Origin of the sequence: Streptococcus sp. A22 (genome assembly GCF_043674215.1) — a bacterium.
In the GTDB taxonomy this organism is placed as follows: domain Bacteria; phylum Bacillota; class Bacilli; order Lactobacillales; family Streptococcaceae; genus Streptococcus; species Streptococcus suis_V.
The window spans coordinates 115344-156616 of record NZ_JBIMJQ010000001.1 but is presented as its reverse complement, the minus strand read 5'-3'; the positions used below and the strand labels follow the sequence as shown (position 1 = coordinate 156616).

The window sequence follows — 41273 nt, the reverse complement described above, 5'->3', positions numbered from 1 at the left end:
TTCTGTTTGGGCTAGCCCAGACAGCTTAACCTCTGGATCTCTAGTTATCAATGAACTTGTTGCACTTGACTTGACAATGTGCGAACTTTTTTTCATCAGAAAAAGACTTACTGTTATTTTTTGTCTAAATTTCACTGCAATTGTGGCATACTATTTTTGAGTTAAGAAAGTGGATCAATTTATGAATTCAAAAAATAGTAAGTATCGGATATGAATTTTGGTATCGAAAGTGGCTGGGGTAATAAGAAAACCATTTTAAAAATTTGGTCTGGGTTGTCTATACACACTTTGGACAGATGGCTACGTGAAATGAAGAAGAGTAAAAAATTTCGAGATGCAGTTATTAATCCATCACATAAAACATTTTTTGTTCAAATTGACCGATTTGAAGAATTTCTGAGATATAAGGACAAAAAGAAAATAAAACAATGAAGACGAAAATAAAAAAAAATGGTAGAATAGATGAGTTAGCTATCTATTTTAAAAAGCTTGATTTTGCCCAATAACTGCCCATTTCTTATAAATAATATCAAGTTAGGCTCACAAAAGCCCAAAGTAAAGGAGTTTTAATCCCATGGCAATTATTCAATGGTTTCCGGGGCACATGTCCAAGGCGCGCCGTCAGGTTCAGGAAAATATTAAGCACGTGGACTTCGTGACCATTTTGGTCGATGCCCGTCTGCCCCTATCCAGTCGGAACCCCATGCTGACTAAAATTGTCGGCGACAAACCCAAACTCATGATTTTAAATAAGGTTGATTTGGCGGATCCTGCCCGTACTAAAGAATGGCAGAGCTACTATGAAAGTCAAGGGATGAAAACCTTGGCCATCAATTCAAAAGAGCAGTCCACAGTCAAAAAAGTGACCGACGCAGCAAAAAGCCTAATGAAGGATAAGCTAGAGCGTCTCCGCGAACGTGGTATTCAAAACGAAACCCTACGGACCATGATTATCGGTATTCCAAATGCAGGCAAGTCAACGCTCATGAACCGTCTGGCAGGCAAGAAAATCGCTGTCGTAGGAAACAAGCCCGGCGTCACCAAGGGACAGCAGTGGCTCAAGTCTAATAAGGATTTGGAAATTCTCGATACGCCAGGTATTCTCTGGCCGAAATTTGAGGACCAAGAAGTCGGGCTCAAGTTGGCATTGACAGGGGCTATCAAAGACCAGCTCTTGCCCATGGACGAAGTTACGATTTTCGGATTAGATTACTTCAAAGCCAATTATCCTGATCGCCTGCAGGAGCGTTTCAAGGGCATGGATTTGGAGCAGGAAACGGCTGACCTCATCATAGACTGGACCCGCAAACTCGGTTTCCGCGACGACTATGACCGCTTCTACAATCTCTTTGTCAAGGAAGTGCGTGATGGCAAGTTGGGCGTCTACACATTGGACAAGGTGAGTGATTTCGATGGCAACGATTAAAGACATCAAGGCGCAGTTGGCTCAATTTACCGATTTGACGGATCCTCGCTGGGCAGAATTTGAGGCGGATGAGCGAGCGGGTGTCCAGACTGCTATCAAGCAGCGTCGCTCTGCCATTCTTAAAGAAATCCAAGAAGATGAACGCTTGGAGACAATGCTGGTCTACGAGAAGGTTCTGTATGAGATTGGGCTTGAATTTGTGGCTGGGATTGACGAGGTCGGGCGTGGCCCTCTAGCAGGTCCCGTGGTGGCAGCAGCTGTTATCTTGCCCAAGGGCTGCAAAATTCGTCACCTCAACGATTCCAAGAAAATCCCCAAAGCCAAGCATCAGGCCATATATGAGGAGATTATGGAGCAGGCAGTAGCTGTGGGAATTGGTGTGATGGATAATCACATCATCGACCGAGTCAATATCTACGAGGCGACTAAATTAGCCATGTTGGAGGCCTTGGGAAAGCTGGACCAGCAACCGCAGCACCTTTTGATTGACGCCATGACATTAGACACTCCCATCCAGCAGACTTCCATCATCAAGGGTGATGCCAACAGTTTGTCAATCGCAGCAGCTTCTATTGTTGCCAAGGTGACGCGGGACCAGATGATGGCAGACTACGACCGTCAATTTCCGGGTTATGGCTTTGCCCAAAATGCTGGTTATGGTACTGCAGAGCATTTACAAGGCCTAGCAAAACATGGTGTGACACCCATTCACCGTCGGACATTTGAGCCTATCAAGTCTATGATATTGAAGTAGAATAGCTTGGAAAACAAGATGAAAAAGTCCTTACAAGTTTCAATAAGGACTTTTTATATGGACCGAGTATAGGAGGCCAGGGTTCAATGTTTTTCAAGCGGTTGTTTATTCTTGTCCAGTGTAAAACCTTCCCCTAAGACCTCGTGGGCGTCGGTAATGGTGATGAAGGCATGAGGGTCGATGCGGTGAATCAGTTCCTTGGTTTCCTGGAGTTGGCTCTTATAAATGACCGAATAAACCATATTTACTGGTGTTTTACTGTAAAATCCTTCGGCCTTGATAAAGGTAACACCGCGCTCTATCTCCGCATCAATAGCAGTAGCAATTTCCTGCGATTTCTGGGAAATAATCATCAGGCCCTTGCTGCCATAGCCACCATCTGAAATGAAATCAATGACACGAGTAGCAATGGCTACCATCATCAGGGTATAGAGGACCAGTCTCAAGTCTTTAAAAACAAGGACGATAAAGGTCAGGATGATGATATCGACAGCTAAAATGATTTGACCGATTGAATAGGGCAGATACTTATGACCGATACGGGCGATAATATCACTACCGCCAGTAGTTCCCCCAGCTTTAAAAATCAAACCCAGTCCAATTCCCATCAAAATTCCGCTAAAGGTGCTGACCAAAAATAAGTCATGTTCCAGATTGATAGTCAAGGGGAATTTTTCAAAAATTGCCAGCCAAAGCGTAACGTTAAAGGTTCCCAGAATACTTAAATAAAGAACTTTTTTGCCTAGCAATTTCCATCCGATGACGAATAGTGGAATATTAACGAGAATGTTCATCAACCAGGGCTGGATGTTGAACAAGTAGTAGAGAATGAGCGTCAGTCCAGTCACTCCGCCTTCAAATAGGTGATTGGGCATGACCAGATAGTTCAAAGAAAAGGCAAACAAGGCACTGCCAATCATGATGGTCAAAATATTTCGAATACGTAGCATAGTCTCTCCTTAGGCACGACAAGATTTTCAGCTATGTGAGTTTATATATACTAATATTGTACGTCATTTATTATTGAAATACAAGTCAATTTGTAAGTGCTTTTTCTGCTGAAATTTGTTACAATAATGAGAACAATGAAAAAGGTGGTAATCATGGAAAAAGGTCATTTTATTACATTTGAGGGACCAGATGGGGCTGGAAAGACAACGGTCTTGCAAGAGCTCTTGCCTAAATTACAGGTACTTGGTCTGGAAGTGATTACTACTAGAGAACCGGGTGGAGTTGCCATCGCAGAAGACATCCGGAAAATCATTCTTGATCCGGCCAATACAGCCATGGATCATAAAACGGAACTCCTGCTGTTCATTGCTGCTAGGAGACAGCATTTGGTTGAGAAAGTCTTGCCACCACTCCAAGAAGGGAAGATGGTCATTATTGACCGCTTTATTGACTCTTCAGTGGCCTATCAGGGACATGGTCGTGGTCTAGATATTGCCGATATTGACTGGCTCAATCACTATGCGACGGATGGGGTCGAGCCCGATTTGACCCTCTATTTCGACATAGATGCCGAAGAAGGGCTGGCAAGAATCGCCCGCAATGCTGAACGCGATGTGGACCGGTTGGATATGGAAAAAGCGGACATGCACAGACGGGTCCGACAAGGCTATTTGGCCATTTTAGAAAAAGAACCAGAGCGGTTTGTCAAAATTGATGCCAGCCAGCCCCTAGAGGCTGTTGTCCAGGACGCGCTCGGTATCATCCAAGAGCGACTATTGAAAGCAAATGAATTATAAGAATTTAAGCAACTTGCAGCCGAAACTGATTGAAGATTTCGTGCATATTTTACAAGGGAGCCATCTGGCACACGCCTATCTGTTTTCTGGTGATTTTGGGAATTTTGAAATGGCTCTGTTTTTAGCCAAGGCTATTTTCTGTACGGAAAAGACAGACTCCCTTCCCTGCGAAATGTGTCGGACCTGCCGTTTGATTGAGAGCCAGGAATTTTCGGACGTGACCATATTATCACCCCAGGGCAATACCATAAAGACGGATGCGGTCCGCGAAATCGTGAAGAATTTTTCTCAATCTGGTTTTGAATCATCGAAGCAGGTCTTTATTATCAAGGATGCGGAGAAGATGCACGTCAATGCAGCCAATTCGCTCTTGAAGGTCATAGAAGAACCCCAGTCAGAAATCTATATTTTTCTGTTGACCAATCAATTGGAAGCAGTGTTGCCAACCATCAAAAGTCGGACACAGATTGTCCAATTTCCCAAGAATCTGGCGCTTTTGGAACGCAGCTTAGAAGAATCTGGTTTGCTAAAGACCCAGGCTAGTTTATTGGCTCAGCTGGTTTCCAGTCAAGATGAAGCTCAAAAGCTAGCTAAAAACAAGTCCTTTTTGGAGGCCTTGGTCCAGGCGAGAAAGTTCATTGACCTCCTGCAGGAGCAGCCTAATCTGGCTTATTTACAGGCAGGAACCCTGGTGGGGCTTGTGCCTGAAAAAGTGGAGCAGGGGCAATTGCTGGATTTACTGACTATCCTTTTGGCGGAGAATCTGGACAAAGCGGATGCGCGTGATAGGCTGGATACATTGCTGACGGTGAAGAAAATGTGGCAGTCTAATGTTAGTCTGCAAAATTGTCTAGAATACCTCACTCTTAGTTAGAATAGAAAGTATAAGATGGATAAAAAAGATATTTTTCATGCCTTGGATGGGTTCTCGCAGAATTTATTTGAGACTCTTGCTGAGGTAGAATCAATTAAGAAAAATCTCCAGGCTGTGATTGATGAGAATACAGCTTTGCGATTGGAAAATGCCAAGATTCGTGAACGTTTGAAGAAAGAGATTGCTACTGAAAATAGGGCGACGCATTCAAGTCTAGGCAATCTGGAGGCTATTTATTTGGATGGTTTCCATATTTGCAATGACTTCTACGGTCAACGTCGGGACAATGATGAACCATGTATGTTCTGTGATGTCATATTGAATCGAGAGTAAGATGAAACTACAAAAATCATTTAAGGGACAAACAGCTTACGGCAGTCTTTACCTGGTACCGACACCGATTGGTAACCTGCAAGATATGACCTTGCGGGCTATTGACACGCTGAAAAATGTTGATCTGATTGCAGCTGAGGACACGCGCAATACAGGACTTCTCCTAAAGCAGTTCGAAATTGAAACCAAGCAGACTTCCTTTCACGAGTATAATGCCCATGAAAAAATTCCTGGGCTGATAAATTTGCTTAAATCAGGTCAATCCTTGGCCCAGGTTTCGGATGCAGGCCTACCGTCTATTTCAGACCCGGGTCATGATTTGGTTAAGGCTGCCATTGCAGAGGATATTCCAGTCATTGCCCTGCCTGGTGCCTCGGCTGGGATCACAGCTTTAATTGGATCAGGAATAGCTCCACAGCCTCATATTTTTTATGGCTTCTTACCGCGAAAATCAGGTCAGCAAAAGGAATTTTTCCAGCAAAAGCTACAGTATCCAGAAACACAGATTTTCTACGAATCTCCCTATCGTGTGGCTGATACCTTGGAAAATATGCTCGCTGTCTACGGAGATCGTCAGGTGACGGTCGTTCGTGAATTGACCAAGCTTTACGAAGAATACCAACGTGGGACCATTTCAGAATTATTGGATTTTCTAGCAGATAATCCCCTCAAAGGCGAATGCTTGATTATTGTAGCTGGAGCTAGTGATGAGGACATTCCTTCCGTAGACCAGGTCGATTTGGTAGCGGAAGTTGAGGCAGAAATCGCAGTAGGTCGCAAACCAAATCAAGCTATTAAAGAAGTTGCCAAACGCTATCAACTAAAAAAACAAGAAGTATATGACCTCTATCATGGACTGACTTAGGCTGGTCTTTTTATAATATAATTTTAGAAAAATGTATAAAAACAAGTTTATTTCAGAATAATATATGAAATTTTTCGGAAAAATTTGATGATAAACCGAATATTTAGTCACTAAAAATGGAAAATAATGGTGAAATTTCATTTTCATGTGGTATAATAGGCTCATCTTAATTTGGAGGGTTTTTATGACAATCTACAACTTTTCTGCAGGTCCTGCAGTCTTGCCAAAACCAGTGCTGGAAAAGGCACAAGCTGAATTTTTGGATTACAATGGTTCGGGAATGAGTGTGTTGGAGATGTCCCATCGCTCCAAGGATTTCGACGATATTATTAAAGGTGCTGAGGCGATCCTGCGCGAGCTGATGGCTATTCCAGATAACTATAAGGTTATTTTCTTGCAGGGTGGTGCATCCCTTGAATTTACCATGATTCCGCTCAATTTTGCCAAGGGCAAGAAAGCCTACTATTTGGCTGGTGGTTCATGGGGGAAAAAAGCCTATACTGAGGCTGTCAAGCTGTCTAAAACTATTGACTTTGAGCCAATTTTGCTGGGTTCTTCTGAGGAAATTACCTATGCAGAATTGCCTACATTTGACAAAAATGACATCGACCCAAATGCAGCCTATGTGCATTTGACTACCAACAATACAATTGAAGGAACAGCAGTTTATGATATTCCAGATACCAATGGTGTACCTGTGATTGGTGACATGTCGTCAAACATCTTGGCAGCTCGCTATAATGTGGAAGATTTTGCCATGATTTATGCAGGTGCTCAGAAAAATATAGGCCCTGCAGGTGTGACAGTGGTTATCGTCCGTGAAGATTTCCTCAACGACGAGCCAGTACTTTCAAGCATGCTGGACTACCGTATCCAAGCAGACAATGAGTCACTTTACAATACACCGCCAGCTTACTCTATCTACATTTCAAAACTTGTCTTTGAATGGGTCAAAGAAATCGGTGGCGTTGATGAAATGGAAAAAATCAACCGCGAAAAAGCTGGTCTGCTCTACGATTACATTGACCAGTCTGCTTTCTATACCAACCCTGTTCGCATCAAGGAACAGCGCTCAGTGGCCAACATTCCATTTGTATCACCAAGCGAAGAATTGGATACTAAGTTTGTCAAAGAAGCAACGGCAGCTGGCTTTAAGAACATCAAGGGTCACCGTTCCGTTGGCGGCATGCGTGCTTCCTTGTATAATGCCTTCCCACGTCAAGGCGTTGTAGACTTGATTGACTTCATGAAGAAATTTGCTGCGGAGAATGCCTAATGGAAATCCGTCTGGCACATCCCAATGAAGTCGAGGTCATCGAAGCAATCTTTCAAGAGGCACGAGCTTACTTAGCGGCCTCTGGCATTGACCAATGGCAGGGAGAGTATCCAAGCGCGAGTGAGGCGATCGAGGATATCTTGTCTGGTAAGGGTTATGTGGGCTTGGTAGATGGCAAGATTGTGGCTTATGCAGCGGTTCATCGTGGTCAGGAAGAGGCCTATGAGGCAATCTATGACGGCAAATGGCAGCACAATAATCCAGTCTATACGACCTTTCATCGTGTGGCAGTGTCAGCCAGTGTTCGTGGTCAAAAGTTTTGTCAGACCTTCTTGCAGGGCTTGATTGAAGGCCAGAAGGGACCAGATTTCCGTTGTGATACCCACGAGCAAAATAAGGCTATGCAACATATCTTGCTGAAGTTGGGCTATGTCTATTGTGGCAAGGTTCCCATTGACGGGGAACGCCTGGCCTATCAAAAAATCAAACACAAGAGCGAACGCAGTCTATATCAAGAGGTGAATGAAGATGACCGTTGGCTCCTAAACTCAAATTAAAAAATGAAAGTAGGGCGGAAGCTAATCCGCCTTTTTGGTAAAAAAATGGTATTTAGCGTTAGAACTTTTAATAATATCAACCAGGTTGGTCTCAAGGAACTGGGCAATCGTTTCCAGATAGATGGGGATCAGGCAGGCAATCCTGATGCCTTTATCATCCGTTCTGAAAACCTGCATGGCTTTGATTTTCCAGAAAATCTCAAGGCTATTGCCCGTGCTGGTGCTGGTACAAACAATATTCCAATTGATGTGGCAACTGAAAAAGGGATTGTGGTCTTCAATACCCCAGGTGCCAATGCCAATGCGGTAAAAGAAGCGGTTATCGCCTCTATTCTCCTGTCTGCTCGTGATTATATCGGTGCGACTACCTGGACCAATACCCTGTCTGGCGACGATGTGCCAAATCAGGTCGAGGCAGGTAAAAAGCAGTTTGCTGGGACAGAGATTTCTGGCAAGACACTCGGTGTCATCGGTCTGGGTGCTATCGGTGCTCGTATTGCAAATGATGCTCGTCGTCTAGGTATGAATGTCCTTGGTTACGACCCGTATGTGTCTGTTGAGACAGCCTGGACCATTTCTAGCCACGTCAAGCGCGTGGATGATTTGAAGGAAATCTTTACCCAGTCAGACTACATCACCGTTCATGTGCCATTGACTGACAAGACTCGTGAGCTCTTCAATGCAGACAGCTTTGCTCTCATGAAAAAAGGGGTTACCTTGGTCAATTTTGCCCGTGGTGAATTGGTCAACAACGCTGATTTGTTTGAGGCGATTGATGCAGGTGTTGTTAAAAACTATGTGACGGACTTTGGTACAGAAGAGGTCCTCAACAAACCGCACATTACAGTCTTTCCGCACGTTGGTGGATCGACCGAGGAGGCGGAGCTCAACTGTGCCATTGCGGCTGGTCAGACCATTCGTCAATTTATGGAGACGGGTGAGATTATCAACTCTGTCAACTTCCCGAATGTTAAGCAATTCCTCGATGCACCGTATCGCATTACCTTGATCAACAAAAATGTGCCAAATATCGTGGCGACGATCACGACAGCTGTGTCTGAGCTAGGGATTAACATCGACAATATCATCAACCGTTCTAAGGGTGACTATGCCTATACCTTGCTGGATTTAGACGAGGCAGATAAGTCTAAAATTGACAGCCTGGTGGCTAAGTTTGAAGACCTGGATGCTATTATCAAGGTTCGTGTCATTAAACATAAATAATGCTATACAAACAAATCTACACTAGTCCCCTAGGCCCCATTTCTTTGATTGCGAGTGACCAGGGCTTGGTAGGGGCTTGGTTTCATTGTCAGAAGTATTTTGAGAGGGGAGTGGCAGAGGAAATTTCTCTCACTCCTCATCCTCATTTGGACCATGCAGCACGCTTGTTGGCAAATTATTTTGCTGGAAAATTCCCTGACTTTAGCCAATTACCACTGGATTTACGAGGGACGGATTTTCAAATGAAGGTCTGGAGAATTTTACAAGAAATTCCTGTAGGTCAGACGACAAGCTACGGTCAGATTGCCAAGGCCTTGGACATCCAATCAGGTCAGGCAATCGGCGGAGCAGTGGGAAGAAATCCCTTGTCTATCATCATTCCCTGTCACCGTGTTCTGTCAAGTGACATGAAGTTGACTGGCTATGCTGGGGGCTTGGATAGAAAAATTTGGCTCCTGCAACATGAAAATCCGTATTTTGAGGTGAGGAAATGATTTTATTTTACGAATATCCAAAATGTTCAACCTGTCGGGCAGCTAAGGCTGAGCTCAAAAAACTGGGTCTAGAATTTGAAGCTATCGACATCAAGGCAACACCGCCCAAGGCTGCTCAATTGAAAGAGTGGATGGATGCGACTGGATTGGAGTTGAAAAAGTATTTCAATACATCGGGCAACAGCTATCGCGAATTGGGTTTGAAAGACAAGTTTGCAGACTTGACGGTTGATGAGGCCTTGGATTTGTTGGCCAATGATGGTATGTTGATTAAGCGCCCCTTGCTCATTCAGGATGGGAAAATTCTTCAGATTGGTTACAAGACACCATACGAAAATCTCGGTTTCTAGGCCGAGATTTTTTCTTATAAAGCATATTCAACTGAGATGTACTCATGCTGTTTTTGCAGGAGATAGAGCATCTGTGGTTTTTCAGCCAGCAATTGTTGCACTAACTGGTGTTCCACATCGTGCAGATTGATTTTTACCCGGATGTTCATACCTTGTTTGAAGATGTGAATATCTATATCTTGAGCATCTTCATCAAGATAAGAACCAAGAATTTGATAGATGGATTCATGGATTTCAGGCACATGGGTTGTTCCGTTGGCCAGTTCCTTGAAGGCAGTTAGGAGACCATTCCAAGGCTCCTTAAAGGAAATCAAGGCCAAGGCCACAGTCAGGAAAAAGTCACCGGTGTAGTGGAGAAATCCAAGCGGTCCATTGATTGGGACAAAGAATAGCAGTAGGATTGCCAAGCCAATGGCCCCTGAGATGAGCCCGTCGACCAAATTTCCTTTTGCCTCTGCCAAAATGATCGTTGACATGTGGTTGAGTTTGGCGCTCATGTGGAGATTGTAGAGATAAAGGGCAATACAGACGAAAAACATCGTAACTGAATAAGGAATAACAGGCCCTGTGGTCATCTGATTTCCAATGCCATTGACAAAATAGGCAAAGGCTGTTGCACTAGTTTCGAGGACAGCAAACAATAGTAAGAGCAGGGTCGCCAGTGATTTCATAATGGCGTAGAGAGGTTCTAAAAAGTAAAGTCCCTGCGGAAAGGTTGCTGTTTTCTTGTGGCTATTTTTTGAAATATAGAATGCGACTAGAGATGATACGAAAGCAATCAGTGAGAATACGCCATCCAGGAACAGGGCATTCATGCCAGTGATGATATAGACTGCCACTCCAGCGGTTCCGCTAAGTCCGTTGACGATAGCTGATACAGTGAGTGATTTTCGTTCGATTTTCTTGTTGTTCATGTTTCCTCCTTTAATGATATCTATATATTTATTATACCACAAAAAGTAATCGTTTTCAAATCAGATACATTTAAAAACCCAGCATTTGCCGGGTTTTAATTATCAAATAAACTAAAAATTAAATGCTTATTTCCATCACAATTGGTGTGTGGTCTTGGCGAGCACCGGAGTCAATCATAGCTGATTTGGTCACCTTGTCAGCGATACGGTCGCTAACCAACCAGTAGTCGATTCTCCAACCTGTGTTGTTGATTTTGCTGGTGCGGCTGCGTTGTGCCCACCAAGTATACGCATTGAGGACATCACCATGCAAGTGGCGGAAGGTATCCGTGAAGCCTTTGGCAAGCAGGTTGGTAAAACCTTCACGCTCTTCATCTGTAAACCCTGGTGACTGGCGGTTGCTGGCTGGGTTGGCAAGGTCGATTTCTTTGTGAGCAACGTTGTAGTCACCTGTGGCTAAGACAGGCTTTTGGCTGTCAAGCTGTGATAGGTATTCGGCATACTGGACGTCCCAGATTTGGCGGTCTGAAAGTCTCTTCAAGCCATCGCCAGCATTTGGCGTATAAACCTGGGTAACATAGAAGTCGTCAAACTCTAGCGTGATGATGCGCCCCTCAGAATCCATAGTGGTCGGAGCACCAATTTCCGGGAAGGTAATGGTTGGTGTTAGATGATTTTTATAAAGGAAGAGGGTGCCAGCGTAGCCCTTGCGTGCAGGCTCAACCGATGAACGCCATGTATTGGCATAGCCTGGGAAGTAGCCTTCGAGGATTTCCAAATGCTTTTTGGTCGGTCCCTTGTCAGACAGCTTGGTCTCCTGAATGGCGATGATGTCTGCATCCTCAGCGACTAAGGTGTCAATGACAGCGCGCGAGAGTAGGGCGCGTGGCGATTCCGCAGTCAGGGCCGCGTTTAGGGAGTCAATGTTCCATGAGATGAGTTTCATATTCTATCCTTTTCACTTTTTCTATCGCTCCATTATACCAAAATTCCCCCATTGATGCGACTGAGAAAAACTGAAATAAAATATTGTTTTCGCTTTCACAAGTGGGAAAATATGCTATAATATAACTAGAATTGATATGGAGGAGATTTCTATGAAAAGACAATTGATTGGATTAGCCTGGCTGGCTCTTGTGCTAGAAATGGCTATATACTACTGGTACAATCTACCAGCTCTCAACATTTGGAGCCTGGGTTTTTGGTTATTCTTGCTCCAATCTCTGGGGCTGATCTGGTTGATACTGGTCTTCTCGTCCGCAGGCGGTATGGTCCAGAAGGTGACAAAAATCTCTGGACGCAATCGTTCTGTTGACACCTATCAGCTCAAGCCCAACGGGCTACCTAGTTATCTCCGTTGGTTTGGTCGCCTGCTACTGGGGATTGTCCTTGTCTTAACCCTGCTTGGTGCTCTCAATACTCGCATTTTCCGTGCCAAGGACTATGCTGGTGTCATCACAGTTCAGGATGCGGATTTCAAGGCGGATTTCCCAGAGACAGATATTTCTAGACTGGCTCTCCTGGATCGGGCATCAGCTGAGAAGATTGGAGATACCTATCTAGGCACCATTGACAAGGTTTCTCAGTTCGGTATTTCGGATGATTATCGCCAGATTACCATTGGCCAGCAACCTTTTCGCGTGTCGCCTTTGGAATATAAGTCTTTTTGGAAATGGCTGAGCAACCACCAAGATGGGATTGGCTACTATGTCAAGGTTAACCAGACGACAGGAAAAGCAGAGCTTGCCAAGCTGGCACAGGCCATGCATTTCTCCGATTCAGAATATTGGTTCAATGATACCAAGCGTCATCTGCGAATTCAATATCCGACCACGATTTTTGGTAATCCCTCCTTTGAAGTTGACGACCAGGGCAACCCCTACTATATTGCTACGATCTATCAACCGAAATTCGGTCTGTCATCCAATGACCCAACAGGTGCTATCGTACTAGATGCCGTTACAGGAGAAAGCAAGCGGTATAGCTTAGCTGACATTCCAGAATGGGTAGACCGTGTCTACTCTGCCGAAAATGTCATCAGCCGTGTTGATGACCATTATACTTATCAAAATGGTTTCTGGAATACGGTCTTTAGCCAAACCGGCGTTAAAAATACGACTGACAGCTACAACTATATTTCAATCGGTTCGGATATCTATCTCTACACAGGGATTACTTCAGCTACAGCAGATTCATCTAACCTGGGCTTTATTCTAGTCAATATGCGTACCCGTGATATAACCAACTACAAGCTGGCATCAGCAACCGAGACAGCCGCCCAAGAATCGGCTGAAGGAGAAGTCCAAGAAAAAGGCTACCAAGCAACGGCACCAAGTCTGGTCAAGCTAGCCGACACCGCCTACTACCTTGTTTCTCTCAAGGACGACGCCGGTCTAGTAAAATCCTATGCCCTGGTCGATGCCGAAGATTACCAGCAGGTGACAGTTAACAATGACGTGGCAACCTTGATTTCTCAGGTATCCGGGGCAGATGCCTCTAGCTTGTCAGGTCTGGCAAGCACAGCAGATGGACAAGGGGCAGAAGAGCTCGAGACTGTCTCTGGTAAAATCGAGGCCTTGGGTAGTCAGATGATTGCTGGCTCAACGGTCTACTATATCCAGTCGGAAGGCAAGATTTATAAGGTCAAGGCGACGGAAGACAGTACAGACAAGTTACCATTTATCAAAGTCGGCGATAACTTTATCGGTCAGCTGGATAAGAAGAATTACTTGATTCAATTCCAAGTCGAAAATGAGTAGATGCTCGGAGGACAGCTAGATGCATGTTTTGATTGCGCCAGATTCTTTTAAGGAATCCTTGGCCGCTCCAGATGTGGCTAGGATTATAAAAAATGGATTTTCAAAGGTATTTCCAGAGGCCTCCTACGATTTGATGCCGCTTGGAGATGGAGGAGAGGGGACGCTGGATAGCCTGGTGCATAGTTTGGGATTAAACAGGCAATCAACCCAGGTTACCGGTCCTTTTGGGGAGAACATTCAGGTTCAATATGCAGTAAAAGGAAGTTTGGCCATGTTTGAAATGGCTGAGCTTGTGGGTCTGGCTTCTATTCCAATAGAAAGTCGGGCTCCATTACAGATTCAGACCAGAGGACTGGGGGAGCTCATTGTCCATCTGGTTGAGGCCGGTATGGAGCGAATTATGATTGGAGTGGGTGGTTCCGCTAGTCATGATGGTGGAATGGGCATGGCGGCTGGCTTGGGATTTCAATTCTTCGATAAGGATGGTCAGGAGTTGGAGCCGATAGGGGCCAATTTGGGCAAGGTGGTCAGCTATTCCAAACCCGATACAGGATTTGATAGTGCTGCCATTCAGATTGATTTAATCACTGATGTGACCAATCCCTTGTGCGGGCAGAATGGGGCGACCTATATATTTGCAGCTCAAAAAGGATTGGCACCGGAAAGGTTTGCCCAAGTTGATCAGGAGATGCACGATTTTTATCAGCTCGTTAATCCTGATTTGATTGAAAAGGAGGGAGCTGGTGCGGGCGGCGGTATGGCTGCAGGGCTCTGTGCCTTTGCCGGCGCTACAATTCATTCGGGTATTGACTTTGTGCTGGATCAGCTGGATTTTGAACAACGTGCTAGCCAGGCTAATCTGGTGATAGTTGGTGAAGGCCGTCTGGATCGACAGAGTCTTTCTGGTAAGACTCCGATTGGTGTTGCCCGCCGGGTCAAGCAGGGAGTACCTGTTGTTGCGATATGTGGTAGTCTTGCGGACGATTTGCCTGATTTTCCTTTTGAAAATATCTGCGCCGCATTTCCCATTATCTCTAAACTAGCGAGCTTAGAGGAGTCGCTGGCTTTAGCGGAAGTGAACCTGGAAAGAACAGCTGAACAAATAGCACGCATTCTGAAAATATCACAAGCATGGAAAGATGGGCTCTAGCCTGTCTTTTTCTTGTGAAATAGCTATTCTTGACCGAATTTCGGGCGTGTGATATACTTGGAAACATGGTACAATCATACTCAGAAAACGCAAACCACAATATGCGCCGGCCTGTTGTCAAGGAAGAAATTGTGGACTTTATGCGGACACGTCAGGCGCAGAATAGAGGATTTTTGAAAGAGCTCGAAGTCTTTGCTCAGAAGGAAAATATTCCGGTCATCCCACATGAGACGGTAGCCTTTTTCCGCCTGCTCTTGCAGACCCTGCAACCGCAGAATATTCTTGAAATTGGTACAGCAATCGGCTTTTCGGCCCTTTTGATGGCTGAAAATAGTCCAAATGCTCAGATTACGACTATTGATCGCAACGAGGAAATGATTGGTCTAGCCAAAGAAAATTTTGCCAAGTATGATAGTCGCAAGCAGATTTCCTTGCTGGAAGGGGAGGCCATGGAGTTACTTCCAACTCTGGTCGATGACCAGTATGACTTTGTTTTCATGGATTCTGCCAAGTCCAAATATATCGTTTTCTTGCCTGAAGTTCTGAAGAAGGTTAAGCTGGGTGGTATCATTGTCATCGATGATATTTTCCAGGGAGGCGATGTGGCTAAGGACATCATGGAAGTGCGTCGTGGTCAGCGGACCATTTACAAGGGTTTACAGAAACTCTTCAATGCGACCTTGGATAATCCAGATTTGACAGCCAGTCTTGTTTCACTCAGTGATGGGCTCCTGATGCTCCGTAAAAATTTGGAAAATGTTGAGCTGAATCTAGATGATATTTAAGAATTTTATAAGATTTTATGGTATAATGGATGGGTTAAAGAAAGAAGGAGTGTTAATTTTCGAATGAAATCAAGAAAAATTATTGCTGGTGCGGTAACATTGTTAGCAGCAGTTACCCTAGCAGCTTGTACTTCATCAACTGATAAGGATATTGTCAGCTTAAAAGGGCAAACCATTACTGTTTCGGAATTCTATGACGAAGTAAAAAACAATCCAAATGCTCAGCAGGTTCTCTTGTCTATGCTGATTACAGAAGTATTTGAAGAAAATTACGGAGACAAGGTATCAGACAAGGAAGTCACTGAGGCTTTTGATAAAATGGCAGAGCAGTATGGTGATTCATTCCAGCAGGCCCTGGCATCAGCTGGCTTGAATACAGAGAGCTATAAGCAACAAATCCGTACCAATAAATTGGTTGAGTATGCTGTTAAACAAGCAGCAGAAAAAGAGTTGACAGATGACAACTATAAGGCTGCCTATGAAAACTATACGCCAGAAGTAACGGCGCGTGTCATCCAATTGACAGACGAAGCTAAGGCGAAAGAAATCTTGGCAAAAGCCCAGGAAGACGGTGCTGATTTCGCCCAATTGGCTAAGGATAATTCAGCAGACAGCAATACTAAGGACAAGGGTGGAGAAGTCAAGTTTGACTCTACTTCAACAGAAGTGCCAAAAGAAGTTCAACAAGCAGTCTTTGCACTTGACAATGGCCAAGTTGGCGCGTCTATCGTCCCTGTGGTTGACCCGACAACTTATACAACAAGTTACTATGTTGTAAAATTGGAAAGCAAAACTGAAAAAGCAAAAGATTGGAAAGAATACAAAGACAAGTTGAAAGAAGTCATTCTTACAGCTAAGCAAAACGATGCAGCCTTCATTTCGACTGTTGTTTCAGAAGAGTTGAAAGCAGCTAACGTTAAGGTCAAAGACCCAGCCTTCCAAAACATTCTTTCTCAGTATATTCCATCTGAAGTTAATTCATCTTCAACAGACGCTTCGTCTTCGACAGATGCTTCATCAAGCTCTGAAGAAAAGAAAGATGAAAACAAATAATCTATCGAGAATGGATGGTTATCCACTCAGTTCAGAAAATTGGCGGTCGCTGCGAGCCATCTGAGTAAATCATCTTGCTACTCGTTAGCACAATTGAATAGTGAGAACCTGTATCCAGAGCTCAGTACCTTAGTACCTAAGTCGAGGTTGGCTTACCTGTGAATACAGATTCTGAATGAAGAATGACAAGTCATTGAATGAAGGTGGTACCGCGGTTTTTCGCCCTTCGTTTGGTTTCTTGTCATTTTTTTGGAGGTTATCATGAAAGAATTTCTTGTGAAACAGCGGTTCACCTTTGGTGGAGAAAAATTCGATATTCAGGATAGTCAGGGCAATCTAGCCTATCAGGTTCAGGGTTCCTTCCTGGAAATTCCCAAGCGGTTCACTATTGTAAACAGCCAAGGACAGGAAATCAGTCAGATTACCAAGAAATTTCTGACCTGGCTACCTCAATTTACCATTGACATGGCCAGCGGGCATTCCTTTTATCTGAAACAGAAATTGACTTTCTTTAGAGATAAATACTCGGTGGAAAATCTGGGGCTAGCTCTTGAGGGCAATATCTGGGATTTGGATTTTCGACTGCGGACGGCCGACGGTCAGCTGGTAGCTGAAATCTCCAAAGAACTTTTTCACCTAACTTCTCATTATTCGGTTAAAGTTTACCACGACGACTATGCTGATTTAGTTATTTCCCTAGTCATCGCCATTGACTATGTGGAGATGCTGGAATCTGCATCAAGCTAAACATCATTAAACAAACAAAAAACGAAAGGAATGGTTCAGTTAATCAGTCTAACTGAACCCGCCCGGAAGGTTCGGAAAAAAATAAACTGTCTAGGAAGTAAGGATTTCCTGCCAGTTTCCTATTTTTCAGTCGCCTTCTAATCGGGCTTGGTATCTTAATTATGAAAAATTTATCTTCTGCTCAAATTCGTCAAATGTGGTTGGATTTCTGGAAATCAAAAGGCCACTCTGTTGAGCCTTCTGCCAATCTTGTTCCAGTTAACGACCCAACTTTGCTTTGGATTAACTCTGGTGTGGCGACCCTGAAAAAATATTTCGACGGCTCTGTCATTCCTGAAAATCCACGGATTACCAACGCGCAAAAATCAATCCGTACCAATGACATTGAAAATGTTGGTAAGACCGCTCGCCACCACACCATGTTTGAAATGCTGGGCAACTTCTCTATCGGTGATTATTTCCGTGATGAGGCCATTGAGTGGGGCTATGAGCTCTTGACAAGTCCAGAATGGTTTGCCTTTCCAAAAGACAAGCTCTACATGACCTACTATCCAGATGATAAGGATTCCTACAACCGCTGGATTGCGCTTGGTGTAGACCCAAGTCACCTCATTCCACTCGAGGATAATTTCTGGGAAATCGGTGCGGGACCTTCTGGACCCGATACGGAAATTTTCTTCGACCGTGGTACAGACTTTGACCCTGAAAATATCGGCATTCGTTTGCTGGAAGAAGACATTGAAAACGACCGTTACATCGAGATTTGGAACATCGTTCTTTCACAATTCAACGCTGACCCAGCAGTTCCGCGTTCAGAGTACAAGGAATTGCCAAATAAAAACATCGATACGGGTGCAGGTTTGGAGCGTTTGGCAGCTATTTTCCAAGGGGCTAAGACTAACTTTGAAACCGACCTCTTCTTGCCAATCATTCGTGAAGTAGAAAAGATTTCTGGTAAGACTTACGATCCAGACGGCGATAACATGAGCTTCAAGGTCATCGCAGACCATATCCGTGCTTTGTCATTTGCTATCGGTGATGGTGCCCTTCCAGGAAATGAAGGTCGTGGTTATGTCCTTCGTCGTTTGCTTCGTCGTGCGGTTATGCACGGTCGCCGTTTGGGGATCACCGAGCCATTCCTGTACAAGTTGGTGGAAACGGTTGGTGCTATCATGGAAAGCTACTACCCAGAAGTGCTTGAAAAACGTGACTTTATCGAGAAAATCGTAAAACGTGAGGAAGAAACCTTTGCTCGCACCATTGACGCTGGTAGCGGTCACCTGGATGATCTTTTGGCTGACTTGAAAGCAGCTGGCAAGGACACTCTTGAAGGTAAGGACATCTTCAAACTCTACGATACCTATGGTTTCCCTGTGGAATTGACCGAGGAATTGGCTGAAGATGCAGGCTACAAGATTGACCATGAAGGCTTCAAGGCTGCCATGAAGGAACAGCAGGACCGTGCGCGTGCAGCTGTTGTCAAAGGTGGCTCAATGGGTATGCAAAATGAAACCCTGGCAGGTATTACGGAAAGCTCAACCTTTGTCTATGGTCAAAATAGCTTAGATGCCAAATTGGAAGTGATTATCTCGGACAATGAGCGGACAGAAGCTGTGTCAGAAGGTCAAGCCCTTCTTGTCTTTGACCAAACACCATTCTATGCTGAAATGGGTGGTCAGGTTGCCGACCGTGGTGTGATTAAAAATGCTTCAGGTGATGTCCTTGCAACAGTTGTGGATGTGCAGAAAGCACCGAATGGTCAGCCATTGCACACCGTAGAACTCTCAGCCAGCATTTCGCTTGGTCAAACCTACACGCTTGAAATCGACACAAACCGTCGTCGTGGCGTTGAGAAAAACCACACAGCAACTCACTTACTCCATGCTGCCCTTCACAATGTCATCGGCGAGCATGCGACCCAGGCTGGTTCCTTGAACGAGGAAGGCTTCCTCCGCTTTGACTTCACACACTTTGAAGCAGTGACAGCTGATGAACTTCGTCATATTGAAAATGAAGTCAATGAAAAAATCTGGGAAGCCTTGGATATTGTCACAGTTGAAACGGATGTTGATACGGCTAAAGAAATGGGTGCTATGGCCCTCTTTGGTGAGAAGTATGGCAAAGTGGTCCGTGTGGTTACAATCGGTGACTATTCTATCGAGCTTTGTGGTGGTACCCACGTTGGCAATACAGCTGAAATCGGCCTCTTCAAGATTGTCAAAGAAGAGGGAATCGGTTCAGGTACCCGCCGTATTTTAGCGGTGACAGGCAAGGAAGCTTTCCTAGCTCTTCGTGACCGCGAGGATGCTCTCAAAGCTGTTGCGCAGACCCTTAAAGTGCCACAAATCGACCAAGTGCCGACAAAAGTGGAGGCACTGGCTGCGGAGCTCCGCGATTTGCAAAAAGAAAACGCTAGTCTGAAAGAAAAGGCAGCGGCAGCAGCTGCTGGTGATGTCTTCAAAGACGTCAAAGAGGCAAACGGTGTCCGCTACATTGCTAGCCAGGTCCAAGTTTCAGATGCAGGTGCTCTCCGTACCTTCGCTGACAACTGGAAGCAGAAAGACTACTCTGATGTCTTGGTGTTGGTTGCGGCCATCGGCGACAAGGTCAATGTCCTTGTGGCAAGCAAGTCAGCTGATGTCCATGCAGGAAACCTCATCAAAGTCCTTGCGCCAATCGTAGCAGGTCGTGGTGGTGGTAAGCCAGACATGGCCATGGCAGGTGGTAGCGATGCGTCTAAGATTGCAGATTTGTTGAAGGCTGTCGCTGAAAATTTGTAACATTCTCAAACTCTCTTATCTCTGGATAGGGGAGTTTTTGTGCTATACTATCTCTATAGCGGAGGTTTTGCTATGGGAAAATGTTTGGTAATCGGTTCGACCGTTTGTGATGTGATGATTTATCTGGATCAGTTACCGGGGCGGCAAGGCGATGCGCATATTGACAAACAGGTCCTGTCTCTGGGCGGTTGTGCTTTCAATGTGGTCAATATCCTGCACCACATGGGTGTGGACTATGATTTCATTTCACCGGTAGGGACGGGCATTTACGGTCATTTTGTCAGGAATGAGCTGGAAAAAATTGGAATTGAACCACGGGTTTTAGTGGAAAGAGCCAACGGCTGTTGTTACTGCTTTATCGAAAGCGACGGAGAACGGACCTTTCTGTCCGACCATGGTGTGGAATACCATTTTGACCCTACTTGGCTGGACCAGTTGGATTTATCGGAGTACGACTATGTTTACGTTTGTGGTTTAGAAGTGGAGGAAGAAACAGGTCAGGCATTAGTGGACAGTTTGGAAACTATTCCTGCCCAGCTCATTTTTGCGCCGGGACCGCGAGGACATCTGATAGATAAGCAGCGCATGGAGCAAGTCTTGGATTTGTCTCCTATCCTCCATGTCAATGAGCAAGAGGCTTTGACATTATCAGGTCAAACTGACATCAGGCAGGCTGTGCAGACCTTAAATGAACGCACCGGGCAAGCGCTGGTGGTAACCAGAGGAGAGGCTGGAGCTTTGGCCTACGATGGACAATGGCATGAGCAAAGGTCTTATCCAGCGCAAGTGGTAGACGCGGTGGGAGCGGGGGATAGTCATGTTGGCGCTCTATTGGCAGGATTAGCTAGTGGAAAATCCTTGGACCAGTTGCTCGACTTTGCCAATCGTGTCGCCAGTTATATTGTGGCTAACCCCGGCGTACACCTGCCTTCATCAACCTATGAGGATTTGAGAAAGTATTTATCAGAATTATAAATTCGAGCCCATTTGGGCTTTTTTGCTTGTCTAATTGCCCATTATCAGCTACATTTTGACTATCTTCATAAACTTTTTGACAATTTTTATTATTTTTTTGACAAATATACTTGTCAAAAAGAAAAAGAAGTGTTACAATGATATCAAGATAAGAGATGAAAGCGAAATCATCATATAAAAAGAAAGTAGGAAACTATTATGAAAAAGTTAAACAATCTTCACATTGCGCGCTTCGTACAAGTACTGGCAATTGCCTATCTAGTTTTTGTCCTGCTGGCTGACATCATGAAGTGGCAGCAGTTGGATAATACTCATGTCGTTCTTGCCATTTGTGCCATCGTAGTGACAGATGAGAACTTGTGGAAACTAGCTGGCAGAAAAGAGAAAAACGGGAAAAGAATAAAGTAAGTAAAAATAAAGAAAGCGGGAAATCATCATGAGTAAAAAAATGTCACCTACAAAATCTGAAGTGAATTTCAATAATTGGACCAAACGTGAGAAAGTTCTTCTAGCTCTACTTATTATTACGTTGATTGATATTAAAGAGATCATATTTACTCTCTATCACATTGGATTGGAGTTTGGACAGGCTTTGACGGCCTGGTTCTAGGATAAGGAATTGAAAACAGAAAAGCGTATTGATTGATCTTGGAGGTCGTTATGAAAAACAATAACAATAAAAAAGGAATTTTGATTACAGGAACAAGCGTTGTGCGAGGAGTGCAGGTTCTAGTTGCACTATATTTGATTTATAGTTTAGTTAAAAACATCGTATTTGGTCGGGAGATAGATACCATGATACTCTTGATGATGATGAATTCTCTCCTTCTTTTAGATGTCACTCTCAGCAGAGAAAAGGAGAAGAAAAATGAACAAGACAGTTAAAAATGGAATGAAAGTAGTCCTACTGTTTTTCGCACTCTTCTTGATAACTATTTTGATATTTAAAATTTTTGCCTTGCTAGGATTTGACATTGGTTTGACGGAAATGAGTTATCCCTTTCCTCCTTTATTGGCGACACTGGTGTTAGCTCTGCAATTTAACAAAAAGAAAAATAGTGAAAAAAGCTAAGGAAAGACAGGAGAAACCTTATGAAACGACACATTTCATCTGATATGGCAGCAATTATGATTACAGGGGCAACTATATTCGGCTTACTGATTGGAGTTGCTCTAGGACTATATAGTTTAGTCTAGCTTGAAGGAAAATGAAGGAGAAGAAAGATGGAAGCGAAAAAGAAATTATATGAAGTCAATATCATGGAAAATAAGAAATTTGTCTGGGGATTGAATATTCTTGCGATTGTTCTAGTCTTCCCATTTGCTCTTCTATTCGGTAAGTTAGCCTTTTCCTTGCTGGCTAATGTAGATCAAAATTTGCCACTTACCTTACCAGAGTTATGGCTAGCAACAGTTCTATTTCCTGTTTTGATAGTTGTACATGAAGCTATTCATGGATTATTTTTCAAGATTTTTTGTCCTGAAAATCCTGTTAAGTTTGGTTTTAAATGGAAATCGGGTATGGCCTATGCGACCAGTCCAGGTTCGCTCTATAATCGGATGCAAATGCTAGTAATCAGCTTGGCTCCCTTTGTTGTGATTAGTTTGGGCTTGACCATGGTAGCAGTTTTTTGGAGGATGGATGTATCTCTTTATCTGATATTGGCTACTATACATGCAGCGGCTTGTGCAGGCGATTTCTACTATACCTATCTTTTATTGGTTAAGTTTGCCGAGGGAAATATAGCTGTCGAAGACACAGAAACAGGCTTGATTATCTACCAAGCCTAGAAAGGAAAACTCATGGAATATGTCTTAAAAAATCGGCTCAAGGAGTTGCGGGCACGGGATAGCCTCAACCAGACTGAGTTGGCAAAATTAGCAGAAGTATCACGGCAGACCATTAGCTTGATTGAGCGGGGAGAATACACGCCCTCGGTGGTCATTGCCATGCGTATAGCACAGATTTTTAACGAAAATGTGGAAAATGTCTTTCAATTAGTGGAGGTAGGAGAATGAAACAGGGGAAACAATTAACGACAAAACAAAGATGGGTGAGGAATCTTATCTATTTACTTTCAGGAGCTATCTTTGGAGCATTTTGTGGCTTTTTTGGAGTATTGATTTCTAAGTTTGGATTACCGTCTTTTGTTACTTTAGATAACTTCTTGTTTTGTTTGCGTATCATTACTTTTGTAATTTTTGCCGGAACCATATATTTTGGTATTAAAGCTAATCAAAAATATCATCTTTACCATTCTATTTCAGATGAGGATGAAGAACACTTTGATGAACTGTATAAAAAAATGTATCGTAACCTAGAATATGCGACCATATCATTCAATGTTGCCGTATCATTGACTCTATTAAATTTAGTTCTAGGATTTGGAGTTACCTTCTTAGAAGAGAGTGCGGTTATGTACGGGTCAATTTTTGACTTGATCTTCTTTATCGTACTTCTAATCACTCAAGTGTTTATTATTAAATTAACAGAGAAAATTCGTGATTATAAGTTGTCTGCATTTGCTACGGTAAAAGAGGTGAAGGAATTTATAGAGGCAATGGACGAAGGTGAGAAACAAGCAAACTACGAAATGAGTTTCCAAATCGTTTTTACCTTGAACCAAATTGTGTTACCAGGTTTGTATCTATTCCTATTTGTACTTAGCATGCTATTGCAGGAGCGACAAATTACAGCCTTTCTAGTTGTTGCCTTTCTTCACATTTACATCAATGTCTTGCAGGTTCGTATGGTTCGTCGTTATTTTAAATAAGAATTTTTGAAAGAGTTTTAGGTGATAGCTATGAAAAAGGAAAATCTACACATTCGAGCAATTCGATATTTCTATGATATTGTTGGTGAGTTAGACGAGGTGTCTTATGCGGCCTTGACCAATTTCGGCAACAATATGTATATGCTCTTTATAACAGTGATACTGCTGAGCTTCCTAGTTAGCTTTGCGCTGGGAGAAGATGTCATGGGAATCAGCCTCTTTTTGACACTTGTCTATTCTCAATTCAAACAGGATGCCATTATCAAACAGTTGGGTCTGGATAAATTGGTGGTTGCCAAGGCTGATGTAAAAATGGCTCGGAAGAAAATGATGAAACGAACTCTGTATCAAACCTTACAGATTGCAGTATACAGTTTGCTAGTTAGTATCTGCCTCTGGCAGTCACAAATTCCACAGGAAAGTGGAACATCTGCAGCAGAGTATTTCCAGTTTGTCACTCCCATGACAGTTGTCCTTCTGACCTTAGTAGGATTTGTTAGCTTCTACTTTGCCAATCGTAAGAAAATCACATTCATTTAATGTAAATGGAGGTATCAACAATGAAAGTCTTTAAGAAAATTTATCTTGCTTTGTTTATCGGCCTTGGTCTCTACGCAGTTGGCTATGTTTTCGGAGAATGGCTGGCTACTGGGCAGATTGATTTGTCAAATCTGAATATCCTTCTGCCGATGGTTTTGGGCTTGCCTGCTCTGCTATTGATCGAAAAAGAAAGTAATGAAAACTGACTTAGTGTATATAAAGGAGATTGCGATGAAAATTAAAGAATGGAATATGGTGAAAAATTGGCCCTATATTTTATGGTTTCTCTTGGCTTTTGCATTAAATATCGGAGCGACCTTTGTTTTAGTTCGGTTGGACAATTACCAAGGGCTCAATCTAGTCTGGGCAAGCGCTGCCTTGCTGGTAGTGACAGGTTTGGAAATCTTCTTAGCAGGTAAAGCGAAGTTACTTTCGAAATTTTGGCAGGACGGTTTTCTCAAGATGTTGGCCTATGTAGGCCTTGGATTTATTGCAGTTTTTGCTGTTAAAATCATAGCAGGCATTGTCATGCAATTGTCGGGTGAAGGGCTCAACACAGTCAATCAGCAAGCCATTGAAGATATGGGATTTCCTCCGATTATCTTGTTTTTATTGACATCTATTTTTGCTCCTATTGTCGAGGAAATCGTCTTCCGAGGCTTTATCATGGGTAAAATCTTTGGCAAGGAATCTATCTTCGGTCTCATCTTATCCAGCCTACTCTTTGGTCTCATGCACGCTCCGACAGGGCTTGGTTCTTGGATTATGTATGGGGGCATGGGGCTGGTGCTAGGTCTCATTTACCGCCTAGGCAAACGCTTGGAGTACAGCATGCTGGTGCATTTCATCAACAATATCATCGGCGGATTTTTGCTCATGCTTTTGATGCAAATGCTCATGAATGGTTCATTAGGATAAGTCGGAGGTGAAAGTATGGAGTATATTGCCCTTGCAGCGGTTGGTTTCCTGTTTGTATCCTATTTTTCCTACGATGGAAAAGTCAAGAAATTGGCCAAACAGATCAAGAAACTCAAAAAACAGATAAATGGAGGAAATGTCATGTCAAAAATGGTGGAAGAATTGGTTGGTGCTACAGTTCATGTAGTCTTTGAAGATGGGATTGGACAGGATTTTACGATTGAGGCATGCGATGAGGATTGGGTCAAGCTCAGTCAGACAGGCAAGGCCGGTAAGACCACGACTCGCTTGGTCAGACTAGATGCTATTGCTGAATTTAGAAAAGTAGATTAGGGGTTATCTATGTTAAAATTTATCAAACACTTAGGCTTAATAGTGCTTTATTTCCTAGCAAGCCAGGTCACCAGCAGCTTTATCTCGCTGGGCATCTTCAAGGACCAACTAGCAGCAGAGCTACCGGCTCCAATTGTGGAACAAGCAGTCTGGATTAGCGGCATTATCGGAATCGTGTTGACCACAATCCTCGCTGTGGTCCTCTGGAAGGTCGTCTATCCACGCAAGACCATTGCCTACACCGTCGAAAGCAGCTGGTTCCACAAGCTACACTGGCCTATTCTGGTCTACCTGGTCTATTTTGTCATTCAGTTTCTCATTCCTGTAGAGGAAAGCCAAAACCAGATGATCGTGGTGCAGTTTGTTTCTGCTTACCCCATTCTTGCCTTTTTCTCCGTAGTGGTATTTGCCCCTATCCTGGAAGAATTGATTTTCCGTGGTTTTCTGGCCACCTATTTCTTCCCGAAAATGCAGAGCATGAAAACAGTGGGGATTTACTTGATTGTGTCAGGGCTTTTGTTCAGCCTACCACACGGACCAGCAACCATTCCGCAGTTCTTGATTTACTTTACAATGGGAGTCAATCTGGGATGGATTTTCTTGCTCAAACGAGATATCCGCTATTCAATGGCGCTCCATTTTGTCAACAACCTGATTGCCTATGGCATGATATTGGGTGGGGTATAGAAAAAAAGCAGTGGTCGACTGCTTTTTTATTTATATATTTTACAAACCATAAAGGTAATCATCATCCTGCATGGCCTCTACTTCACCGAGCAGGTAGCCGTTACCAACTTGAGAGAAGAAGTCGTGGTTGGATGTACCGGTCGAAATACCGTTCATGATGATTGGATTGACATCATCCGCTGAATCTGGGAAGAGTGGGTCCTGTCCCATGTTCATGAGGGCTTTATTGGCATTGTAGCGTAGGAAGGTCAAAACTTCCTCAGTCCAACCAACGCTATCATAGAGCGAACGAGTGTAGCCTTCTTCATTTTCATAAAGCTGATAGAGCAGGTCGTACATCCAGTCACGGAGCTTATCTTGCTCCTCTTCGGTCAATTCATTGAAACCGAGCTGGAATTTATAGCCGATATAGGTACCGTGGACAGATTCGTCACGGATAATCAGTTTGATGATTTCTGCAACGTTGGCCAGCTTGTTATTTCCAAGATAGTAGAGCGGAGTGAAGAAACCAGAATAGAAAAGGAAAGTCTCTAAAAATACGCTGGCTACTTTCTTCTCGAGCGCTGTGCCATTTTCATAAATTTCGTTGATGATTTTAGCCTTGCGTTGCAGGTATTCATTGCTGTTGGTCCATTCAAAAATTTCTTCAATCTCTGACTTGGTGTTAAGAGTGGAGAAGATAGAAGAGTAGGACTTGGCGTGAACAGACTCCATGAATTGGATGTTGTTGTAAACAGCCTCTTCGTGTGGTGTCCGCACATCTTGGCGGAGGGCTTGAACACCTGTTTCAGATTGAAGGGTATCCAAGAGTGTCAGACCACCAAAGACCTTGCCAACCAGGTCTTTCTCTTCGGCAGTCAATTTGCGCCAGTCATCCAAGTCATTGGACAAAGGGATACGCGTGTCGAGCCAAAATTGCTCGGTCAATTTTTCCCAGGTCGATTTGTCAATGACATCTTCAATGGCATTCCAGTTTATGGCTTTGTAGTAGGTTTGTGACATGTTCATCTCTTTCCTTATCATAAAGTGTTGAAACTATTGTATCATATTTCTGTTAAAAAACGCCCAAAGGACGTTAGTTAACTATTTTGTGGAAGTTAGTAAGGTGGCCAGGAAATGTTCCATAGAACTTTCCGTAGTGTTGTTAGAAACGTTAGTTTCAACAACACTTGCCACGTTAAATCACACAACTTTCACATTGGTTTGATCCGATTTCTTCTCCGTCGTCGGTGAAGGTGCGGATGTAGTAGATAGACTTGATACCTTTGTTGAAGGCGTAGTTGCGCAGGATAGAGAGGTCACGGGTTGTCTGCTTGTTCTCATTTTTCCACTCGTAAAGCTCTTTTGGCAATTCGCTGCGGAGGAAGAGGGTCAGTGACAAACCTTGGTCGACGTGCTCAGTAGCAGCAGCGTAGACATCAATCACCTTGCGCATATCCATGTCGTAGGCTGATTTGTAGAACGGAATAGTTTCCGTTGCCAAGCCTGCTGCTGGATAATAGATTTTACCGATTTTCTTCTCTTGACGTTCTTCAATCCGTTGAGTAATTGGGTGGATGGAAGCAGAGACATCATTGATATAGGAAATAGAGCCGTTTGGTGCAACTGCCAAGCGGTTTTGGTGGTAAAGACCGTCTGCCATCACCTTATCACGCAGGTCAGCCCAATCTTGTCCGCTTGGAATGAAAATACCTTGGAACAATTCTTTAACACGGTCAGATTGTGGTTGGTAGTCGCCTGTCACATACTTATCGAAATAAGTGCCGTCTGCGTATTTTGAGTTTTCAAAGTTATCAAAAGTCGCCTTGCGTTCGCGTGCAATGTTGTTTGATTCTACCAAAGTCCAGTAGTTGAGGAGCATGAAGTAGATATTGGTAAATTCAACGGCTGTTTTTGAACCGTAGTCCACCAAGTTTTGCGCCAAGTAAGAATGAAGTCCCATGGCACCCAAACCAATCGAATGTGCACGCTCATTACCTGCCTCAATCGAAGGCACAGCAGAAATGTGAGAATGGTCAGTAACATAGGTCAAGGCGCGTGTCATAGCACGAACAGAACGACCAAAGTCAGGTGATTTCATGAGGTTAACAATGTTGGTTGAACCCAAGTTACATGAAACGTCAGTACCCATTGTCAAATATTCTTGCGAATCGTTGATGACGCTTGGTGTCTGGATTTGCAGGATTTCTGAGCAAAGGTTGGACATGATGATTTTACCGTCAACTGGATTGCTGCGGTTGGCCGTGTCAATGTTGATGACATACGGATAGCCTGATTCTTGTTGGAGTTTTGAAATTTCTGTCTCCAAATCGCGGGCCTTGATTTTTGTCTTACGAATGCGAGGGTTGGCCACCAACTCGTCATATTTAGCTGTAATGTCCAAATAGCTGAATGGCACGCCGTATTCTAGCTCAACAGAGTAAGGGCTGAAGAGGTACATGTCCTCATTTTTACGAGCCAATTCGTAGAACTTATCAGGAACAGTGATACCGAGAGAAAGGGTTTTTACACGAACTTTCTCATCCGCATTTTCCTTCTTAGTCGAAAGGAAAGCGATAATATCTGGGTGAAAAACATCCAAGTAAACCACACCGGCACCTTGACGCTGACCAAGCTGGTTGGAATAAGAGAAACTATCTTCAAAAAGTTTCATAACTGGAACGACACCAGATGCAGCTCCTTCATATCCCTTGATAGGAGCGCCAGCCTCACGCAGGTTGCTGAGGGAGATACCGACACCGCCACCGATACGGGATAATTGCAGAGCAGAGTTGATAGACCGACCGATAGAGTTCATGTCGTCTGTCACTTGAAGCAAGAAACAGGATACCAATTCACCACGGCGAGCACGACCAGCATTGAGGAAGGAAGGAGTTGCAGGCTGGTAACGCAGGTGGATCATCTCGTTTGCCAAATCCAGGGCCAATTCTTCGTCACCTTCCGCAAAATAGAGGGCGTTGAAGAGGACGCGGTCCTCCATGCTTTCCAGATAGTAAGCACCGTCGTTTGTCTTGAGGGCGTACTGGTTATAAAACTTGTAGGCTGCCATGAAAGACTTAAATTGGAAGTTCTGGTCTTTCAAAAATTGGTCAATTTTAATGAGAAATTCTGGGCTGTACTGCTCCAAAAATTCTTTTTCTAAATAATTTTCCTCGACAAGATAGTTGATTTTATCCAAAATACTATCGAATTGCTTGCTGTTAGGGATAACGTTTTCCTTGAAAAAGGCTTTAAGGGCCTCCTGATCCTTGTGGAGGGGGATTTGTCCATTGACAGGACGGTTGATTTCGTTATTTAAACGGAAGTAGGACACATCGCCCAAATCTTTCAAACTCATAGTCGCAATCTCTTTCTATAATAGGGTTCTTATACTAAGGCTTTCAATTTTGCAGGTTGGAAACCAGAGAAAACGTCGTTCTCGGTTTCAATTACTGGGGCTGCTGAGAAACCAAGTCCTTTGACGTGGTCAATAAATTCTGGCTGCTCATCCAGGTTGATTTCCTTGTATTCCACACCGTGTTGGTCTAGGAATTTCTTAGACATCTTGCACTGTACACAATCATTTTTTGAATAGATAGTAACCATTCGATTTCTCCTTTGTTTACAAGGAAATTGCATAATTCCCTTCAAATTTACCAATCTAGAATACAAGATTTTGGGGTTAAAGTCAAGGGGTTAGCTTAAACAAATCACAAAATATAGACGAACAACGAACAAGAAAATACTACATGTAGTGTTTTCTGAAAATGAGGTCTACAAGCCTTGTTAAGCCGTAGTAGAGCCGTTTTCTATGCGAAATCACCATATGTTACAAAATATGACATTCATGGTTAAGTTGTGTTTGAATAAAAAAAGCAACTTCCAGTATAATATACATAATGAATACATAGAGGTAACAGACATGACGCAAAAGAACAAATCGAATTTTGAACACAAACAACAATTATTCTCTTACTATGATTTGGGAGAGGTTGCCCAAGAACATGGTGTGAATATTCAGGCACTCCCTTATACGATTCGTATTCTGTTAGAAAGCTTACTTCGTAAGGAAGATGGTGTAGATGTGACCAAAAGTCACATTAAAGATTTGGTGACCTACCAGGCTGCTGCTCCACAGGGTGAGGTTCCTTTTAAGCCTAGTCGTGTTATTTTGCAGGATTTTACAGGGGTTCCAGTTGTGGTTGACCTTGCATCCATGCGTGATGCGGTGGTTAAGGCGGGTGGCAGTCCTGATTTGATTAACCCCGAAATTCCAGTTGATTTGGTGGTTGACCACTCTGTGCAGGTCGATTACTTCGGTACGGACCAAGCTCTGGAAAAAAATATTGAGCTAGAATTTGAGCGCAATAACGAGCGTTATGAATTCTTAAAATGGGCGGAAAACTCTTTTGAGAATTATCGGGCTGTGCCACCTGCAACAGGGATTATCCACCAGGTCAATATTGAGTTCCTCAGTGATGTTGTCATCGAGCAGGATGGCCTACTTTATCCAGATTCTATGTTCGGTACGGACAGCCATACGACCATGATCAACGGTATCGGTGTTCTGGGCTGGGGTGTCGGAGGTATTGAGGCCGAGGCAGCTATGTTGGGAGAGGCGTCTTATTTCCCAATTCCAGAAGTGATTGGTGTTCATTTGACAGGCAGTCTGCCCAAGGTTGCGACAGCGACAGATTTGGCTCTACGGGTGACACAATTGCTCCGCCAGGAAAATGTTGTCGGCAAGTTTGTTGAATTTTTTGGACCGGGTCTGTCTTCATTGGCACTGGCTGACCGGGCGACGGTTTCCAACATGGCACCTGAGTATGGCGCGACTTGTGGTTACTTCCCGATCGATGCTGAGACCTTAAACTACATGCGCCTGACCAACCGTTCAGAGGACCATATCGCCTTGACGGAGGCTTATGCCAAGGTCAATCATCTGTTCTACGATGAGGTCAATTTCCCAACCTACACCAAGGTTTTGGAGTTGGATTTGTCAACGGTGGTGCCGTCTATTTCTGGACCAAAACGGCCGCAAGATTTGATTGAATTGACCGATGCCAAGGAGGAATTTGCTGCCAGCATCACTCGTGAAGTTGGTGTTCGTGGTTTTGGTTTGGACAAGGCAGAGTTAGAGAAGACAGCGACGGTGCATTATGCGGACGGAGATGAGACGATTCAGACAGGTCATGTAGCCATTGCAGCTATTACCTCTTGTACAAATACATCTAACCCCTACGTACTTTTAGCGGCAGGATTACTGGCTAAGAATGCGGTTGAAAAAGGCCTGACAGTCAATAAAACGGTCAAGACTTCTCTGGCACCTGGTTCAAAAGTTGTTACAGGTTACTTGAAAAATTCAGGCCTCCAAGCCTATCTGGATGCGCTTGGATTTAACTTGGTCGGCTATGGTTGTACCACTTGTATCGGGAATTCCGGTGATTTGCCAGTAGAAGTTGCAGAAGCCATTAAGGAAGAAGATTTGCTGGTTTCGGCAGTCTTATCTGGAAACCGCAACTTTGAGGGCCGTATCAATCCGCTTGTCAAAGCTAATTTCCTTGCAAGTCCGCCCCTTGTAGTGGCCTATGCCATTGCAGGAAACATGAATGTTGACTTGACGACAGAGCCGCTTGGTCAAGACCAGAATGGTCAACCTGTCTATCTCTCAGACATCATGCCAAGTCGTGAGGAAGTAGATGCCTATATCGAGCAGTATGTGACCCGTGACCTTTATAAGGAAGAATACCAACAGGTCTTTACAGATAGTCAAGCTTGGAATGCCATTGAAACGACGTCGGATAAAAATTATGCCTGGAATGACAAGTCAACCTACATCCAAAACCCACCATATTTTGATAATATGCAGGCAGATTTATCTATCAAGCCTTTGGACAATCTAGCAGTCCTGGCCAAATTTGGAGACTCTGTCACTACCGACCACATTTCACCAGCGGGGAACATTGCGCGACTCAGTCCCGCTGCTCGCTACCTAGAGGATAATGGGATTTCATACTTTGACTTCAACTCCTATGGTAGTCGCCGTGGGAACCACCAGGTCATGATGCGAGGAACATTTGCCAATATCCGGATTAAAAATGAGTTGGCAGATGGAAAAATTGGTGGTTTTACCAAGTATGATGGCGAAATTCTACCGATTTATGATGTTGCTATGAAGTATCAGGAGGCTGGAATTGGTAGCCTGGTAATTGCTGGTAAGGACTATGGGATGGGTTCTAGTCGTGACTGGGCAGCCAAGGGGGCCAATCTTTTGGGTGTCAAGGCTGTATTGGCAGAATCCTTTGAACGCATTCACCGCTCTAATCTAGTCATGATGGGTGTCCTACCCTTGCAATTCCTTGAGGGGCAGACAGCAGACAGTCTGGGCTTGACTGGTTTGGAAACCTACTCTATCGATTTGCCGGAGGATGTGACGGTTGGTCAGATGGTAACCGTTCGGGCTATTTCGGAAAATGAAACCAAGGAATTTCAGGCTCTGGCTCGCTTTGATGCGGAGGCTGATATTCGTTATTACCGCCACGGAGGCATTTTGCCAATGGTGGTGAGAAAGAAACTAGGAGGTCAACTATGACAGAAACAAATGGATTGAAAGATGCCATTGCCTGCGATACGCGCATTAGTGCGATTGAAAATGACCGCCTTTCCTATGCTGGTTATGATATTTCAGAGTTAATGGACAATAATGCGTCTTTTGAAGAGGTCATTTACCTGCTTTGGAACTTGCACCTCCCGACGCAGATTGAGCTTAATTATTTTGAAAAAGCCTTGCGGGCTGAGTATGCCATTTCTGATGCGGTGGAGCAGTGCATTCTCATCCAGTCACGCAGACACCTGCACCCGATGAGTGTCTTGCGGTCAACGGTGTCACTTTTAGGTGTTTACAATGTTCGGGCTGAGGAAAGTTCGCTGGAGGCCCTCTATGACCAGTCGATTCAGATTATGGCTAAGGTTCCGACAATCATTGCAACCTTTGCTCGTCTGCGGAAGGGCTTGGTGCCGATTGAGCCTCGTGAGGATCTGGGCTTTGCGGCTAATTTCCTCTATATGCTCAATGGGAAGGAGCCGACAGATTTGCAAGTCAAGGCCTTTAGCAAGGCACTGGTCCTCCATGCTGACCATGAACTCAACGCCTCGACCTTTGCGGCGCGCGTGACCGCCTCCACCCTGACAGATATTTATTCTTGCGTGACGACAGCTATTGGAACGCTCAAGGGTTCTCTACATGGCGGAGCTAATGAGCGGGTTTTCGATATGTTGCTGGCAATCCGTGAATCTGGTGATACAGAAGGTTACTTGCAGCAAAAATTGGACTCAAAAGAAAAAATTATGGGCTTTGGTCACCGGGTTTATCAAACGGTGGATCCTCGTCAAGAATATTTGAAGGAAATGGCGCGTGATTTGACAATGGGAACGGATGATGAGGCCTTCTATCGCTTGTCCGAAGAAGTAGAGGACTTTATCAAGCACAAAAAAGGATTGATTCCGAACGTGGATTTCTATTCGGCGACGGTATACCATGTTTTGGGCATTGACAGTGATATTTTCACCTTGATTTTTGCCATGAGTCGTATGGCCGGCTGGATTGCCCATGTACAGGAACAACGCAAGAACAATAAGCTCATCCGTCCTCGTTCGTCCTATCTAGGTGGACGGAATTTGACCTATATCCCAATCGGAAAGAGATAAGTATGGCAGAAAAAATTAGATTTGAAAATGGAAAGTTGCTGGTTCCTGACCAACCCGTTATTCCCTATATCGAGGGGGATGGTGTCGGTAAGGATATTTGGTCAGCGGCTCAGTCTGCGATTGATGCGGCAGTTGAAAAGGCTTATGATGGCCAGCGTCAGATTGTCTGGAAGGAAGTATTGGCCGGTGAAAAGGCCTATGAAACAACAGGAACTTCCTTACCAGACGAGACCTTAGCCACCATTAAGGACCACCTCGTGGCTATTAAAGGACCGCTGGGAACGCCTGTTGGTAAGGGCCATCGATCACTGAATGTGGCCTTGCGCCAGGAACTGGACCTCTTTGCCTGTGTGCGGCCAGTCCGCTATTTTAAGGGAGTGCCTAGTCCACTCAAAGAGCCTGAAAAAACCAATATTACGATTTTCCGTGAAAATACAGAAGATATTTATGCAGGTATCGAATGGGATGCTGGAACTGCTGAAGTAGCACAGGTGCTTGCTTTCTTGAAGGACCAGATGGGAGTTAGTAAAATTCGTTTCCCTGAGACATCCAGTATCGGTATCAAGCCGATTTCTGAGGAAGGCAGCAAGCGCTTGGTTCGCTCTGCTATTGATTACGCCTTGGAAAATGGCCTAAAAAATGTAACCCTGGTCCATAAGGGTAACATTCAAAAGTTCACGGAAGGTGGTTTCCGTAAATGGGGCTATGAACTGGCTCAACAAGAATATGCGGATCTTCTTGAGTCGGGTGATTTGGTAGTCAACGATATTATTGCGGACAATTTCCTTCAGCAAATCTTACTTGCTCCAGAAAAGTTCGATGTGGTGGCCCTCACCAATCTCAACGGAGACTACGCTTCAGATGCTCTAGCGGCCCAGGTTGGTGGAATCGGCATCTCACCAGGTGCAAATATCAATTACCAAACAGGACATGCCATTTTTGAAGCTACTCATGGAACAGCGCCAGATATTGCTGGCCAAAACAAGGCTAATCCAAGTTCCGTTCTATTGTCTGCTTGTATGATGTTGGATTATATGAATTGGAAAGAAGCAGCAGAGATTATTGTTTCTGGACTCGAAAAAGCTTTTGAAAATAAACAGGTAACTGTTGACTTTGCAAAGGATTTGGGAGTAGAACCCCTATCTACTAGTCAATTTGTTACGGCTCTTATTCAATATTTTTAAGATAGAAAGGACTTGCGACCAGGCAGGTCTTTTTCTTAGAAAAATGAAAGAAATGCAAAAAAATCTTGAAAATGATTTCAAAAAGTGGTATAATCCTCCTTGTAAGGGTTATCATAATAGCCCAAATTTTGTAAAACAAAAAGGAGAATCCAAATATGGCTTCAAAAGACTTCCACATCGTGGCAGAAACAGGTATCCACGCACGTCCAGCAACTTTGCTCGTTCAAACAGCTAGCAAATTCGCTTCAGACATCACTTTGAATTACAAAGAAAAATCTGTAAACCTTAAGTCCATCATGGGTGTTATGTCTCTTGGTGTTGGCCAAGGTGCTGACGTAACAATCTCTGCTGAAGGTGCAGATGCTGACGACGCAATCGCAGCAATCACAGAAACAATGGAAAAAGAAGGATTGGCATAAGAACATGACAGAAATGCTTAAAGGAATTGCAGCATCTGATGGTGTTGCCGTTGCTAAGGCATATCTACTGGTTCAACCCGATTTATCTTTTGAAACTGTTACAGTTGAAGATACAAATGCAGAAGAAGCTCGTTTGGATGCAGCTCTTGAAGCGTCTCAAAACGAGCTTTCTGTTATTCGTGAGAATGCAGTAGCTAGCCTAGGTGAAGAAGCCGCAGCCGTATTTGATGCACACTTGATGGTACTTGCTGACCCAGAAATGATTGGTCAGATTAAGGAAACAATCCGTGCTAAGAAAACAAATGCTGAAACAGGTTTGAAAGAAGTAACGGATATGTTCATCGCTATCTTTGAAGGTATGGAAGATAACCCATACATGCAAGAGCGTGCAGCAGATATCCGCGACGTTGCTAAACGTGTCCTAGCTCACTTGCTTGGTGTTCGTTTGCCAAACCCAGCAACAATTGATGAAGAGTCTATCGTGATTGCTCATGACTTGACACCTTCTGATACGGCTCAATTGAATAAGCAATTTGTTAAAGCTTTTGTAACAAACATCGGTGGACGTACAAGTCACTCAGCTATCATGGCTCGTACACTCGAAATTGCAGCTGTATTGGGTACAAATAATATTACTGAAATCGTGAAAGATGGTGATGTCCTCGCTGTTAACGGTATCACTGGTGAAGTTGTTATCAACCCATCTGAAGAAGTGGTTGCAGAATTTAAGGCGGCTGGTGAAGCTTATGCGAAACAAAAAGCTGAGTGGGCACTCTTGAAAGACGCTCAAACTGTTACAGCTGACGGTAAACATTTTGAATTGGCAGCTAACATCGGTACACCAAAAGACGTTGAAGGTGTAAATGATAACGGTGCAGAAGCTGTTGGTCTTTACCGTACAGAGTTCTTGTACATGGACTCACAAGACTTCCCAACTGAAGAAGAGCAATACGAAGCTTACAAGGCTGTTCTTGAAGGCATGAACGGCAAACCAGTCGTAGTTCGTACAATGGATATCGGTGGTGATAAGGAACTTCCTTACTTCGACCTTCCACATGAAATGAACCCATTCCTTGGTTTCCGTGCCCTTCGTATCTCTATCTCTGAGACTGGTAACCAGATGTTCCGTACTCAGTTGCGTGCCCTTCTTCGTTCATCTGTACATGGTAAACTTCGTATCATGTTCCCGATGGTTGCCTTGTTGACAGAATTCCGTGCGGCAAAAGCAATCCTTGAAGAAGAAAAAGCGAACTTGTTGGCAGAAGGTGTAGCAGTTGCGGATGATATCCAAGTGGGTATCATGATTGAAATCCCTGCAGCAGCGATGATCGCAGATCAATTTGCTAAAGAAGTTGACTTCTTCTCAATTGGTACAAACGACTTGATCCAGTACACAATGGCAGCAGACCGTATGAACGAGCAAGTTTCATACCTCTACCAACCTTACAACCCGTCTATCCTTCGCTTGATCAACAACGTTATCAAGGCTGCACACGCAGAAGGCAAATGGGCTGGTATGTGTGGCGAGATGGCTGGTGACCAACAAGCTGTTCCACTTCTTGTCGGAATGGGCTTGGATGAGTTCTCTATGAGCGCAACTTCTGTCCTTCGTACACGTAGCCTCATGAAGACACTGGATACAGCTAAGATGGAAGAATATGCTCACCGTGCCTTGACAGAATGTGCAACGGCAGAAGAAGTTCTTGAACTTCAAAAAGAGTATGTTGATTTCAACTAATCATTGAAAAAAGCAGGGACTGAATCCTTGCTTTTTTATGCTAAAAAATAGACTTGCTTCTGGCAAGTCTATTGTTGTCTTTAGTTCTTCTGATAAAACTTGTTATGCTGGTAGATAGGGTCAAAGGTTAGATTGATGCCTAATTTACGAAGGACACTCTTGTCTTCATCGGATAGGATAACGGTTGAGTGGGCTTCGCTACCATTTAATTGGCCCAATTCTTTCATTGCTTGTGTAGCGACAGGGCTGTCTTGTGCAGTGATGGCAAGGGCGTTAAGAATCTCACTTGCATCGAGTCGTGTATTGGTTTTATCCAGATAATCTGCCTTCAATTCTTGGATTGGTCGGATGTAGTTTGGTTCGATGAGAAGGGTTTCGTCATCGATTTTAGCAATTTGCTTGATGGCATTGAGAAGGACAGTTGCAGTTGGCTTGAGGAGGTCAGATGTCTTACCTGTTACCATCTCACCATTTGGCAACTGAATGGCTAGGGCAGGGCTAGTTGTCAGCTCTGCTTTTTCGCGCGCAGCGATAACAACCTTACGGTCAGCAGGTGTCACGCCAACTTCATTCATGAGGAGCTCAATCTTTTTGACTGCTTGTTCACCAACCCGCTCAGCTTTGAAATCAACCAAGGTCTGGTAGTAGCGGCGGATGATTTCTTGCTTGGATGCTTCGATCGCAGCTTCTTCGTCCACGATGGAATAGCCCACCATGTTAACGCCCATGTCCGTTGGTGAGGCATAAGGTGATTTGTTCAAAATGCGTTCAAAGGTACGGTTGAGGACAGGGAAGACCTCGATGTCACGGTTGTAGTTGACCGCAGTTTTGCCGTAGGTTTGCAGGTGGAAGGGGTCGATCATGTTGAGGTCGTCCAGGTCGGCAGTTGCTGCTTCATAGGCCAAGTTAACGGGATGGTGGAGTGGCAAGTTCCAAACTGGGAAGGTTTCAAACTTAGCATAGCCTGATGTTACGCCATGCAGTTGGTCGTGGTAGAGCTGGGAGATACAAGTCGCCAATTTACCTGAACCAGGTCCAGGTGCGGTGACAACGACGAGATTGCGACTGGTTTCAATGTAGTCATTTTTACCCATACCTTCTAGTGAAATGATGTGGTCAATATCAGAAGGGTAACCCTTGATTGGGTAATGGAGATAGGATTTGATGCCATGTTTTTCCAACTGTTTGCGGAAGGCATCTGCTGCTGGTTGGTTGCGGTACTGGGTAATGACCACAGAACCAACATAGATATCAATATCATTGAATGTATCAATCAAGCGGAAGACTTCTTGGTCATAAGAAATACCCAAGTCACCACGTGCTTTAGAATGTTCGATATTGCTAGCATTGATGGCGATGACAATTTCTACTTGGTCTTTCAACTCTTGGAGGAGTTTGATTTTGTTATCAGGCTCATAGCCAGGCAAGACACGGGCAGCATGGAAATCTTCCAGCATTTTTCCACCAAATTCCATATAGAGCTTGCCTTCAAACTGAGCAATTCGCTCTAAAATATGATCACGTTGCAAATTCAAATATTTATTTGAATCAAATGCGATTTTCTTCATCAAATAAGTCCTCCAAATGTGTAATTTTCTCTGGGAAAAACAAAAATAGCTCCCTAAAACTAGGGAGCCTTTTCTCCGACCTCTCAAAAGAGGTGCCCGAACAATACTATAACAAACCGTGCTAATCTTGTCAAGAAAAAGTCAGATAGAAGAAAAATTAAATAAGTGTTTAAAAAATATTTAATTTTTATAAAATTAAGTATTGACTTTATCAAAATAAAGTGTAAAATAATGTTAAACAAATATTTAATTGATGTTTAAGGAGATGCTTATGAAAAAGTTGATTCACAATAAATTATTTCTATCTAGCTTTGTGGCAGACTTGATTTCTAACTTTGGAGATACGCTTTACTATCTGGCTTTGATGAACTATGTTTTACTCTTACCAGATACCAAGTTTGCCCTGGCTATGATTACCGCATCTGAAACCTTGCCGATTTTGGCAGGCCTCTTCATTGGAATCTGGGCGGATAAGACAAAAAATAAATTGGATACCATTCTGGCTACCTTGGTCGTACGTGTCGGTCTCTATGCCTTTGTTGGCTTCTTGATGGGATTTGCACCAGCCCTCTGGGTTGTGGCGGTGGTCTGCGTCATCAACTTCCTGTCTGACCTTGCTGGTCAATACGAAAATGGTCTCTATATGCCAGTCAGCTTGCGGGTTGTGGCTGCTGAAGACCGTGAAACAGCTATGGCTTTTAAGATGACGGTGAAAAGTCTTTTGCAAATTGCCTTCCAAGCTAGCGGTGCTATCCTCATCGGATTCATGTCTTACCAGAATCTCGCCTTCTTCAATGCAGGGACCTTCTTGGTCAGTCTTGCCATCATGGCAACCCTCCGTCCAGCTCTTGCCAAGCTACTGAAGGAAAATCCTATCCAAGAAGCTGAGCAAACAGAAACAGAAGCAGGACTTATCAAGGGCATGCGTAACAGTCTCAAAGAATCCTACCAAGCTGTTCAGAATATTCCTGTTCTCAAAGCGTCAATTGTGACCATTGCCAGCCTGAATGCCATTTTTACTGCACTTTCACCATTAGTTATTCTAAATATGAAGGAGTTCTCAGACTTTGTGATTGTCAATGCAGGAACAACCCTTGCTTTGATTTCCATTTTCTTCTCAGTTGGTAGTATCTTGGGGTCAAGTATCGGTATGGCTTTGTTCAAAAATGTTAGCTTGATCAATCTCCTCAAATTCTCTACATTGATGCCAGTCTTGATTTTCTCAGGTTTCTTTCTCCACAATATTTATGTGGTACTGGCAGTGATCTTCGTAACGGCAGTGACACTGGGAATTTTCAATCCAAAAATGAGTGCTCTGGTTATGAATGAATTGCCTGAAGATAAATTGGCGACAGTCGGTGGAGGGATTGATTCTTTCTGCCAGATTGGTATGGTAGCAGGTCAAGCCTTGGTCGCCCTTATGGTGACGGTGCTTTCTGCGACAAGTATTTCTCTCATCTTCCTCTTGCTTTCTGTGGGACTAGTAAGCTATACTATTCTTGTGGGGCGTAGGCCTAAAAATGAAGTAGTTGTTAAAGCTTAGAAAGTATGCGTATGAAATTAGATTATCGAGATTATAGAAGCGAGATTGTTGAAAAGTTCTTTATTCCCTTGATTGTCAAGGAGCGTGAGGAGCCGATTGAGGCGGATTTTTCACAGAAAGAAAAAGACATTCTCAAAGATGCCTTGGACATTCGTGATGAGATGGAAGAAAAGTTGGCAGATTTTCGTCAGGAAGTCAATGAGGTCTTTGTTTGGGGTCATATCTTTACAATCCTGCACACCTTGTATTTCTACCTCTTGGATCAAGGACAGGATCCAAAGACAGTTGAGGAAGCTTGTCAATTGATTTTAAAGCTGTCTCAAGCAGAAGTAGAAGATGCCATGCGAACCATGTTGGCGTCTGAAAATGACGGACATCGTGAGAAGACCCTCAGCCTCATGGAACTTTTGGAAAAAACGGATAAAAAGCCGGCAGATAAGTGGTACTGGTCACTGGCTATCCGCAATCCCTTGGAAACGGTTGAGCGGTCTGTCCATCTCTTGGATAAGATGCTTCCAATCTATCAACCCTATTTTGAGCAGGCAAGAGCGGAGCGGGAAGAATTTGCTCAGGAATTTGACATTGAAAAACTTTATCGAGACTCCAAACAGTTGTCCATGACTGGCTTGGATACTTTAGGAGTGGAAACTGCCCAATTCTTCGTTCTCAGTCCTTGGAATTATTGGTTTGCTTATTATGGCAACGAAGAATTTGACTATATGAAAGTCGCTCTTTTAGCTTCCTGTCGAATTGACCAGATTATGCTCTCAAATGACGAGCTGGATCTGGATGATTTGACAACGGCTCTTAAAGTCATCA

General features: G+C 43.8%; 44 protein-coding genes (1 of these 44 only partly in view). 37 read left to right on the top strand and 7 right to left on the bottom strand.

The annotated features are described in order from the left end of the window. Positions 1-210 precede the first annotated feature (210 nt). From ACHBHN_RS00820 to ACHBHN_RS00810, 3 genes are all read left to right on the top strand, one after another. On the top strand, positions 211-432 hold the full coding sequence (locus ACHBHN_RS00820) for a DNA-binding protein (RefSeq protein ID WP_172067882.1): 222 nt from the start codon (positions 211-213) through the stop codon (positions 430-432). A gap of 142 nt (positions 433-574) precedes the next feature. Next, complete coding sequence (gene ylqF, locus ACHBHN_RS00815; RefSeq protein WP_394733189.1) at positions 575-1426, top strand: ribosome biogenesis GTPase YlqF; 852 nt, start codon at positions 575-577, stop codon at positions 1424-1426. Continuing rightward, complete coding sequence (locus ACHBHN_RS00810) at positions 1413-2180, top strand: ribonuclease HII (RefSeq protein ID WP_394733188.1); 768 nt, start codon at positions 1413-1415, stop codon at positions 2178-2180. The genes ylqF and ACHBHN_RS00810 overlap by 14 nt, the downstream gene beginning before the upstream one ends. An 83-nt stretch (positions 2181-2263) precedes the next feature. Here ACHBHN_RS00810 and ACHBHN_RS00805 read toward each other — a convergent pair whose 3' ends face one another. Further along, the gene (locus ACHBHN_RS00805; RefSeq protein ID WP_394733187.1) at positions 2264-3130 is read right to left on the bottom strand and encodes a YitT family protein; all 867 of its coding nucleotides are present in this window, start codon (positions 3128-3130) and stop codon (positions 2264-2266) included. 153 nt (positions 3131-3283) lie between these two features. On the opposite strand from ACHBHN_RS00805, the gene tmk reads away from it, so the two are divergent. From tmk to ACHBHN_RS00760, 9 genes are all read left to right on the top strand, one after another. Further along, a complete protein-coding gene (gene tmk / locus ACHBHN_RS00800) occupies positions 3284-3928 on the top strand; it encodes a dTMP kinase (RefSeq protein ID WP_394733190.1) in 645 nt (214 codons plus the stop codon). Continuing rightward, a complete protein-coding gene (locus ACHBHN_RS00795) occupies positions 3918-4802 on the top strand; it encodes a DNA polymerase III subunit delta' (RefSeq protein WP_105111417.1) in 885 nt (294 codons plus the stop codon). The genes tmk and ACHBHN_RS00795 overlap by 11 nt, the downstream gene beginning before the upstream one ends. A 15-nt stretch (positions 4803-4817) precedes the next feature. Further along, on the top strand, positions 4818-5135 hold the full coding sequence (yabA, locus tag ACHBHN_RS00790) for a DNA replication initiation control protein YabA (RefSeq protein ID WP_105111418.1): 318 nt from the start codon (positions 4818-4820) through the stop codon (positions 5133-5135). Between the two features lies 1 nt (position 5136). Further along, positions 5137-6000, top strand: coding sequence for a 16S rRNA (cytidine(1402)-2'-O)-methyltransferase (gene rsmI / locus ACHBHN_RS00785; protein WP_394733186.1), 864 nt, complete (start codon positions 5137-5139; stop codon positions 5998-6000). A 184-nt stretch (positions 6001-6184) separates the two neighbouring features. Continuing rightward, complete coding sequence (gene serC, locus ACHBHN_RS00780) at positions 6185-7276, top strand: 3-phosphoserine/phosphohydroxythreonine transaminase (RefSeq protein ID WP_172067888.1); 1092 nt, start codon at positions 6185-6187, stop codon at positions 7274-7276. After that, positions 7276-7833: a GNAT family N-acetyltransferase gene (locus ACHBHN_RS00775; protein ID WP_105111421.1), complete on the top strand. Its 558-nt coding sequence runs from the start codon at positions 7276-7278 to the stop codon at positions 7831-7833. The genes serC and ACHBHN_RS00775 overlap by 1 nt, the downstream gene beginning before the upstream one ends. Before the next feature lie 45 nt (positions 7834-7878). Continuing rightward, positions 7879-9057, top strand: a complete 1179-nt coding sequence (locus ACHBHN_RS00770) for an NAD(P)-dependent oxidoreductase (RefSeq protein WP_172067890.1) — start codon at positions 7879-7881, stop codon at positions 9055-9057. Next, positions 9054-9551 (top strand): methylated-DNA--[protein]-cysteine S-methyltransferase, encoded by a 498-nt coding sequence (locus ACHBHN_RS00765; protein WP_394732064.1) that lies wholly within the window; start codon positions 9054-9056, stop codon positions 9549-9551. Before ACHBHN_RS00770 ends, ACHBHN_RS00765 begins: the two co-directional genes overlap by 4 nt. Beyond that, on the top strand, positions 9548-9901 hold the full coding sequence (locus tag ACHBHN_RS00760; RefSeq protein ID WP_105137902.1) for an arsenate reductase family protein: 354 nt from the start codon (positions 9548-9550) through the stop codon (positions 9899-9901). Before ACHBHN_RS00765 ends, ACHBHN_RS00760 begins: the two co-directional genes overlap by 4 nt. A gap of 14 nt (positions 9902-9915) precedes the next feature. Here the strand turns inward: ACHBHN_RS00760 and ACHBHN_RS00755 are convergent, their stop codons facing one another. After that, positions 9916-10815, bottom strand: coding sequence for a cation transporter (locus ACHBHN_RS00755; protein WP_394733448.1), 900 nt, complete (start codon positions 10813-10815; stop codon positions 9916-9918). Between the two features lie 118 nt (positions 10816-10933). Further along, the gene (locus ACHBHN_RS00750) at positions 10934-11761 is read right to left on the bottom strand and encodes an exodeoxyribonuclease III (RefSeq protein ID WP_394733447.1); all 828 of its coding nucleotides are present in this window, start codon (positions 11759-11761) and stop codon (positions 10934-10936) included. Positions 11762-11912: 151 nt separating this feature from the next. On the opposite strand from ACHBHN_RS00750, the gene ACHBHN_RS00745 reads away from it, so the two are divergent. The 18 genes from ACHBHN_RS00745 (at position 11913) to ACHBHN_RS00660 (ending at position 26316) form a co-directional block, all read left to right on the top strand. Beyond that, a complete protein-coding gene (locus tag ACHBHN_RS00745; protein WP_394733446.1) occupies positions 11913-13574 on the top strand; it encodes a hypothetical protein in 1662 nt (553 codons plus the stop codon). 19 nt (positions 13575-13593) lie between these two features. Then, positions 13594-14724: a glycerate kinase gene (locus ACHBHN_RS00740; RefSeq protein WP_394733445.1), complete on the top strand. Its 1131-nt coding sequence runs from the start codon at positions 13594-13596 to the stop codon at positions 14722-14724. 65 nt (positions 14725-14789) lie between these two features. Next, the gene (locus ACHBHN_RS00735) at positions 14790-15509 is read left to right on the top strand and encodes an O-methyltransferase (protein ID WP_257104426.1); all 720 of its coding nucleotides are present in this window, start codon (positions 14790-14792) and stop codon (positions 15507-15509) included. A gap of 63 nt (positions 15510-15572) precedes the next feature. Continuing rightward, complete coding sequence (gene prsA / locus ACHBHN_RS00730; RefSeq protein WP_394733444.1) at positions 15573-16562, top strand: peptidylprolyl isomerase PrsA; 990 nt, start codon at positions 15573-15575, stop codon at positions 16560-16562. Between the two features lie 261 nt (positions 16563-16823). Then, entirely contained in the window at positions 16824-17309 is a 486-nt protein-coding gene (locus tag ACHBHN_RS00725; protein ID WP_105122175.1) for an LURP-one-related/scramblase family protein, read from the top strand. 161 nt (positions 17310-17470) lie between these two features. Next, positions 17471-20089, top strand: coding sequence for an alanine--tRNA ligase (alaS, locus tag ACHBHN_RS00720; protein ID WP_394733443.1), 2619 nt, complete (start codon positions 17471-17473; stop codon positions 20087-20089). Between the two features lie 72 nt (positions 20090-20161). Further along, complete coding sequence (locus tag ACHBHN_RS00715) at positions 20162-21064, top strand: carbohydrate kinase family protein (RefSeq protein WP_394733442.1); 903 nt, start codon at positions 20162-20164, stop codon at positions 21062-21064. Between the two features lie 198 nt (positions 21065-21262). Next, positions 21263-21472: a hypothetical protein gene (locus ACHBHN_RS00710; RefSeq protein WP_105122177.1), complete on the top strand. Its 210-nt coding sequence runs from the start codon at positions 21263-21265 to the stop codon at positions 21470-21472. Positions 21473-21724: 252 nt separating this feature from the next. Further along, entirely contained in the window at positions 21725-21949 is a 225-nt protein-coding gene (locus ACHBHN_RS00705) for a hypothetical protein (protein ID WP_105122178.1), read from the top strand. Next, positions 21933-22136 (top strand): hypothetical protein, encoded by a 204-nt coding sequence (locus ACHBHN_RS00700; RefSeq protein WP_105122179.1) that lies wholly within the window; start codon positions 21933-21935, stop codon positions 22134-22136. Before ACHBHN_RS00705 ends, ACHBHN_RS00700 begins: the two co-directional genes overlap by 17 nt. Positions 22137-22288: 152 nt before the next feature. Next, positions 22289-22855, top strand: a complete 567-nt coding sequence (locus ACHBHN_RS00695; protein WP_248055100.1) for a DUF3267 domain-containing protein — start codon at positions 22289-22291, stop codon at positions 22853-22855. Positions 22856-22867: 12 nt separating this feature from the next. After that, complete coding sequence (locus ACHBHN_RS00690) at positions 22868-23083, top strand: helix-turn-helix transcriptional regulator (RefSeq protein ID WP_009910096.1); 216 nt, start codon at positions 22868-22870, stop codon at positions 23081-23083. Next, positions 23080-23838 (top strand): DUF3169 family protein, encoded by a 759-nt coding sequence (locus tag ACHBHN_RS00685; protein WP_394733441.1) that lies wholly within the window; start codon positions 23080-23082, stop codon positions 23836-23838. Before ACHBHN_RS00690 ends, ACHBHN_RS00685 begins: the two co-directional genes overlap by 4 nt. 30 nt (positions 23839-23868) lie before the next feature. Beyond that, the gene (locus ACHBHN_RS00680) at positions 23869-24378 is read left to right on the top strand and encodes a DUF3278 domain-containing protein (protein ID WP_394733440.1); all 510 of its coding nucleotides are present in this window, start codon (positions 23869-23871) and stop codon (positions 24376-24378) included. A 20-nt stretch (positions 24379-24398) separates the two neighbouring features. Continuing rightward, a complete protein-coding gene (locus tag ACHBHN_RS00675) occupies positions 24399-24584 on the top strand; it encodes a hypothetical protein (RefSeq protein WP_394733439.1) in 186 nt (61 codons plus the stop codon). A 25-nt stretch (positions 24585-24609) separates the two neighbouring features. Next, positions 24610-25296 carry a CPBP family intramembrane glutamic endopeptidase gene (locus ACHBHN_RS00670; RefSeq protein WP_394733438.1) on the top strand — a complete coding sequence of 229 codons (687 nt, stop codon included), beginning with the start codon at positions 24610-24612 and terminating at the stop codon, positions 25294-25296. Between the two features lie 15 nt (positions 25297-25311). Next, the gene (locus ACHBHN_RS00665; RefSeq protein WP_125265518.1) at positions 25312-25629 is read left to right on the top strand and encodes a hypothetical protein; all 318 of its coding nucleotides are present in this window, start codon (positions 25312-25314) and stop codon (positions 25627-25629) included. 9 nt (positions 25630-25638) lie between these two features. Next, the gene (locus ACHBHN_RS00660; protein ID WP_125265517.1) at positions 25639-26316 is read left to right on the top strand and encodes a CPBP family intramembrane glutamic endopeptidase; all 678 of its coding nucleotides are present in this window, start codon (positions 25639-25641) and stop codon (positions 26314-26316) included. 39 nt (positions 26317-26355) lie between these two features. On the opposite strand, the gene nrdF is transcribed toward ACHBHN_RS00660, so the two are convergent. The 3 genes from nrdF to nrdH all read right to left on the bottom strand — a co-directional run bounded on the left by nrdF (position 26356) and on the right by nrdH (position 29901). Further along, a complete protein-coding gene (nrdF, locus tag ACHBHN_RS00655; protein WP_125265516.1) occupies positions 26356-27318 on the bottom strand; it encodes a class 1b ribonucleoside-diphosphate reductase subunit beta in 963 nt (320 codons plus the stop codon). 175 nt (positions 27319-27493) lie between these two features. Next, positions 27494-29653 (bottom strand): class 1b ribonucleoside-diphosphate reductase subunit alpha, encoded by a 2160-nt coding sequence (nrdE, locus tag ACHBHN_RS00650; RefSeq protein ID WP_105110321.1) that lies wholly within the window; start codon positions 29651-29653, stop codon positions 27494-27496. A gap of 29 nt (positions 29654-29682) precedes the next feature. Then, the gene (gene nrdH / locus ACHBHN_RS00645; RefSeq protein ID WP_105101028.1) at positions 29683-29901 is read right to left on the bottom strand and encodes a glutaredoxin-like protein NrdH; all 219 of its coding nucleotides are present in this window, start codon (positions 29899-29901) and stop codon (positions 29683-29685) included. Between the two features lie 220 nt (positions 29902-30121). Between nrdH and acnA the strand changes: the two genes are divergently transcribed. The 5 genes from acnA (at position 30122) to ptsP (ending at position 37343) form a co-directional block, all read left to right on the top strand. Further along, positions 30122-32887, top strand: a complete 2766-nt coding sequence (acnA, locus tag ACHBHN_RS00640; protein ID WP_394733437.1) for an aconitate hydratase AcnA — start codon at positions 30122-30124, stop codon at positions 32885-32887. After that, a complete protein-coding gene (locus ACHBHN_RS00635) occupies positions 32884-34002 on the top strand; it encodes a citrate synthase (protein ID WP_105160054.1) in 1119 nt (372 codons plus the stop codon). Before acnA ends, ACHBHN_RS00635 begins: the two co-directional genes overlap by 4 nt. A gap of 2 nt (positions 34003-34004) precedes the next feature. Continuing rightward, positions 34005-35186 carry an NADP-dependent isocitrate dehydrogenase gene (gene icd / locus ACHBHN_RS00630; protein ID WP_105122188.1) on the top strand — a complete coding sequence of 394 codons (1182 nt, stop codon included), beginning with the start codon at positions 34005-34007 and terminating at the stop codon, positions 35184-35186. A 155-nt stretch (positions 35187-35341) separates the two neighbouring features. Further along, positions 35342-35605: a phosphocarrier protein HPr gene (locus ACHBHN_RS00625; RefSeq protein ID WP_002936050.1), complete on the top strand. Its 264-nt coding sequence runs from the start codon at positions 35342-35344 to the stop codon at positions 35603-35605. Between the two features lie 4 nt (positions 35606-35609). Next, positions 35610-37343 carry a phosphoenolpyruvate--protein phosphotransferase gene (gene ptsP / locus ACHBHN_RS00620; protein ID WP_257104436.1) on the top strand — a complete coding sequence of 578 codons (1734 nt, stop codon included), beginning with the start codon at positions 35610-35612 and terminating at the stop codon, positions 37341-37343. A gap of 80 nt (positions 37344-37423) precedes the next feature. Here ptsP and ACHBHN_RS00615 read toward each other — a convergent pair whose 3' ends face one another. Further along, a complete protein-coding gene (locus tag ACHBHN_RS00615; protein ID WP_394733436.1) occupies positions 37424-38911 on the bottom strand; it encodes a DUF1846 domain-containing protein in 1488 nt (495 codons plus the stop codon). A gap of 271 nt (positions 38912-39182) precedes the next feature. On the opposite strand from ACHBHN_RS00615, the gene ACHBHN_RS00610 reads away from it, so the two are divergent. Both ACHBHN_RS00610 and ACHBHN_RS00605 read left to right on the top strand, forming a co-directional pair. Further along, a complete protein-coding gene (locus tag ACHBHN_RS00610; RefSeq protein ID WP_394733435.1) occupies positions 39183-40454 on the top strand; it encodes an MFS transporter in 1272 nt (423 codons plus the stop codon). A gap of 11 nt (positions 40455-40465) precedes the next feature. Next, positions 40466-41273 carry the 5' portion of an ArsR/SmtB family transcription factor gene (locus ACHBHN_RS00605; RefSeq protein WP_394733434.1) on the top strand. The gene runs 233 nt beyond the window's last position, so the window shows 808 of its 1041 coding nt (coding positions 1-808); the start codon lies at positions 40466-40468; its stop codon lies beyond the right edge, outside the window.

Coding starts and splice junctions, on each gene's coding strand:
- ACHBHN_RS00820 (WP_172067882.1), top strand. CDS start 211: ATGAATTTTGGTATCGAAAGTGGCTGGGGTAATAAGAAAACCATTTTA.
- ylqF (WP_394733189.1), top strand. CDS start 575: ATGGCAATTATTCAATGGTTTCCGGGGCACATGTCCAAGGCGCGCCGT.
- ACHBHN_RS00810 (WP_394733188.1), top strand. CDS start 1,413: ATGGCAACGATTAAAGACATCAAGGCGCAGTTGGCTCAATTTACCGAT.
- ACHBHN_RS00805 (WP_394733187.1), bottom strand. CDS start 3,130: ATGCTACGTATTCGAAATATTTTGACCATCATGATTGGCAGTGCCTTG.
- tmk (WP_394733190.1), top strand. CDS start 3,284: ATGGAAAAAGGTCATTTTATTACATTTGAGGGACCAGATGGGGCTGGA.
- ACHBHN_RS00795 (WP_105111417.1), top strand. CDS start 3,918: ATGAATTATAAGAATTTAAGCAACTTGCAGCCGAAACTGATTGAAGAT.
- yabA (WP_105111418.1), top strand. CDS start 4,818: ATGGATAAAAAAGATATTTTTCATGCCTTGGATGGGTTCTCGCAGAAT.
- rsmI (WP_394733186.1), top strand. CDS start 5,137: ATGAAACTACAAAAATCATTTAAGGGACAAACAGCTTACGGCAGTCTT.
- serC (WP_172067888.1), top strand. CDS start 6,185: ATGACAATCTACAACTTTTCTGCAGGTCCTGCAGTCTTGCCAAAACCA.
- ACHBHN_RS00775 (WP_105111421.1), top strand. CDS start 7,276: ATGGAAATCCGTCTGGCACATCCCAATGAAGTCGAGGTCATCGAAGCA.
- ACHBHN_RS00770 (WP_172067890.1), top strand. CDS start 7,879: ATGGTATTTAGCGTTAGAACTTTTAATAATATCAACCAGGTTGGTCTC.
- ACHBHN_RS00760 (WP_105137902.1), top strand. CDS start 9,548: ATGATTTTATTTTACGAATATCCAAAATGTTCAACCTGTCGGGCAGCT.
- ACHBHN_RS00755 (WP_394733448.1), bottom strand. CDS start 10,815: ATGAACAACAAGAAAATCGAACGAAAATCACTCACTGTATCAGCTATC.
- ACHBHN_RS00750 (WP_394733447.1), bottom strand. CDS start 11,761: ATGAAACTCATCTCATGGAACATTGACTCCCTAAACGCGGCCCTGACT.
- ACHBHN_RS00745 (WP_394733446.1), top strand. CDS start 11,913: ATGAAAAGACAATTGATTGGATTAGCCTGGCTGGCTCTTGTGCTAGAA.
- ACHBHN_RS00740 (WP_394733445.1), top strand. CDS start 13,594: ATGCATGTTTTGATTGCGCCAGATTCTTTTAAGGAATCCTTGGCCGCT.
- ACHBHN_RS00735 (WP_257104426.1), top strand. CDS start 14,790: ATGGTACAATCATACTCAGAAAACGCAAACCACAATATGCGCCGGCCT.
- prsA (WP_394733444.1), top strand. CDS start 15,573: ATGAAATCAAGAAAAATTATTGCTGGTGCGGTAACATTGTTAGCAGCA.
- ACHBHN_RS00725 (WP_105122175.1), top strand. CDS start 16,824: ATGAAAGAATTTCTTGTGAAACAGCGGTTCACCTTTGGTGGAGAAAAA.
- alaS (WP_394733443.1), top strand. CDS start 17,471: ATGAAAAATTTATCTTCTGCTCAAATTCGTCAAATGTGGTTGGATTTC.
- ACHBHN_RS00715 (WP_394733442.1), top strand. CDS start 20,162: ATGGGAAAATGTTTGGTAATCGGTTCGACCGTTTGTGATGTGATGATT.
- ACHBHN_RS00710 (WP_105122177.1), top strand. CDS start 21,263: ATGAAAAAGTTAAACAATCTTCACATTGCGCGCTTCGTACAAGTACTG.
- ACHBHN_RS00705 (WP_105122178.1), top strand. CDS start 21,725: ATGAAAAACAATAACAATAAAAAAGGAATTTTGATTACAGGAACAAGC.
- ACHBHN_RS00700 (WP_105122179.1), top strand. CDS start 21,933: ATGAACAAGACAGTTAAAAATGGAATGAAAGTAGTCCTACTGTTTTTC.
- ACHBHN_RS00695 (WP_248055100.1), top strand. CDS start 22,289: ATGGAAGCGAAAAAGAAATTATATGAAGTCAATATCATGGAAAATAAG.
- ACHBHN_RS00690 (WP_009910096.1), top strand. CDS start 22,868: ATGGAATATGTCTTAAAAAATCGGCTCAAGGAGTTGCGGGCACGGGAT.
- ACHBHN_RS00685 (WP_394733441.1), top strand. CDS start 23,080: ATGAAACAGGGGAAACAATTAACGACAAAACAAAGATGGGTGAGGAAT.
- ACHBHN_RS00680 (WP_394733440.1), top strand. CDS start 23,869: ATGAAAAAGGAAAATCTACACATTCGAGCAATTCGATATTTCTATGAT.
- ACHBHN_RS00675 (WP_394733439.1), top strand. CDS start 24,399: ATGAAAGTCTTTAAGAAAATTTATCTTGCTTTGTTTATCGGCCTTGGT.
- ACHBHN_RS00670 (WP_394733438.1), top strand. CDS start 24,610: ATGAAAATTAAAGAATGGAATATGGTGAAAAATTGGCCCTATATTTTA.
- ACHBHN_RS00665 (WP_125265518.1), top strand. CDS start 25,312: ATGGAGTATATTGCCCTTGCAGCGGTTGGTTTCCTGTTTGTATCCTAT.
- ACHBHN_RS00660 (WP_125265517.1), top strand. CDS start 25,639: ATGTTAAAATTTATCAAACACTTAGGCTTAATAGTGCTTTATTTCCTA.
- nrdF (WP_125265516.1), bottom strand. CDS start 27,318: ATGTCACAAACCTACTACAAAGCCATAAACTGGAATGCCATTGAAGAT.
- nrdE (WP_105110321.1), bottom strand. CDS start 29,653: ATGAGTTTGAAAGATTTGGGCGATGTGTCCTACTTCCGTTTAAATAAC.
- nrdH (WP_105101028.1), bottom strand. CDS start 29,901: ATGGTTACTATCTATTCAAAAAATGATTGTGTACAGTGCAAGATGTCT.
- acnA (WP_394733437.1), top strand. CDS start 30,122: ATGTTACAAAATATGACATTCATGGTTAAGTTGTGTTTGAATAAAAAA.
- ACHBHN_RS00635 (WP_105160054.1), top strand. CDS start 32,884: ATGACAGAAACAAATGGATTGAAAGATGCCATTGCCTGCGATACGCGC.
- icd (WP_105122188.1), top strand. CDS start 34,005: ATGGCAGAAAAAATTAGATTTGAAAATGGAAAGTTGCTGGTTCCTGAC.
- ACHBHN_RS00625 (WP_002936050.1), top strand. CDS start 35,342: ATGGCTTCAAAAGACTTCCACATCGTGGCAGAAACAGGTATCCACGCA.
- ptsP (WP_257104436.1), top strand. CDS start 35,610: ATGACAGAAATGCTTAAAGGAATTGCAGCATCTGATGGTGTTGCCGTT.
- ACHBHN_RS00615 (WP_394733436.1), bottom strand. CDS start 38,911: ATGAAGAAAATCGCATTTGATTCAAATAAATATTTGAATTTGCAACGT.
- ACHBHN_RS00610 (WP_394733435.1), top strand. CDS start 39,183: ATGAAAAAGTTGATTCACAATAAATTATTTCTATCTAGCTTTGTGGCA.